55 protein-coding genes and 4 pseudogenes (1 of these 59 running past the window's edge) are annotated in these 57,671 nt (G+C 44.2%); 32 read left to right on the top strand and 27 right to left on the bottom strand.

Annotated elements, in window-relative coordinates:
* From A3712_RS01250 to A3712_RS01240, 3 genes are all read right to left on the bottom strand, one after another.
* Positions 1-471 carry the beginning of a D-serine ammonia-lyase gene (locus A3712_RS01250; protein ID WP_063521938.1) on the bottom strand. The gene continues 861 nt to the left of window position 1, outside the view, so only the first 471 of its 1,332 coding nucleotides appear in the window; it begins with the start codon at positions 469-471; its stop codon lies off the left edge, out of view.
* Positions 472-604: 133 nt separating this feature from the next.
* Positions 605-1,303: a hypothetical protein gene (locus A3712_RS01245; RefSeq protein WP_063521937.1), complete on the bottom strand. Its 699-nt coding sequence runs from the start codon at positions 1,301-1,303 to the stop codon at positions 605-607.
* A gap of 41 nt (positions 1,304-1,344) precedes the next feature.
* Positions 1,345-1,878 carry a YbhB/YbcL family Raf kinase inhibitor-like protein gene (locus A3712_RS01240; RefSeq protein ID WP_063521936.1) on the bottom strand — a complete coding sequence of 178 codons (534 nt, stop codon included), beginning with the start codon at positions 1,876-1,878 and terminating at the stop codon, positions 1,345-1,347.
* A gap of 273 nt (positions 1,879-2,151) precedes the next feature.
* Between A3712_RS01240 and A3712_RS01235 the strand changes: the two genes are divergently transcribed.
* From A3712_RS01235 to A3712_RS01220, 4 genes are all read left to right on the top strand, one after another.
* Complete coding sequence (locus A3712_RS01235) at positions 2,152-3,561, top strand: ATP-binding protein (RefSeq protein WP_063521935.1); 1,410 nt, start codon at positions 2,152-2,154, stop codon at positions 3,559-3,561.
* Positions 3,539-4,189: a response regulator transcription factor gene (locus tag A3712_RS01230; RefSeq protein WP_063521934.1), complete on the top strand. Its 651-nt coding sequence runs from the start codon at positions 3,539-3,541 to the stop codon at positions 4,187-4,189. The genes A3712_RS01235 and A3712_RS01230 overlap by 23 nt, the downstream gene beginning before the upstream one ends.
* A complete protein-coding gene (locus A3712_RS01225; RefSeq protein ID WP_063521933.1) occupies positions 4,186-5,004 on the top strand; it encodes a DUF2861 family protein in 819 nt (272 codons plus the stop codon). Before A3712_RS01230 ends, A3712_RS01225 begins: the two co-directional genes overlap by 4 nt.
* Positions 5,005-5,145: 141 nt before the next feature.
* A complete protein-coding gene (locus A3712_RS01220; protein WP_063521932.1) occupies positions 5,146-7,467 on the top strand; it encodes a glycoside hydrolase in 2,322 nt (773 codons plus the stop codon).
* Positions 7,468-7,565: 98 nt separating this feature from the next.
* On the opposite strand, the gene A3712_RS01215 is transcribed toward A3712_RS01220, so the two are convergent.
* On the bottom strand, positions 7,566-8,456 hold the full coding sequence (locus A3712_RS01215) for a LysR family transcriptional regulator (RefSeq protein ID WP_063521931.1): 891 nt from the start codon (positions 8,454-8,456) through the stop codon (positions 7,566-7,568).
* 127 nt (positions 8,457-8,583) lie between these two features.
* Here A3712_RS01215 and A3712_RS01210 point away from each other — a divergent pair, with 127 nt between their 5' ends.
* The 4 genes from A3712_RS01210 (at position 8,584) to A3712_RS01195 (ending at position 13,387) form a co-directional block, all read left to right on the top strand.
* Complete coding sequence (locus tag A3712_RS01210; protein WP_063521930.1) at positions 8,584-9,648, top strand: HlyD family secretion protein; 1,065 nt, start codon at positions 8,584-8,586, stop codon at positions 9,646-9,648.
* 3 nt (positions 9,649-9,651) lie between these two features.
* On the top strand, positions 9,652-11,202 hold the full coding sequence (locus A3712_RS01205; RefSeq protein WP_063521929.1) for a DHA2 family efflux MFS transporter permease subunit: 1,551 nt from the start codon (positions 9,652-9,654) through the stop codon (positions 11,200-11,202).
* A 269-nt stretch (positions 11,203-11,471) separates the two neighbouring features.
* Positions 11,472-13,061 (top strand): response regulator, encoded by a 1,590-nt coding sequence (locus tag A3712_RS01200; protein WP_063521928.1) that lies wholly within the window; start codon positions 11,472-11,474, stop codon positions 13,059-13,061.
* Positions 13,055-13,387 (top strand): Hpt domain-containing protein, encoded by a 333-nt coding sequence (locus A3712_RS01195; protein WP_063521927.1) that lies wholly within the window; start codon positions 13,055-13,057, stop codon positions 13,385-13,387. Before A3712_RS01200 ends, A3712_RS01195 begins: the two co-directional genes overlap by 7 nt.
* Before the next feature lie 225 nt (positions 13,388-13,612).
* Here the strand turns inward: A3712_RS01195 and A3712_RS01190 are convergent, their stop codons facing one another.
* Positions 13,613-14,707, bottom strand: coding sequence for a substrate-binding domain-containing protein (locus A3712_RS01190; protein WP_063521926.1), 1,095 nt, complete (start codon positions 14,705-14,707; stop codon positions 13,613-13,615).
* A gap of 81 nt (positions 14,708-14,788) precedes the next feature.
* On the opposite strand from A3712_RS01190, the gene A3712_RS01185 reads away from it, so the two are divergent.
* The 4 genes and pseudogenes from A3712_RS01185 to A3712_RS26420 form a co-directional block, all read left to right on the top strand.
* The gene (locus tag A3712_RS01185) at positions 14,789-15,907 is read left to right on the top strand and encodes a substrate-binding domain-containing protein (protein WP_063522100.1); all 1,119 of its coding nucleotides are present in this window, start codon (positions 14,789-14,791) and stop codon (positions 15,905-15,907) included.
* Positions 15,904-18,393: an EAL domain-containing protein gene (locus A3712_RS01180; RefSeq protein ID WP_063521925.1), complete on the top strand. Its 2,490-nt coding sequence runs from the start codon at positions 15,904-15,906 to the stop codon at positions 18,391-18,393. The genes A3712_RS01185 and A3712_RS01180 overlap by 4 nt, the downstream gene beginning before the upstream one ends.
* A gap of 213 nt (positions 18,394-18,606) precedes the next feature.
* The gene (locus A3712_RS01175; protein WP_063522099.1) at positions 18,607-19,263 is read left to right on the top strand and encodes a DUF2057 family protein; all 657 of its coding nucleotides are present in this window, start codon (positions 18,607-18,609) and stop codon (positions 19,261-19,263) included.
* Between the two features lie 444 nt (positions 19,264-19,707).
* Positions 19,708-19,874, top strand: a pseudogene (locus tag A3712_RS26420) (LuxR C-terminal-related transcriptional regulator); the annotation flags it as partial.
* 169 nt (positions 19,875-20,043) lie between these two features.
* On the opposite strand, the gene A3712_RS01170 reads toward A3712_RS26420, so the two are convergent.
* On the bottom strand, positions 20,044-20,544 hold the full coding sequence (locus A3712_RS01170; RefSeq protein WP_063521924.1) for a GNAT family N-acetyltransferase: 501 nt from the start codon (positions 20,542-20,544) through the stop codon (positions 20,044-20,046).
* Positions 20,545-20,705: 161 nt separating this feature from the next.
* Positions 20,706-21,698: a DUF2860 family protein gene (locus A3712_RS01165; protein ID WP_063521923.1), complete on the bottom strand. Its 993-nt coding sequence runs from the start codon at positions 21,696-21,698 to the stop codon at positions 20,706-20,708.
* A 203-nt stretch (positions 21,699-21,901) separates the two neighbouring features.
* Between A3712_RS01165 and A3712_RS01160 the strand changes: the two genes are divergently transcribed.
* Positions 21,902-22,399 carry a fasciclin domain-containing protein gene (locus A3712_RS01160; protein ID WP_063521922.1) on the top strand — a complete coding sequence of 166 codons (498 nt, stop codon included), beginning with the start codon at positions 21,902-21,904 and terminating at the stop codon, positions 22,397-22,399.
* A 112-nt stretch (positions 22,400-22,511) separates the two neighbouring features.
* Here the strand turns inward: A3712_RS01160 and A3712_RS26415 are convergent.
* The 8 genes and pseudogenes from A3712_RS26415 to A3712_RS01140 all read right to left on the bottom strand — a co-directional run bounded on the left by A3712_RS26415 (position 22,512) and on the right by A3712_RS01140 (position 25,908).
* Positions 22,512-22,813: pseudogene (locus A3712_RS26415) on the bottom strand (hypothetical protein).
* 151 nt (positions 22,814-22,964) lie between these two features.
* Positions 22,965-23,144: pseudogene (locus A3712_RS28790) on the bottom strand (hypothetical protein); the annotation flags it as partial.
* A 166-nt stretch (positions 23,145-23,310) separates the two neighbouring features.
* On the bottom strand, positions 23,311-23,781 hold the full coding sequence (locus A3712_RS01155) for a GNAT family N-acetyltransferase (RefSeq protein ID WP_063521921.1): 471 nt from the start codon (positions 23,779-23,781) through the stop codon (positions 23,311-23,313).
* A 93-nt stretch (positions 23,782-23,874) separates the two neighbouring features.
* Positions 23,875-24,006, bottom strand: coding sequence for a DUF7661 family protein (locus tag A3712_RS28590; RefSeq protein WP_269451405.1), 132 nt, complete (start codon positions 24,004-24,006; stop codon positions 23,875-23,877).
* On the bottom strand, positions 23,984-24,079 hold the full coding sequence (locus A3712_RS28785) for a hypothetical protein (protein ID WP_443083549.1): 96 nt from the start codon (positions 24,077-24,079) through the stop codon (positions 23,984-23,986). Before A3712_RS28785 ends, A3712_RS28590 begins: the two co-directional genes overlap by 23 nt.
* A 58-nt stretch (positions 24,080-24,137) precedes the next feature.
* On the bottom strand, positions 24,138-24,452 hold the full coding sequence (locus tag A3712_RS01150; RefSeq protein ID WP_063521920.1) for a cupin domain-containing protein: 315 nt from the start codon (positions 24,450-24,452) through the stop codon (positions 24,138-24,140).
* 50 nt (positions 24,453-24,502) lie between these two features.
* A complete protein-coding gene (locus tag A3712_RS01145) occupies positions 24,503-25,006 on the bottom strand; it encodes a YgjV family protein (protein WP_063521919.1) in 504 nt (167 codons plus the stop codon).
* 104 nt (positions 25,007-25,110) lie between these two features.
* A complete protein-coding gene (locus tag A3712_RS01140; protein ID WP_063521918.1) occupies positions 25,111-25,908 on the bottom strand; it encodes a PhzF family phenazine biosynthesis protein in 798 nt (265 codons plus the stop codon).
* Positions 25,909-26,294: 386 nt separating this feature from the next.
* Between A3712_RS01140 and A3712_RS27265 the strand changes: the two genes are divergently transcribed.
* The 7 genes from A3712_RS27265 (at position 26,295) to A3712_RS01110 (ending at position 32,565) form a co-directional block, all read left to right on the top strand.
* The gene (locus A3712_RS27265) at positions 26,295-26,465 is read left to right on the top strand and encodes a hypothetical protein (protein ID WP_197465781.1); all 171 of its coding nucleotides are present in this window, start codon (positions 26,295-26,297) and stop codon (positions 26,463-26,465) included.
* Between the two features lie 587 nt (positions 26,466-27,052).
* Positions 27,053-27,439, top strand: a complete 387-nt coding sequence (locus A3712_RS01135; protein ID WP_063521917.1) for a c-type cytochrome — start codon at positions 27,053-27,055, stop codon at positions 27,437-27,439.
* 23 nt (positions 27,440-27,462) lie between these two features.
* A complete protein-coding gene (ccoN, locus tag A3712_RS01130) occupies positions 27,463-28,887 on the top strand; it encodes a cytochrome-c oxidase, cbb3-type subunit I (protein ID WP_063521916.1) in 1,425 nt (474 codons plus the stop codon).
* Positions 28,888-29,502, top strand: coding sequence for a cbb3-type cytochrome c oxidase subunit II (locus A3712_RS01125; RefSeq protein WP_197465783.1), 615 nt, complete (start codon positions 28,888-28,890; stop codon positions 29,500-29,502).
* Positions 29,499-31,655, top strand: coding sequence for a cytochrome c (locus A3712_RS01120; protein ID WP_063521914.1), 2,157 nt, complete (start codon positions 29,499-29,501; stop codon positions 31,653-31,655). The genes A3712_RS01125 and A3712_RS01120 overlap by 4 nt, the downstream gene beginning before the upstream one ends.
* 211 nt (positions 31,656-31,866) lie before the next feature.
* Positions 31,867-32,094 carry a PAS factor family protein gene (locus A3712_RS01115; RefSeq protein ID WP_063521913.1) on the top strand — a complete coding sequence of 76 codons (228 nt, stop codon included), beginning with the start codon at positions 31,867-31,869 and terminating at the stop codon, positions 32,092-32,094.
* A gap of 288 nt (positions 32,095-32,382) precedes the next feature.
* Positions 32,383-32,565 (top strand): hypothetical protein, encoded by a 183-nt coding sequence (locus A3712_RS01110; RefSeq protein ID WP_004741177.1) that lies wholly within the window; start codon positions 32,383-32,385, stop codon positions 32,563-32,565.
* Positions 32,566-32,703: 138 nt separating this feature from the next.
* Here the strand turns inward: A3712_RS01110 and A3712_RS01105 are convergent, their stop codons facing one another.
* The 7 genes and pseudogenes from A3712_RS01105 to A3712_RS01075 all read right to left on the bottom strand — a co-directional run bounded on the left by A3712_RS01105 (position 32,704) and on the right by A3712_RS01075 (position 42,173).
* Positions 32,704-33,996 (bottom strand): alpha/beta fold hydrolase, encoded by a 1,293-nt coding sequence (locus tag A3712_RS01105; RefSeq protein ID WP_063521912.1) that lies wholly within the window; start codon positions 33,994-33,996, stop codon positions 32,704-32,706.
* A 316-nt stretch (positions 33,997-34,312) separates the two neighbouring features.
* Complete coding sequence (locus A3712_RS01100) at positions 34,313-35,050, bottom strand: DUF3726 domain-containing protein (protein WP_063521911.1); 738 nt, start codon at positions 35,048-35,050, stop codon at positions 34,313-34,315.
* Positions 35,047-36,860, bottom strand: a pseudogene (locus A3712_RS01095) (hypothetical protein). The gene A3712_RS01100 and the pseudogene A3712_RS01095 overlap by 4 nt, the downstream one beginning before the upstream one ends.
* A gap of 222 nt (positions 36,861-37,082) precedes the next feature.
* Positions 37,083-38,690 carry a BCCT family transporter gene (locus tag A3712_RS01090; RefSeq protein ID WP_063521909.1) on the bottom strand — a complete coding sequence of 536 codons (1,608 nt, stop codon included), beginning with the start codon at positions 38,688-38,690 and terminating at the stop codon, positions 37,083-37,085.
* Between the two features lie 232 nt (positions 38,691-38,922).
* Complete coding sequence (locus A3712_RS01085) at positions 38,923-39,918, bottom strand: membrane dipeptidase (protein WP_063521908.1); 996 nt, start codon at positions 39,916-39,918, stop codon at positions 38,923-38,925.
* Positions 39,919-40,126: 208 nt separating this feature from the next.
* Positions 40,127-41,587: an aldehyde dehydrogenase family protein gene (locus A3712_RS01080; RefSeq protein WP_063521907.1), complete on the bottom strand. Its 1,461-nt coding sequence runs from the start codon at positions 41,585-41,587 to the stop codon at positions 40,127-40,129.
* Between the two features lie 187 nt (positions 41,588-41,774).
* Positions 41,775-42,173, bottom strand: coding sequence for a RidA family protein (locus A3712_RS01075; RefSeq protein WP_004741170.1), 399 nt, complete (start codon positions 42,171-42,173; stop codon positions 41,775-41,777).
* 157 nt (positions 42,174-42,330) lie between these two features.
* Here A3712_RS01075 and A3712_RS01070 point away from each other — a divergent pair, with 157 nt between their 5' ends.
* From A3712_RS01070 to A3712_RS01025, 10 genes are all read left to right on the top strand, one after another.
* A complete protein-coding gene (locus tag A3712_RS01070; protein WP_063521906.1) occupies positions 42,331-43,215 on the top strand; it encodes a LysR family transcriptional regulator in 885 nt (294 codons plus the stop codon).
* Between the two features lie 758 nt (positions 43,216-43,973).
* Complete coding sequence (locus A3712_RS01065; RefSeq protein WP_063521905.1) at positions 43,974-44,375, top strand: hypothetical protein; 402 nt, start codon at positions 43,974-43,976, stop codon at positions 44,373-44,375.
* A gap of 1 nt (position 44,376) precedes the next feature.
* Complete coding sequence (atpB, locus tag A3712_RS01060) at positions 44,377-45,147, top strand: F0F1 ATP synthase subunit A (RefSeq protein WP_063521904.1); 771 nt, start codon at positions 44,377-44,379, stop codon at positions 45,145-45,147.
* A gap of 46 nt (positions 45,148-45,193) precedes the next feature.
* Positions 45,194-45,430, top strand: coding sequence for a F0F1 ATP synthase subunit C (atpE, locus tag A3712_RS01055; protein ID WP_004730405.1), 237 nt, complete (start codon positions 45,194-45,196; stop codon positions 45,428-45,430).
* A gap of 55 nt (positions 45,431-45,485) precedes the next feature.
* A complete protein-coding gene (locus tag A3712_RS01050; RefSeq protein ID WP_004741166.1) occupies positions 45,486-45,956 on the top strand; it encodes a F0F1 ATP synthase subunit B in 471 nt (156 codons plus the stop codon).
* 11 nt (positions 45,957-45,967) lie between these two features.
* Positions 45,968-46,519 (top strand): F0F1 ATP synthase subunit delta, encoded by a 552-nt coding sequence (locus A3712_RS01045; RefSeq protein ID WP_063521903.1) that lies wholly within the window; start codon positions 45,968-45,970, stop codon positions 46,517-46,519.
* Positions 46,520-46,527: 8 nt separating this feature from the next.
* Entirely contained in the window at positions 46,528-48,069 is a 1,542-nt protein-coding gene (gene atpA / locus A3712_RS01040; RefSeq protein WP_063521902.1) for a F0F1 ATP synthase subunit alpha, read from the top strand.
* A 46-nt stretch (positions 48,070-48,115) separates the two neighbouring features.
* Positions 48,116-48,985: a F0F1 ATP synthase subunit gamma gene (gene atpG, locus A3712_RS01035; RefSeq protein WP_063521901.1), complete on the top strand. Its 870-nt coding sequence runs from the start codon at positions 48,116-48,118 to the stop codon at positions 48,983-48,985.
* A gap of 43 nt (positions 48,986-49,028) precedes the next feature.
* Positions 49,029-50,414: a F0F1 ATP synthase subunit beta gene (atpD, locus tag A3712_RS01030; protein ID WP_063521900.1), complete on the top strand. Its 1,386-nt coding sequence runs from the start codon at positions 49,029-49,031 to the stop codon at positions 50,412-50,414.
* Positions 50,415-50,428: 14 nt separating this feature from the next.
* Entirely contained in the window at positions 50,429-50,872 is a 444-nt protein-coding gene (locus tag A3712_RS01025; RefSeq protein ID WP_063521899.1) for a F0F1 ATP synthase subunit epsilon, read from the top strand.
* A 156-nt stretch (positions 50,873-51,028) separates the two neighbouring features.
* Here A3712_RS01025 and A3712_RS01020 read toward each other — a convergent pair whose 3' ends face one another.
* Positions 51,029-51,991: a nitrilase family protein gene (locus tag A3712_RS01020; protein WP_063521898.1), complete on the bottom strand. Its 963-nt coding sequence runs from the start codon at positions 51,989-51,991 to the stop codon at positions 51,029-51,031.
* Positions 51,992-52,098: 107 nt separating this feature from the next.
* Here A3712_RS01020 and A3712_RS01015 point away from each other — a divergent pair, with 107 nt between their 5' ends.
* Positions 52,099-52,986, top strand: a complete 888-nt coding sequence (locus tag A3712_RS01015) for a LysR family transcriptional regulator (RefSeq protein ID WP_063521897.1) — start codon at positions 52,099-52,101, stop codon at positions 52,984-52,986.
* 137 nt (positions 52,987-53,123) lie between these two features.
* Here A3712_RS01015 and A3712_RS01010 read toward each other — a convergent pair whose 3' ends face one another.
* From A3712_RS01010 to hisD, 4 genes are read right to left on the bottom strand one after another with little or no spacing between them, the layout of a single operon-like run.
* Entirely contained in the window at positions 53,124-53,837 is a 714-nt protein-coding gene (locus A3712_RS01010; RefSeq protein WP_063522098.1) for an alpha/beta fold hydrolase, read from the bottom strand.
* 2 nt (positions 53,838-53,839) lie between these two features.
* Entirely contained in the window at positions 53,840-54,844 is a 1,005-nt protein-coding gene (locus A3712_RS01005) for a hypothetical protein (RefSeq protein WP_063521896.1), read from the bottom strand.
* A gap of 17 nt (positions 54,845-54,861) precedes the next feature.
* Positions 54,862-55,593, bottom strand: coding sequence for an SDR family NAD(P)-dependent oxidoreductase (locus A3712_RS01000; RefSeq protein ID WP_063521895.1), 732 nt, complete (start codon positions 55,591-55,593; stop codon positions 54,862-54,864).
* Position 55,594: 1 nt separating this feature from the next.
* Complete coding sequence (hisD, locus tag A3712_RS00995) at positions 55,595-56,887, bottom strand: histidinol dehydrogenase (RefSeq protein WP_063521894.1); 1,293 nt, start codon at positions 56,885-56,887, stop codon at positions 55,595-55,597.
* Positions 56,888-57,224: 337 nt separating this feature from the next.
* Between hisD and A3712_RS00990 the strand changes: the two genes are divergently transcribed.
* The coding region (locus tag A3712_RS00990; RefSeq protein WP_231891751.1) for an HpcH/HpaI aldolase family protein at positions 57,225-57,671 on the top strand (447 nt) is incomplete at its 3' end.

Raw genomic sequence — 57,671 nt, 5'->3', positions numbered from 1 at the left:
GAAGTCTCGAAATTCAGGCTCTAACAGTTTGCTGTAATCATCGCTTTCACTCAGCACCCCAGCTTCAAACGCAAGTTTCTCGGCGTGAGTCAGTACCTCATAGATACCGCCACGGGCTTTGATAGATCCAGAGATAGGCAAGTGACTGTCTTTCTTCATCATCAATCGCCCTTTTATCGGCAATTGATAATGCACCTCCAATGCGGTTTTCATCGTTGGAATATCAACCAGTTCAGACTCAATGATGCCATTAGATAATTGAGTTTCAGGAAATGCTATTGCTAGATAAGGGGCGAATCGTTGTAAACGTAGACTCGCATCATGAATGTCTTTCTCATCCAAGCCGACATAAGGTAAGCCCTGCTCTAGTGTTGTGACATTTGGGTTAAACCAAACCACCTCTTCGAGCGCCATAAGCTTATTTAGTAATGGAAAGTCACTGGTGAGGTTATTTAGATTCAGTTCAATCATGGGCTACCTTCTGTGGTATTGAGCGTTCTGCGCTATTTCAATCACTTGATGTGCAACCTATTAGAGCCGCAAAAAAGAAATGATTCAATAACCTAAGCTTACGTGTAACATCAATAGGATGGTATTTCCTTTTCTATACCCTTGAGGCGACTGTCTTGATGTATTCGCTTGGTGACAGACTAAATTTACCCTTAAAGCGGTGGCTCAAACGCACTTCTGCTAACACTTCACGATACTGCATGCCTTCCAACTTGAGCTTACGGATTAACGTCGCACGACTCATTGCGAAGCGCTCTGCAACATCTTCTAAAGGGTGCTTCTCGTCTGGAGAATGTGAAAAGTAGTGACTGAGCTTTTGGCTGAAAGAAACGTTAGAACTTGTAAACAACCGATGTAAGACACCTTTCTCTGCTAGTTGTTGATACAAACCTTGCAACCAAAATTGCTGTGTTGTTTCACTCATGCTTTGACGGTCAAACGTGAACAGTGCATTCAAAGAGTCTTGCAAGTTACGATCTACTGCAACACTAGGAAAGTCGGATGTTTTCGAGTTCTTTTCACTCACCTCCAGCATTGCCTTATTAGGTTGAAAATGAAAGCTGAAAACACGAGACAGGAAACGCCCTTTCTGTGGCATATTCTCAAAACGCAGTGATACCGAAGCTTCACACAGCAACAACTCAGAATGAGTAAGCTCTGCTGCCGAGACTTTCCAAAATAAACGCTTACTACCTGTGATGATTTGAAAAATACTGGGGCATAGAATCCTCACATTACGCAGTTTTTGTAACTGCTCAGCTCGAAAAACTGTCACTTGATACTGATGATTCATCTCATCCCCCATTTATTCGTATTTACGTTTCTCGCAGCAAATTAGCGTGTGTAGGTTGCCGTCAATCTTGCTTTGTCAAACGCCATGCTTTTCAGTGTAAAGCCCACGACAGCTGACGGTGTGTTCTCATCAAGGTTTAGCTTATCCGTTGGTAACGCCCAAACAGTGAATTGATAACGATGCATGCCGTCTTTCTCTGGAGGGCAAGCGCCACCAAAGCCAACGGTTCCGTAATCGATGCGACCTTCCTTACCACCTAGCTTTGCAATATCCACATCGCGAGGCAGTTCATTAACCGTTGTCGGAATATCGAATACGACCCAATGCCAGAAACCACTTTCGGTTGGTGCATCTGGGTCATAAGCAGTAATAGCGAAACTTTTAGTCCCCTCTGGCACATCTTTCCACATTAATTGAGGAGACAAATTGTCGCCATCACAGCCCCAACTAGAATATTCAAAAGTCTTCGCCATTGGGTGGCCTTCTTGAATATCGTTACTCGTTAGTTCAAAAGCGTGAGCTGTTCCTGATGCTACGAAGCTGATTGCCAATACTGGTTTAATAATTGTTTTCATGATGGTTCCTCTTATTGGTTTGAATCCAGTATATTCAGCCCCATCGTTTTAAAGGTAACAGTAAGTACACAATTATCTAATAAAAACCAAATAATTGATTCTTATTGCACTTTTGAGTTTATAGTTAAAGAAACCGTCAATTAAAACGCAATACGCGTTTCGCGACTCTAGGTCACAATTTGATAAAGTGGGGACACTTGTTGACATTGAGGTTACAAATCTCGAGCAAAACTCTCTAGACTCCCGCGAATGACTTTTAACGAGAATAACTGGATGCGCAGGTTCACCTTAGCCCTTTGTTTTTTGTTTTGGCTCCCTACGTTAGCCAATGCACAGAGCTTGCAAGACAAATGGCAAACACTCTATCAATCGAGCTGGCAAGCATCCCCGATCTTTGTTTCTCAACAAGAGTTGTCCCATTACCCGAAGGCTCTTCTTAAAGACCGTAGCCGTTACCCAAATTTCAATAAATTCAGTTGGCAAGATATTGCGTCGTTAGCCGTGATACAGCAAACATGCCACGCGCTTGAACCTTCTAATTCAGCGTTAAACGATGCCATCGAGTTTGAGCTTGCTTTGTGTCAGCAACAAACCTTAGATTCAATCTGGTTTGCCGCTCATTCTAAACAACACCCTGCTGGTGGAAGTTTCGCGGACCGTTATGTGGCGCATTACCCAGAGACAAGCGAACAGATTTACTCGTTTTTAACGATTACCAACCCACTGCACCCGCTGTACACCAAACTACAGCCCTTAACAGCAGAAGGAAGAGAAGCGCTGCTTGATGGTTACCGAGCCTGGCAACAAGGTGATGTACTTTGGTTAAGTGGTGAGCAAGGTTGGAAAGTGGTCTCGCAGGATGTTTGGGAGCCAATTGCGAAGCAACAAGGCATGACCTTATCTGGAGAAAGATGTTCGTTTCGATACAGTAATCTCTGCATGAGTGAAACGAACAACGACACTCTTTTCATGAAAGTGATGATCTTCTCTTTACTGATTGTTCTATTTTCACTACTAGCAAGATCGCTATTTCTAAGAACAAAACAGCGTAAAGAGAGACAGTTTGTGTTGCAGCTTCTAACTCATGAACTTCGCACGCCAATTACCAGCCTTGGTTTAACCGTTGAAATGTTCAGAAATCGTTATGACGAGCTCCCTGATGCCACTCAAGATGTAGTTTGGCGTTTAATCTCTGACTATCAGAGGCTATCTCAACTTACTGAAAACAGTAAGGTTTACCTGAGCACAGAAAATACTGAACCTCTATTAAAGCAAAACGCATCTCTAGAAGAGTGGCTCGATCATGTATGCGAAAAGCACAACATTGCTTATCAATGTGATTCCAGTGAAATAGAACTCAACCTACCCTATTACTGGCTGACCATCTGCTTGGATAACTTAATCAAGAACGCCAAGCAACACGGTAAAGGCGAAGTAACAGTTACCGTCACTCTTAAAAATAAGCTAAGAATTGAAGTCCAAGATCAAGGATATTTCCCTTCATTAATAGAACGGACGTTGTCGCGAATGACACCAAATGATGCCCACAAACACGATAACATGGGTATTGGCCTCACCATTGTGGAACATTTAATGAGACAGGCAAATGGACGCCTCATTATTCTTCGTAATCCAACCAGATGTATTTTGGAAATAGCTTATGAATACCCTACTACTGATTGAAGATGACCCGCTAATTGGGCAAGGCCTTGTCAGTTTCTTTGAGTCTAACGGTTATCAATGTCTTTGGGCGCAAGATTCAAGTAACGCCAATAAACTGTGGTTACGCGCCGATCTTGTCGTACTCGATAGACAACTAGAAGACGGTGACAGCTTACAACACCTTCCAAACTGGTTGCTCCTTAAAGCGCTACCCGTGATTGTATTAACCGCGAAAGTGGAAGTTCAACAGCGCGTAGAAGGCTTAATGGCGGGCGCCAAAGATTATGTGACTAAGCCATTTTCAAATGAAGAGTTGCTGGCGCGGGTCATCACTCAATTGCGTCCACTGGGTGTAAGTCATCTAAATTACGCCAACATACAGATCAATCTATCAGAAAGAATTGCATATTTGGAAGAAAGCCCAATCGCTTTGAAACCGAAGGAGTTTCAACTACTGGTTCTGTTTATCCAAAACCAAGGTCGAGTATTTCATCGAGACGAACTGCTCAACAAAATTTGGGGCTATCAAGCCTTTCCAAGCACCCGAACCGTGGACAATCACATACTCCGTTTGCGTCAGAAACTGCCGACACTCCACTTAGAAACTCACCGCGGTGTTGGTTATCGTTTAGTTGGGGATTCAAAATGAAAGTAACATCGTTAACTGCTTTGCTGTGTGCGTTACCGTTTGCGAGTCATGCGACTTGGTTTGCAGAGACACCTTTACAGCGCTCCTATCAATCGTTACTTGATGAGCAACCGCAGCTTGCATGGCAAGAGCTTCAGATCGCGCTCAATCAAGAAACTCTTGATAGTCAGTTTTGGTTGCCCGTAAAACAAGAAATACTCACTAGAACTCAATGTGGAAGAATACTCAAGCAAAGTGATGTAACAGCCCACAATATCCAAGTGAGTTTTATCAAACGCTACGGTCTTTCATCACAAGGCTATCAGATTAAAATCTCAGCCGAACCACGCAGCATTGATCTAGATGAACAGGCACAGTCAGTCACACTCATCGCTCCAGATGGCCTTACGATGATTGAAGGTCAGTTCAACTCGGGAGTCGACTACCAAGAAATCGAGACTAATGAGATGTTCATTAAGCCAGAGTCTGGTGTTTATCAATTAACCGTTGGGACAAACAACTACTCCATTGTTGTTGCTTTTGATGACAGCAAGCGCTGGTTAACACTTGAAAGTAAACTTGAGAACGCACATGTTGTGGTCACGCCACCAAAGGTTATTGATAACTGCCCTAGCACCCACGTAAGTTGGCAATGGTTTGATGAAAACTACAACATGTTAGGTTTCAAAGTGCCTTTCAGGGCAATGCAAGTTGCCGTCCCTGCACAAAGTCCAGCGGGAAAAAAGGCCAAACACCTAAGCGCATCAGTGGAAATGTTCGAGTACCAAGGTGCGATTGAGGTCCAATACGTTCAACGTGTCGCTGTACCTTTCTAGTAAGCATTTTGGGATATCTAGGCTGATAATTTTGATGGCTCGCTTTGATGGTTCTACGAGGCAGAAATAGAGACATATAGGTGACAAAACACTAACGCATCTTAGATGTAATAGCCGTAACTACTACCACGGAATCTAAACATGCTGAATATCCACCATAAATTAAATGCTTCATCTTGTGCCATGCTAGCCCTATTCACCGCTTGTACTTTTTCAACAAAAACACAAGCGAGTGAATTTACACTTAAAAACCAGACTGGCGATATCACCAAAAACACTGTTCTAATAAACCCCTCGACACTCACGATTGATTGGAATGGCCTGAGCGTCAACAGTGACGCGCTAACCGTTGACGGTATCCCTCAAACGATAGCCAAAATAACCCGGGATTCAACCAACGCCTCTTGGACGTTAATGCCAAGCCGAATCGCGGTAAAAGCGGAGTTAAACCAAGGTGAGCTAGACCTGCGATTCACCCTACCTTCCGATATAAAAGTAAAGCGCAACCAACCAATCGAACTGGCTTGGTTTGACCTTGCGGAAAAAGAAACACAAACACTGCTGCTGCCCTTTAATGAAGGTATGCGCGTACCTACCGACCATAAACTATGGACCAACTATCTCGCCAATAACCACTCCGGAAGCAACACCACTCAAGACTTAAAGATGCCGTTTTGGACTACACAGCAAAGCGATCAATTCATCAGCTACCAGTTGATCAACCCAACCAATAACCAACTGTTTTTTAATGATGTAACGTCTGAATCGATCTCTAAAAGTAAGTCCCTTATTGATATGAGTGCATCGCATCAATTCACAGTGCTAAATCAATCACAACCTTTTGCTGTCCGCATAACGCTCGGCGATTCAATGCTCGACGGTGCCAAGCAGTACCGCGACTGGCGCATTGCCAATGGCTTGTCAGAATCATTGGGGACAAAACAAAGACGTAATCCAGATATCAGCAAGCTGATTGGTGCAAGTCATGTCTACCTGTTTGGTAAAGATCCTTTAAGTATTCAAGATGTGAAAGACTGGTGGGGACTAAAAGAATGGTACTTTGAACGCTCTAAGCTCAAGATATCCGATGAAGCTAAGCGTGGGCTATCACCTTTGTCTAGGGGTAAGGACTGGTTGAGCCAATACCACAAACAGTTACTGTTAGATTCGATTAGCCAGTCACTAAAAAGCTTATACCCCGTAACATCCCCTACACTGACTGATAACACGATTGAGGCACAATACGTCGCAGCGCAAAGTAGAAAAAAATGGTTGTCTGAACATGCATCTCCATTTTTAAACTCACCAGACGCTTGGGGACAAGCTTTATCATCCGGCATGATCGATAATCTTATTAACGCCGGATTGAACAAGCTTTGGTTGGGCTTTGACAACTGGATGCCTGCCTTTTATCAGCCAAACGCGGTCGAGCTAGCAAAGCAAACTGGTTACTTGGTTGGGACTTACGACTCCTATAACACTGCAATACCGATAGAGTTAAATGACAGCTGGTTGACCGCTCAGCTACCAGATCCAATACGAAACACATGCGCAATTGAACAAGCTAATGGGGCTTTGAAAAAAGGATTTCGTGGTAAAGGCTTCTACTTGAATCCCAATTGCCATTTGGACTACGTTAAACAGCGCGCTAAAGACATCATAAACTTTGGTCACTTTAATAGTTTATTTTTAGATGTCGATGCGACCGCAATGGCAAGTGAAGACTACAGTGACAATACAAGTGAATTGCAGATGCTTTCCGATTTCAACAACCGAATGCATTGGCTAAGTGAGCAACCGTCACTGATATTGGGTTCCGAAGACGGCAACAGCTTAACCACCAAAGGCATTGCGTTTGCGCACGGCTTGGAAACGATTGGGTTTGGGTGGACAGATAAAGAGATGAAACAAGACCGCCAGTCCCCCTACTTTCTAGGTCGTTGGTATCCTGGTCATAAACCCGACTTTTTCTTCAAACCAGCAAAGGTTAAAGAACCGTACAAGTCGCTACTATTTTCGCCTCAATATCGTGTTCCGCTTTACCAAGCTGTATTTCATGATGAAGTGATTAATATGCACCATTGGCACTCAGACAGTCTCAAGTTTACCGATGTGAAAACCAACCGTGACTTAACAGCCATGCTATATAACACGCCCGCGATGGTGCACTTAACCAGAGACGAAGCTCTCAAAAGCACAAGCACGAGGCTCATAGCGTTAAAACACTATCAAGATGGGTTTGAGCCGATACATGAACAGTTGTGGAATAAAACGTTGATTGATTTTGCATGGTTAGATACCCACGGTGCCGTCCAACAAACCACGTTCAGTGATGGCAGTACGATCATCGCTAACTTCTCTGACCAAGCGTTTGATAAAGGTGGCATCGATGTGGCTGCGGCTTCTATCAAAGCGATGTTAAGCAATGGAGAAGTCATAAAGTGGAAAACCGAACTTAACTGAATGTGATTAATTTGACCCATTGGCTGGTAGCGGAAAGCTTAGCGTTTGAGCTTTCCGTGATAGCACTCAGGATTAAGCTAGCAAAGCTACTTGAGCTCCTAACTTTGAAACGCTGTGAGTAGATAATCAATAAATACCTTCTTGCGTTTCGGCATTAATTGTCTGTCGGCATACACCAAGCTTACCGAGACTTGAGGGATGTTGTATTTCGGCAGCAGATTCACCAGTCGACCAGTCTTGAAATGCTCACGACAGATGAACTCAGGTAACACTGCCAGCCCTAAGCCATCGACACAAGCCGTTAAACAAGCGGTAATCGTATTAACCCGAAGTTGGCTTGGTAGCTGAACCAATTCAGACTCCCCATCACCTAGTTGCAATTCCCACTTAGGTAAGCGCGCGGCTTTGTTTACCACCTCTATCATGCGAAATGGGATCTTCAGATCCTTTGGCGTGTTTATCGGACCAACTTGTTCTAGATATTTAGGACTCGCCACTAGCACACGTTTAGAGGTTGTTAGATATCGTGACACTAGGCTTGAATCGACTAGCTCACCAATTTGTGCGTACAGATCGATTCCTTCGCCGATAATGTCAACCTCACGGTTGGTTAGCTCCAAGTTCATCGTCACATTCGGGTATTCAAGCAGAAAACTATGGATGTACTTAGCAAGTACTTGATGACCCAACTCTACTGGTAGTACTACATTCAATGGACCGCGAATCAGGTCTTGGTTTGCAGAAACTTCTAACTCTGCTTGATTCATGATCTCTTGCATTTGAAGGCTCGACTGATAAAAACGCTCTCCTTCAGGCGTGAGCATCAAGCTGCGAGTCGAACGAGTGATCAGTCTCACACCTAAATGCTGTTCTAGCTCCGCTAATTTTCGACTCACTGTTGATTTAGTCATATTCAACACTTCAGCAGCGTGCGTAAAACTCCCACAATCAACAACTTGTGTGAAAACAGTCACAGCATTTAAGTCCATAAGACCTCCCAAAACTACAATTAGTAATATTTTTGCAACAGTGTTTCCCTTTATTCCTATCTTATCAATCAATCAGATTCATTTACAATTCGTTACATCCAAATAAAAACAAAAAGAGAAAAGAGCAATGGCAGAGAACAACACAGCTTCGCAACCAGTAAGCACAAAAAAACGTAAAAAAGCCCCGCTTATTGCCACTGCGATCATGCTGTCATTGGGTTTAGCTGGTGCTGGATATTGGTACGGTTACGGTCAGTACTTTGAGTCGACCGATAATGCCTACCTACAGGGCGACATTACCAATATCAGCCCTAAGGTATCTGGCTATATCGTTAAGTCCTATGTAACGGACAACCAATCAGTTAAGGAAGGCGATCTATTGGTTCAAATCGATGATCGTGACTACCAAGCTGCGCTTGCACAGGCTAACGCTCACCTATCCGTTGTCCAGTCTGATGTAAAGAATCTCATCGCCCAAAATACGTTACAACGTAGCAAAATTAGCCAAGCAGAAAGTGGTGTGGACTCAGCCAAAGCAGAGTACGAACGTGCAATTCAACAAGTGCAGCGCTCTCGTAGTCTGTTAAAACGTAATTATGCTTCGCAAGATGAAGTCGATAGCATGGTCGCTCAACAAAAAGTAACCCTTGCTGACTTAGAAGAAGCAAAAGCGAACCTGATTGCAAGTCACGACCAATTAACGGTTATTGCTAGCGAAATAGAACAAGCAAAAGCATCGGTCACTGAAGCTCAAGCACAACAAGAGCAGGCACAGCTAAACCTTCAATACACCAAAGTTTATGCACCAACAGATGGCGTAATTGGTAAGCGAAGCGTACGTGAAGGCTTATTGATTCAAGCTGGTGCACCGCTCATGAGTTTAGTGCCAAACAATCAAGTGTGGATAGAGGCGAACTTCAAAGAGACGCAACTAAGTGGTATTCACGAAGGCCAAACAGTTAAAGTTGAATTGGATGCTTTCCCTGGGCAACCACTTGAAGGCGTTGTCGACAGCTTCTCACCTGCAACCGGCGCGAAGTTCGCACTACTTCCACCAGAAAACGCAACGGGTAACTTCACCAAGATCGTGCAACGTGTACCTGTGAAAATTACAATTCCAGACCAGAAAGAGCTACAAGGTCGTCTGCTTCCTGGTTTGTCTGTGGTTGCGACCATTGATAAACGAGGCTAGACCATGAGCAAAACTGGCGTTATCACCTCAACGAATGACGATAATGAGGTAACAACTCGCCATTGGATCGCCCTATTCGGTGGTTTGATTGGTGCGTTTATGGCGATCTTGGATATCCAGATCACCAACTCGTCTCTTAAAGACATTCAAGGTGCCCTATCTGCTACCTTGGATGAAAGTTCATGGATCTCGACCTCTTATCTGGTTGCTGAAATGATCGCGATTCCACTCAGTGGTTGGCTTTCTAAAGCATTAGGTAAACGTCGCTATTTAACATGGACTACAGCGATCTTCACCGTATCGTCGTTACTGTGTTCACTCTCTTGGAACATGACCTCGATGATCGTATTCCGTGCGATGCAAGGTTTTAGTGGTGGTGCTTTGATACCACTCGCCTTCTCACTCGTTATTCAACTGCTGCCTATCAACAAGCGTGCTGTCGGCATGGCTTTGTTTGGTGTTACTGCAACATTTGCTCCATCTATCGGCCCCACGTTTGGTGGCTGGTTAACCGAGAACTTCTCGTGGCACTACATTTTCTACATCAACATCCCACCGGCTCTGCTATTAATCACCATGATCCGATATGGCTTGGATGATGAGAAACTCGACCTCGGCACGCTGAAAAAAGCCGATTGGTTTGGCATCGCTACCATGGCATTGGGGCTTGGCTGTTTGGAAGTAGTACTCGAAGAAGGCAACCGTGAAGAGTGGTTCAGCTCAAGTTTTATCATTACGTTGAGCATTATTTCTGTCGTGAGTTTGGTTTACTTCGTGATAAACGAGCTTCAACACAAAAAGCCATTGGTTAACTTAAGGCTCCTGCGTGATGGTCAGTTTGCGATGTCTTGTTTGGCGTATCTGATCTTGGGTATGGCATTACTTGGCTCTATCTACGTATTGCCACTGTACCTCACTCAGATTCAGCAATACAACGCGATGGAAATCGGTGAAGTGCTCATGTGGATGGGCTTCCCTCAACTATTCGTATTTCCAGTCGTGCCTAAGCTGACTCAAGTCATTAAGCCGAAATACTTAGTGACCTTTGGCTTCGCTATGTTTGGTTTCAGTTGTTACGTAAATACCCACATGACCATAGACTTTGGGGGCCAACAGTTGATTTTATCAATGGTGCTGCGTGCGATTGGTAGCCCGTTCATCATGGTTCCACTTTCTTTAGTGGCAATGAAGAACATCAATAAAATGGATACACCGGACGCCTCTACGCTAACTAACGTTATGCGTAACTTAGGCGGGGCTTTCAGTATCGCGATTATCGCTACTCTGTTGGACAACAAAACGCGTGAACACCTTGGTCATATTAAAGAGTCATTGCCTTCAGTAAACCAATTGGGGTGGCAAATACTGAAGGAACAACAGGCGTTCTTTATTCAATCAGGAAGTGACACTGCAACGGCGATGCATCAAGCCCAAGCGAGTTTGCTAGGAACCATGCAACGTGACGCGGCAATTATGGCCTACAATGATGTATTTCTTATGATGACCGCATTCTTGGCATTGGCTGCTGTGTTAATTTTTAGTATGCGTGATTAAGGTTGAAGGCTTAAAAACGCCGCTTGATTCGTAGATAAGTACGATTCTAATTCAACAAAAAAGCAGGACTAATCACTTGCCTCTTGTGATCAAAATAGTGTTGACCTTAGAAAGTCAGGCAGAATCAGTCGCCGCAAAGAAACACTCTCGATTATTTGTAAATATTCTTTAATTACCAATAACTTATTAACCGCATAGATGTGAACTGAGCACCTTGACAATGTGCAACATGACACTTAAATTAAGAATATCATTTGGTATAGAGGAAAATGGGTTTGGCCTTACCAGGAGACCTAAGGGTGTTAATCGTCGACGACTCTAAGAGTGCGACGATTCTGATCAAACAACAGCTTGCCAGTTTAGGCATTGCGCACGAGTGTATTTTCATTGCGACAGATTACCGACAAGCCATTAAGGCTGTCGAAACGCATGCGTTTCATGTTCTGCTCATTGATTATCACTTAGAGCAGTCGTTTACCGGCTTTGAGCTACTAAGTATTCTGTATCGTAATCGTCTTATCGACCACACGGTTGCAACAATTTTACTCTCCGGGGATATGCGCCAAGAAACAGTACTTACCGCCCTATCAGGAGAGGCCCACCATTTTATTTCTAAGCCAATTAACACTCAGGTATTAGGCAAGAAAATCAAAAGTGCTGTATTCGAGTCAAGACAAATAGACCAACTCAACCGCCTATACCCTATTACGACACCGGAATTGCTTAAACAGGCATTAGAAATAACCAGCGAAAAATCCAATGTTCAATTCGAAGCAACACTGATTGAACACTTAATCGCAGGAAAGAAGTGGCAACTGCTCTCTAGTCTAATCACTCACTCTAAAACTAATATGCACCCAACCAAATTGGTCGCAGAAGCGTTAATTCTAGATAGCTTAGGAAAGCCGAACTTGGCGATAGAGAAACTACACAACTATCTTATCGTTCAACCACTATCCTTGAGCGTGATTGATTGCCTCAGCTGTATTTATGAAAAACACAAGATGCTACTGCCCGCTTTAAAATTGGCTATTCGTGCATTTGAGATGACGCCAAGTATTAGCCATCGCGCAATCAGAGCGATCGATTTGGCTGAAAACGCTGATAATACACACATGCTCATTAAGCTTGGGGAGATGTACGCAAGCCATATTTCACCCGCCGATATCGACGTAATTCATTCAATTGGAACCCACTTCGATTCCCTAAGAGCGACGTACCAAAGAGAAACTCAAGTACCAAATAAACGTCTTTTGCTTGAGCACGCCTCCCAATTTACCGAATTAGTCAATTTGAAGCTACCAGCCAAACTTCAACAACAAGTATTAGCAAGCCTAGCACTGTTCCAAAGCAATATATTGTTGATTGAAGGCAGCCCGTTAGTTGCGCACAAAAAAGTGATACGAGCGACTAAATTGTTAGCTAATCAGTTTTACAATCAACCGACTTCACTGCTATCGCAATTTTTGCCTTTGCTGTGCCACTTTGGTGAATACTCTCTGTACCACATCGTCGAAGAGTGTTTGAAATTACGCGGTGAGGCAATAAACGATAAACTTGAGTCTCGAAAAGACGATCCTTCGCATTGTATCAACATCGGAAACTCAGGCTCGATCCAAGAATTACGCGACTTTATTACCAATTATCCCTATTCAGTCGCCGCTAAGCTAGACTACCTTTACGCTGTCAATAACGCATGCGTTGAAACAGACCTTTGCGACGAATACATGGAAGATCTCATTCAGTTAGACCTTCCTCCTAGCTGGAATCAATGGATTAGTGACTCATCAAAATATGGCTATTCCACTAAGCCGCCCAGCCCATTCTCAATATGCAGTCGACAGGAGTCTATATGCTAAATTTTGATGCTTTAAATGCCTACCTAGACAATGACAGAGATGTAATTTTCGCCGTGTTATCAACCTACCAAGAAGACCATGGCGATTCATTACAAGAGATCGAAGAACTGGTACAACAGCAAGATTGGGGTAAGCTTCATTTTACGGTGCATACTTTAAAAGGCATTTTGGCCAGTTTTGGAGAAGAGACAGCAACCGTTGCCCTAGAAAGAGTTGAACAAAACACATTTAACAAAATAGCTCCAGAAGCTGAAGACCTTTCACTGATCTACAGTGAGATGAAAATTATTAATCAACAAATCGATGAAGTGCTCAGCACCTATTAGTGCTGGAATAACTGTGTCCACATCGTCAAGTTTATGTAAGAAGGCGATAGGCTCAAGAACTTACTCTTTTATTTCAGTCAACCTTAGAGCGACTAAATTAAACCTCGAATTGGAGAGTCCATATGTGTAGCAACTATAAGCTAAGCATTACAAACGAAAAAAGTCGCTTGCCTAATACAGGCAAGCGACTTTTTCTTTGCTGGTGTATGAGTGACTTTTAGTGCACTAGTTTTTTCCTGAATAACGGAAAGCCTCCCGAGTTAATTGGCTCAGCTCTTCCTCATCCATTTTGCTGTGCACCACGGTGATTCTGCCAAGATAAATCAACGGCACTTCTGTTTGTCGACCTTCCAAGTGAAACTTGATAGCCTCTGCAGTGGCTACCCCCAGATCATCACTCATTCGCATTGGTGTTGCATCAAGCTCGTCAGATCGGATTTTCTCTATCTCTTTTGCGGTTCCCCCCCAACCTGTCACATATATCTCAGACAGCTTGTCTGCTTCGCCTAGCGCGTCTACAGCGCCCATAGTCATTGCCGTGTTCGCATTGTGAACCATGGTCACTTCTGGAAAGTTACCCAAAACCAAACGGATCCCATCAGCACCACCAATTTTTTGATACTGCCCAAAATGCTCATAAACCGTTAACCAATCGCCCTTCTCTTCAACACAATCAATAAACCCTTGAGAGCGTTGTGTATCAGTAATACCTGGAATACCTCGGTTAGCGGAAAACTCCACGTCTTTACCTAACTCTTTGACCACGTGGTCACACAACACCTCGGCTCCCATTTCGCTGGAAAAATCAAACCAACTATCTGGTTGGTGAGACCACTGTTCGTTTGGCGTATGAAATGCCCAAATGAAGGTTTTAAAGTCAGTGGAAGCAGACAGTTTTTGGATATTAGCGGCTTGTATATCCAACTCTGATGGTCCAAAAATGACAAAATCATAAGGCTTTTCCGAGCTGAGTACTTGCTCGGTGTATTGAGTTTGAAGTGAGTGTTCAATCTGCCTAGATGTGAATTCATCAATCTCAAATTTAAGCTGTAAGGCAATCAATCTTTCCTTCAACGCGATGAAATTACGTATCCAAAAGTCAGAAATATCTGCACTTGGATAAATTAAAGCGATCCTTACGGGCTTTTCAGAAGATTTCGATACTAAAGAGATCGGCTCTCCGCTTACAGTTTCTTGAAATTTTTCAAGTTTTTCAAAATCATCGTCAGGCCTTTCCCCATAAGCGCTCACAGGCTCTGAAACCATAAAACAAGTAGTTAGGAGGGTAGGTAAAAGGATTTTATAATTTTGACCCAACATAAATGTTACCAAGTGTTTGAATGTTTATTAACAATATTATAAATATAGTAAGGTGATAATTTAAAGACTTTTATAGAGATGATGAATAGAACATTTCACTTTGCGAGTTTATTACTTGCTATCACTTGTAGCTCAACGAGTTTTGCAGGGTATCCAGAGGACGTATTTTTCAAATACGCAGAAAACAAAGTCACACGTGCTGTATCAAACCAAGTCACATGGGGAGGCCCAACGGAAGGCCCAGCCGTTCGCCATGAAAAGAACATTATTTTTGTTGCGTCTGATCTGCGCAACGGTGGTGTTTATGGCGTAGGTAAAGGTTTATCAGAAGCCATATCCAACATTGATTGGCACCTACGTTTTATCGACGGTCTAGGCTCTGAAGTTCGCCAAGGGGCAGCAATAAGAAAAGCGATAGGTTTTCAGCCAGACGCAATCGTACTTGGTGGAATTGATGCTGTCCGCCACCAAAAGATCTTAAAACAAGCTCAAGATTTAGGTATTACTATCATTGGTTGGCACGCGACGGAGTTAGCAGGTGGAAACCCTGATATTGGTCTCTTTACGAATATCACTACCGACCCATTAGATGTCGCTGAAGTTGCGGCCTTGCTTGCGATTGTTGACTCCAAGCAACAAGCAAAAATTGTGGTGTTCACAGACCCAAACTACGAAATTGCGATGATTAAGGCTAACGCTATGGTCGACACCATTAAACAGTGTCGTAACTGTGATGTTCTAGAGCTCATCTACCTACCACTCGATCAAATCGACAAAAAGATGCCTGCTACCTTAAAGATGCTGGATAAAAGACACGGCGACAACATCACGCATATTTTGGCGATAAACGACCTGTATATCGACTATGCCATCCCCTCTTTAGAATCTAACCAAGAAGAAAACAAACTGATTCCAAACAATATTTCTGCGGGAGATGGAAGCAAGGCCGCCTACAAGCGAATTAGCAAAGATCAGTTCCAATCGGCGACTGTTCCTGAGCCTTTATACCTGCAAGGTTGGCAAATTGTTGACGAACTCAATAGAGCATTCAATAGCATGCCACCCAGTGGTTATTCTGCGCCTGTTCACCTCGTAACGCCAAACAATGTCGCAGAGCTAATTAACAACGAAGCGACTGGTATTTATGACCCTAAAAATGGCTACCGCGAAGCGTATTTGAATATTTGGAAGCCACAATGAAACTGAATCAAATAAACATTACCCAGCGTTTCATCATCTCCAACTTCATTTCGCTACTCATCGTTAGCCTTGCTGTGATCATGGTGATTCGCTCTTTGTATTATGTTGAGTCGACACTTAAAAACGAAACCTCAACACACGTATCTGAGTTGATTGTGAATTCAGAGATCAGCCGCCGAGTTTTCACGCTTACCTCTCGAGTGAAACTGCTCGAACAAACCTTTTTGTTCAGTGAAAACACTTTGTCGGAAGAAGCATTTAACGTTGACTACCAACTTCAAAAACTCAGAGATCTATCGACCAATGAAGGGTTTTCACAAAAGATCGATGCGTTCATTGATAACTTCCATCGTTTCTTGGGTAGCTCGCTCGCACTCAATCGAATACTCAAGCAAACCAATCAAATTGATGCCACACTAGCGGCACAATTGAACCAATTGGAGTTTGCGATTGCCGACAGCAAGCTAAAACATCTCAACCAACATGACTTTATTCGTTATAACAACGAGCTCGATCTCATGAACATGTTGAGAGAGTCCTTTCTTACTTCTGGGAAAATGGTTGGTGATATACATAGCCGCATTACGCCAGAAACAGAAAAAGTGCTTTTGATTAAAGTCGAAAAAGAGCTCGACATATTCTTACTGCATCTAGAAAATGTTGATATTGAAACGACAGCTGTCACTAAACAGAAGAAGCGTATTCAGAAAACAGTTAAACGCTATAACGCAGCGTTGAAACGAATTCGTGCCAACCTAGAGCAACGCTGGCTGGTGATGGCTTCGCTTTTAGATGCGCAAAACGACTTACTCGAAATGGTCGAGAACACAGAATCACGCGTTCAGAATCAAGCATTGGCTCTTACCGCTAAATTGGAAGAAGAGATCGGCGAATCACGACTCAACGCCATTATGATCAGCCTCTCTGCGGTTATCTTGTCTCTACTACTGCTCAACTATGTGGTCAGGAATCACATTCAGAAACCACTAAATGCACTCAAGCACGGCTTTGACCGTTTAGAATCTGGCAGCTTAAGAGAACCTATCGCACTTGGCAGGAATGATGAGTGGTCTCATTTGGAAAAAGCCTACAACGACATGGCAGGAAGGTTGTCTGAAGCTTATCTAGAACTGACTGAGGAGAAAAAGAACTTCGACTTTCTCGCCCACCACGACCCATTAACAGGGTTAGCGAACCGACTGTTAGCCACAAAAAAACTGGATGAAGAGATCAAACGTTCACATGAACAGGCTTCCTGTTTCTTGCTCTTTTATTTAGATATCGACGAGTTTAAAACCATTAATGACTCTCTCGGTCATGGACAAGGTGACAACCTGCTTATCAATGTATCGAATATTCTAACGACCCTCGTTGGCATTAACGGTTTTGTCGCACGAATGGGTGGTGATGAGTTTATGGTCGTATTCTCTAACATCAGCTTGAGCGAAGGCGAACAGCTAGCAGAGCGTTTAAACCAATCACTTCGCAAGCCTTACTATACCGACGACAACTCAATATTTGTTGCAGCCAGTATCGGCGTATGTGAATACCCAACTCATGGCGCTAACGGTGAAACTTTAATTCGAAACGCTGACACCGCCATGTATCACGCGAAGCGCAATGGCAGAGACCAGTACCGCGTTTATGCCGATAAGATGACCCACGAAGTCAACGATATAATTGAAACCAACATGGGGCTGCATCAAGCGGTTGCCAATGATGAATTAGAAGTGTTTTTTCAACCAAAAGTCGATTTAGATTCGCAAGAGATCATTGGGGCAGAAGCACTTGTTCGTTGGCAACACCCGAAGCTAGGTCTGCTTTCACCCGTAGATTTTCTGGAAGTAGCAGAAAAGAGTGACCTGATTATCGACATCGATAAATGGGTATTTAAGAGAGTGGCGAAGCTGATTACTGAATGGCAACATTCTGGAATCAATTTGGAGGGGGTGACTTTCTCTATCAATTTCTCTGCACGAATGTTTTACATGACCGATCTTGCGGAACAACTGCAAGTCATACTCGACGAAACCGACTGCAAACCGCATCAACTACTACTTGAAATAACAGAAAGGGATATGATGCGAGATTTCGAAACCTGTTCGAGAACCATAGAAGTGCTTCATTCTCAGGGGTATAAGATCGCAATTGATGATTTTGGTACCGGTTATTCATCTCTTTCAGTACTAAAAAACCTCTCTGCTGACTGCGTCAAGCTAGACCGTAGTTTTATCGAAGACATCAACTCATCCAAGGTCGATTACGAGATCACATGTGCGGTATTAAAGCTTGCGCAGATACTTGATTTTTCAGTCATAGCAGAAGGGCTTGAAACACAAAGCCATGTCAAAACGTTACGTCAGATAGGTTGTAAATACGCGCAAGGCTATTTCTTTGCTCGACCATTGCCGATTGATGATTGGATCTCTTACTTTATGGGAAATAATAGTTTAACAAGCACTCGCCTCACCGGAACAAAAAGTTAATTTTGAGAAGTTTCTACTCCCCTTCAGGCCCCAGCATAAGTGAGCATCAGGGGCTACATCGCTCTTGTATGAGTAAAAAATGCACAGGTGACATACTCAGCAATTAGGTTTAAGTTAAGTTTCGGTGAATTTTACCAAAAGGAGAGAAGGTAACTTGAAAAACTTCGTTTTGCGTGCAATCGTAAAGTGTCTCACCCTAATAACTGTATGATTATGAAAATATTTAAATCTATTGCGCTGCTCTCTTGTATGGTCGCAGCTCCACAAGCATTAGCTGACGTAAAAATTGAAGTTCCTTCTAGCGCAGATGCTCTAGTTGAAGTGTTATCGGTTAATGAAGCTAAACCTGCTCTTGAGGGTGGTTTTTTCTCTTCAAGCAAAACGATCACCGTACCAGACGGTGTAAACCAAATCGTTTTTCAATATCAGCTTGCTTTTAGTCAAGGTAAAGACCGTGAGTTTGTCGATAGCGACGCAATTATTGCTACTTTTGATGTTACAGACACAACAGTAACGTTCGATATGCCTAAGTTCCGCAACGCTAAAGAAGCAAGAAAAGGCTTTCAGAACCTAGATTGGAAATTGGTTGATGAGAACCAAAATGCAATCAGTGTTAAGCAAGACAAATTAACCAAAGATGGCATGCAGATTGGCCGTAAATACCCTCAAGAAGCGAAAGAATACAACCGTACAGGTGGTATTGCCGCATTAACTACAGGTGCAACAGCCGCTACAGTTGTTCAGCCAGTAACGCTACCAGCAAAATTTGATAGTAACGCGTCTAATACGGCCGAAGAAATGTTGTACTTCTGGTATGAAAAAGCCGACGCTGAAACCAAGCAAAAATTCAAAGAGTTCGTGAACAAGTAAGCCCTATTTGTTGATCGTCTTAATATAAAAGCTGGCATTCAATCACCAGCTTTTTTGTATCAATTTTATGGTCACTACCTTTCCGCATTCGCCCTATTAGTGCGCGTTTGCACTATGCGTTCTCAGGAGAAAACACTTCTCCGTCGATTTCAATTTGCCATACCATCCCATCAATTCATACTCAGCAGTAAGTAAGCTTAGTGTCTTGATATTCTGGTTTTTATCCACTCACCTATCCCGCACACTTTGCATTCCAACACGGCTATGTTCATAACAACACGATTTACTCAAAAGTAATTTTATAAATATTAGGTAGAAGTTATCTGTCCAAAAACCTTATGTATGTTCCCAAAAGAACGCAATCCTGCAGTTTACCCATAAAGTTGTAGGTACTTGTTTTCAACCATTTAGCGAAAAGCATACGCTACTGGGATCTTATCTCCGCAACTGGCGCAAGGTTACACCGCTCAGCAATGTGCTGACATTCTGTTTTTAAGCCTAAGAACGATCAAATCACACAAATATCGAATGTTAGATCTCCTCAAACCGATAATCATACGGAGCTAATCCAGTTCATGCTTCGTAATGGCGTTGGTATTGATAACCCATGAGTGCTTATTACCAAGAACAATGCCCGTGCTAGTTAGTCAACACATGTTAACTAGCAACAAAAGTAAAAAGCCCTCAAACTTCTGCGGTTTGAGGGCTTTATTGTTTTATTGCTTTACAGCAGTAATTTAATTCTTATTCAGATTATAATTTCAATCACCTAAGGCGAGTTCAAGATGATAGATATTCAGGCTTTATTCTCGACATCAGCAACATATCAATGTACTTGCCGTTTTTGAAGGTACTCAATCGCTTAGTCCCCTCCAACTGAAAACCTACGCGTTCGTACAACGCAATCGCAGCGTGGTTATCGGCATGAACCTCTAACTCTAGGCGGACGAGGTTTAACCAGTTATCCGCCTGATTGATGGCTTCTTGCATCAAGCCTTTACCAACCCCTTTTCCGTGAACATCCGGATGGATGGCAATAGCAAGCCCTGCGCAGTGTCGATCCCTTACTTTAGTTGTCATAAACAAAGTGATGTGGCCTACGACTTTCTCGGGCGATTCAGCGACTAGAGTAAAATGGTCTGAATGACCAAATAACCGATCCACTTGATCTGAACTTAGGTATGGTTTTTGTGACGTGTTTGCTGAAATCGAAGGACGGCGATAAATATCGAATAAATCTTGGCTATCCGTTGCTTCTAAATGTCTAATTTTTATTTCCAAAGCGCTTCCTTACTATCTGATCTTTTTAACTGAACGACTTTCATACTACGGATAGCAACGAGCACCTACAACCTTAAAGATTATAAGTGCTCGAAATACTTAAACAGATAATAACCTCAACAAAATCGGAACGTTATACAACGCCTTGGAATATCTAACTCTTAGAACTTATAGTCGATACCGACGCTCGCGAGTGCCTGTTCAGAATTATAGAAGTCGATATTGGAATCAATCGCTCTTAGACCAAGTAAGGTGATAAACGACCAATCTTCATAACCCATCAACCCACCAAACTCATACGCTAAAAACGCACCGTACTCGTTCTCTTCACGAGTTTTCCCATAAATTGGATTGGCTTGATCGTACTGACGATCATTCGCATCTAACGTAAAAACAAAACCGTGACGGCCAATTCTCTTAGCGTAGTTTAGCTCAATACCGTAGCTATCAAAGCTGAGTGCACCGCCTTCAGCGTCTGAATTGAAATACACCATAGAAGGCACTAACAAACCGGCCTGATTAGGCAATATAAAGCGATAACCTGCTTTAGCGTACAGATAGGTTCTTTCTCTATCTAATAGCGCTGCGTCTTGTGCCGCTATGGGTTGGGTACCTAGAGTGCCCGATAATTCATCATCAACATCAGATTCACCAATCGCGAAATCCGTTTGGAAGGCCGTTCCACCAATATTGGTCAGTTGTAGTCGTCCTACATTACCTTTTACATCGGTTTCGTTTCGATTGACACCAACGGCGTATGGATCAGACCAAGCTTTACCAGAGATAAGCGTTGGTAACACGGAAACATCTAATATGGTGCCGCCAGAGAGTTGATGTCTGTAACCAATCTCAAAGGCGATGGTACCGGTTGCGATATCCTCTCGAGTGGTACCGGCATAAACTTGGTGAGTAAGGGATTCACCAAAGGTGTATTTAACGGTTCCGAGAAAACCAAGCAAACCTTGATTCTCACCGTCACCTTCCATGGCATTGGTTGCTTGATTTGCGTCTTGTTCGGTACTCAAATTACTGCTGTCAGAATCGAACCCAGCCAAGACACTAAAGTTCCCACTAAAGCCCTCACTGGGAGCTAATCCACTGTACGCTGGCATAGAAATAGCCGCGGAAAGTACTACAGGCAAAAAAGGCCTCATATTCACCTCCACTAGTTGAATAATCACCCATTAAATATACGTACAAAATTGGAATTACAACAAGTATTTAACCTCTATACATCCCCACTTTGTTGAGTTTTCGGGAGACTACAACGTCTACAGCGCGACGAAGGCATGATCTATCGTGCTTGGACATTCGTAATTAGCCTCGGAAATAACGGAAAAACTAAAAGGAACCCAATATGTTTAAGAACTTATATAAAAGCCTGTCGCTGTTCGCCGCATCACTTCTTTTATCAACGGCTGTCCATGCTGACCATCATGGTATGAAAAAAGACATCGTGGGCGTGGCAGTAGAAAACGGCTCTTTCACAACGTTAGTGGCGGCAGTAAAAGCGGCAGGGTTAGTGGATACACTGAAAGGAGAAGGTCCTTTTACTGTTTTTGCACCAACAGATGAGGCGTTTGCCGCTCTACCGGATGGCACAGTAGACATGTTATTAAAGCCGGAAAATAAAGACAAACTGGTCGCAGTACTCACCTACCATGTAGTGCCAGGAAAAGTAATGGCTGAAGATGTGGTAAAACTAGACAGCGCAGTCACCGTACAGGGTGAGCCAGTAACAATTAGTACTGACCGTGGTGTTGTAATGATCAACAAAGCTCATGTCGTAACGGCAGACGTTAAAGCGAGCAACGGCGTGATACATGTCATTGACGCTGTGCTGTTACCTAAGTAATAGACAACCAATGGTCGTTAAATGAGATTTAGGAGGTGTGGCAATGTCACGCCTTTTTCTATTCGAACAGTAGATTTGGGCTTATTACTTTAGATAGTAATTTGATATTGGGTTATACAAACAGTCGGCCAAATATCAGGAACGCGGCCACTGAGACCACTTTGGTAAACACCACCACCCAAATACAGTCACCAATACTCGAATGGGTTGCCTTCCCAAGTAGAAATACGAACAGTATAAGCCCTAGAGCCCCCTCCCCCCCACTGTCGGGATCATAGAGACTAAAGATACGATAATCGCTATCGTTAGAAGAGACTTAAAATCCGCCACCACAAACGACATCTTAGATGCAATGTACATACAACATGCCGTGACTAGCGCATCCATAACAAATGCTAAAGCTTCGATTCCCACGTAGTACTCTCACTCTTTTCAATCGAACCGAATAGTACATTGAAATTAAAGAGGAAATCTTAAGACATTTGTAAAAACATCATCAACATTTGTCCCACAATTGAGACTTAGAGGAGATTTTGGCAATCATTTTCGAGATTTATTCTTTGGCATTCTCATATTTATGCCCGAATAAACAAAGGAATGAATTGATGACAAAAGAAAAGAATGAAATAACCACGACGAAGAGCGGAAACAAACCAGAGACCCCGGCTTGCAGAGCTAGCACTCCGATTGCAAAAGAAAACATCGACACTAATGTATATATTTTTAATCTACTCACATGAATCATGAACAACACTCCTTGTATTCATTCAATCTTTAAGATTAGACAAATTGGCTGGCACACAATTTGAACTCATCGACAATATCAGTAGATCAGCAAAATTTACCCTTAAAAAGGTTTAATAATCCTTTTAGGCCTGTTCCTCTTCACAATCTTCGCTCTTAACGTAAGCCTAATTGTCGACAACCTTTTCCATCACGAAATTCGTCAGCGTTACTCCACGCATATCGACTTGCTGATCATTCACTACTTTAAAACCCATACGCTCATAAAATGGCTTCGCAGTGATACTTACCTCCGAGAAGTATCTTGATACCCCACGAATTTGCCCAATCGTGAATACATGCTCCATCAGCGCTCCGCCAACACCTCGCCCTTGATATTCATGATGGCAAAAAAAATGGTCGACTAAACCACTTGGCTGTAGGTCAGTATAGCCAACAATATGACCATCTAACTCTGCGACAAAAGGTTTTAACCCGTCCATACGCTTTTGCCATAATGCAAAGTCAAAACCACTTGGTGCCCAAGCCTCGACTTGCTCTTGAGAGTAATCTCGTATGTTCACGTTGCGAACCGTGTAGAAAAAGATCTCCCATAGCGCTTTAGCATCACTTTCTTGATAATTTCGAATTCTAACCACACTATCTTCCTTTGATCGCTTTAAGATTCTAACTATTGGATATAGTCACATATCAGTTAACACAGAGCTGTATTAGGACACTCACTATTCCCGTTAAAGGATACGTGTCACTGATGGGTACTTTTCTGAAGCAAACTCATGATAAATGTCCGCTAAATAACGCGCTAACTCTTCCTCTGCTAAACCAGAAAGTATGATCACGTCATAGACTCGAGCACACGTCATAGACTCGAGCACGTATCGATGTTTCCGATTCTCGATAAAGTAGCCACTCTTCGTTTTGCCTCTGTACCGACATTTTCTGATGAAAAACACGAAATTTTAGCCACATACGCACTTTTATCTCTAGCTAAAAATTAACAATAAAACACCGCAAGCCATATCGTCACAGAGTCTTTGTCGGTACCTATAACCTTATGCTTTTCACCCGCGGGAATATTGAGGTAGCCCCCTTTAGACAAAGTAACAATGCGACCATCAGCAAATTCGATTACGCCTTGCCCCTCGAGCACTAGAACCCATTCATGCTCATCTTGATCGTACCAACCCTCTTCAGGAGAACTGTGTCCATGTGAAAGTATCCTCTCTATTCGAACATTGTCATTTGCTATCAAGTCATTGAATATTTCATTGGGTATCGACGAAGGGATATCCGCATAGATATTTGACATAGACTCTCCTAATTTTCTCTGAAGCCTGGTGATGATTAGCAGTGTGTATACTAAGCCGTGACATTCTTTCTGAAGTAAAAGCGATAGTAGCCAAGCAAGTTACTGCCAAGAAATAAGGCCTCCATAACAACCGCGGTTGGAGAGCCAACTAAGTAATTATGAACAAGCCAAAAACTGGTGCCGATTATCATTAGCTCTCGAAGTCTACGGTCATCCTTGTTAAAAGCAGCGAATGTTTGGAACATTGATGCACAGCAACCCAATACGCTCATTAATCCTGAGAAAGTAAAGGCTGTCGCAACCACAGACAGTGAACAAAACAGATATTTGAACTTAGATGATGCGGAAAACACACTCGTTAAATAACGAATAGTTGCAATAATCAACAAGCATGCTGCAGTCCACTGTTCTAGCAGAATAAAGTGGCTTGAAATCAGTACCCCTGCGCAGAATAAGCAGGTTACGATCTTCTTCCTCTCCTTAAATTGGAAAGACATAAGATCAAAGCAAATCGCAATGGCGACTAAAGCTTGAGACAAATAAAAAGCTGACACTGTGATTCCTTTTACAATATTCGGACGGGTTCAATGCAACCTCTCGAAATAAAACTGCCATCACATCAACAACCTAGCCCTTACCTTTCCTAACAACGAGTCCGCTAAATTTTTAGCACGCCGCTAATCACCGTTTTGGCTGAACCCACTAACTTTATTCGACCATTCGCCAATAACTCAGTCGATACATAGCCCCCGCGACGAGAAGCTTGGTATGCACGAAAACACAATTTGTTGAGTTTATCAGCCCAATATTGCGTTAAAGCGCAATGTGCCGACCCAGTAACAGGATCTTCATTGGTCCCGACCCAAGGGGCGAAATATCGAGAAACAAAATCGAGATCTGTGCTTGATGATTGGCTCGTCACTAGCACGCCTCTGCCTGCCATTGTTTTTAAAGCATCAAAATTCGGAGAGAGTTCCAATAGCACTTGCTCATCAGCCACCTCGATAAACTGCTTAGTATCAAATTCCATGAATGATACGACTTGGTCTTGCGCTATACCCAAATGCTCCAAGAGAGCTAATTCAGGCTCTGCACGCAACAACTGAGTACTAGGGAAATCTAGCTCGATAGTTGATTCGCAAACCGTAGCAGTTAACTCCCCAGACAAAGTACGAAAAACAACTTTGTCGCCAACCTTGGCTAACCCCTGCTCTTTCATCACATGCACAGTAGCCAGAGTGCCGTGGCCACACAACTTAACTTCCACTTCTGGCGTGAACCACTTTAGCGACATGGTATCCAGTGCGAGGAAAGCCGTCTCAGGTACCGCCATCTCTTCTGCAATAGATAACATCAGCGACTCATCTAGTAACTCTTGGGAAATGCAGACAACTGCAGGGTTACCTTTGAAAGCTTGGGTAGTGAAGGAATCCACTTGATACATTTCTAGTTCCACAAGAGCTCCATTTCTAAGTTTAAGTTTCAAACAGTGCTCACAATAAGCACAAAGCTCCTTTGCTACAAGTCATTCCTCAAAACTTTTTAAACCAACAACTAAAACCAATAAGGCGCTGATAAAAAAGAATTATATTCAGCTCTTAGCTACGCTTGCTTTATGGTCAACTCAATAGCAACTTACCCCACCATTAGCATTCACGGAGTTAAAAAATACTTAAATGTTAAAAGCCTTACTACACACGTTTAAGGGTAACCATTGAACACAACCGTTATTCGCACACGCGAAATGCATTAGGTTGAATTTAAATTAGTCACTTAAACTTGAAGCATGTCGCAGATATTGAGCTAGGATTAAGTTAGGCAAAGTAGGAAAGGAATCCTTCTGTGAAATCAATTTATGTTTCATTTCTCGCCTCAACCGCCCTTTTGAGTGGATTGGTATTTGCTCAGAAGAACGAAAATTATCTCTACAACTGGGATGAATTTCTGTCTGACGATGTGATTCAACCACTGAACGGACACTTAAGTGATTTCTTTAAAGCAGCAAGCTTCTAAAACGACCTGTAAAGTAACGCCACCATATACAGATTCTCATTCACTCCATGGAAGCGCTGTTGTGATTTCAGTTTGAGGTAACTGCAGGAGCTGCTCTCGGCTTAACTCATGTTTTTGTCCTAAATGGTCAAAGACAATTAGATTTGCTGATGCAAAAATGGGAAATGAGCACAAGTAAAGGAAGGCAAGAAGAGTAGTTCTCATTAAAACTCCACTTAAAGAGGTCACTAAGTTGAGTCTAGTTCAAATTGTATGTCTGACTCACCTAACCATGGCTTAATTTGTCTAGAACATTCACTCATATCCGCCCAAACCGTATTGCGAAGATCAACAGAGCCTTTTAAATAAAACAAGCTCTTTTACTCACTCAGTAATCCAATTCCCCGTGTGAATACGTAGTGACTAATAAAATTGACAAGAAATATGGGGCATTTAGTAGCGATATTCCGTGACACCGCATAATCTTTAATCGAACGTAAGTCATTTTAAGAGCCCGATTAATTGCTGTGAGCCACTACAAATATCACCAGCTTTTTTGTCTAACTCTCTTGAGTCACTTACTCAATTCATAATCAAGGGAATCGATAATGAGTTTAAATAAGCGAAAGTTTAACCCCATGACGGCACTGTCTACCCTCTTAATGACGTTGGTCATGTTTCCTGTTTCAGCTGAAATTAACCAGGAACAATATGAATTAGGTAAGCAAAAAGCCAAGGTGTGTATGACTTGCCATGGTGATGACGGCATATCAACGCAAGACCCCTACCCAAATCTTCGTGGGCAAAAAATGGGCTACCTGATCTCATCGTTAAAAGATTACCAAACAAGAGAACGAACCAGTGGACTGGCGGTTCTTATGCAACAACAAGCTGACACGCTATCAGACCAAGACATCCGAGATATTTCTTATTTCTATTCGAACCTCGGTAGCGAATCAAATTCGGTGAGCGACTCTAGCGCAATCAGCAATTAAAATCCTAGGCAAGGAGCCTTGTTATGGAACAAGTGACAACGCAGTACAGCATTAAGGTGGTGAAGTACTTTACTATTGCTTCCCTAACTTGGGCTATTTTAGGCATGATCATCGGTGTGATACTCGCCGCACAGCTGTATTGGCCCATCTTAAACTTCGACTCAGAATATTTTCAATTCGGTAGGCTCCGTCCCTTACACACCTCTGGCGTAATATACGGATTTGTCGTCAATATCCTGATGGGTACATCATTGTACATTGCTCAGCGAACCGGTCACTGTGAACTCTTCAACAAGAGCTTGTCATGGATGGTCTTCTGGGGCTGGCAGCTTGTGTTACTACTGGCACTCATTTCTCTACCCGCGGGTTACACCACTTCAAAAGAGTACGCAGAACTAGAGTGGCCAATTGATTTACTTATTGTACTTGTTTGGGTGCTTTATGCTGTGTTGTTTTTTGGCACTATAGCCAAACGAAAAGTCGACCACATCTTTGTGGCAAACTGGTTCTTTGCAGCGTTCATTATCGTGATCGCGATGATCTTCATCGTCAACAACCTCGCAATGCCAGTTTCGGCAATGAAGTCCTATTCTGTCTTCGCAGGAGCTCAAGATGCCATAGTACAATGGTGGTGGGGACATAACGCAGTAGGGTTCTTGCTGACGGCTGGCGTCATCGGTATGAACTACTACTTCATACCTAAAGCGGCTGATCGCCCTATCTACTCGTACCGATTGTCCGTGATCCACTTCTGGGGCTTAGTTGGCTTCTACACTTGGGCGGGTACTCACCACCTCATCTACTCTTCCGTTCCGGTGTGGGTACAGAACATTGGTATCGTGATGTCGCTGATCCTCTGGTTACCATCGTGGGCGGGTGCGTTTAACAGCGCGATGACTCTACTGCAAAACAAAGAGAAACTTAAGTCCGACTACATTCTATTATTCTTCTTTTCGGCCATTCTCTACTACTGCTTAGCGACATTCGAGGGCCCACTGCTCGCGATTCGCTGGTTTAACATGGTTGCACACAACACGGAATGGATCATCGGTCATGTACACTCTGGCGCGCTAGGCTGGGTGGGTATGTCTGGTATCGCTGTGTTCTACTACTTTATTCCACGATTGTGGGGAAAAACCGACCTCTGGTCACCAAGTCTTTTAAAGTGGCATTTTTGGCTCGCACACGCAGGTGTGGCTATCTATGCTGTCGCGCTTTGGGTAGCTGGCGTTGGTGAAGGCTTTATGTGGCTCACTCAAAATGAAAACGGAGAGCTGGTATATAGCTTCGTTGAAGCCATGAATTTCAAAGCACCATGGTTATTCTTACGCTTCTTTGGTGGTGCTCTATTCGTACTTGGCTTGTTCTTAATGGCACTAAACCTTTACAAAACGGTGCGTATGCCAGCAGAGCTTGATGTTAAACGTACAGCAAATGGGGAGGCATAAATCATGAGTAAAGACTTTACCCACTCGTTGGTCATTCTAATTTTAACGACCGTAGTTGTCGCCTCGTTCTCACTAGTAGTTTGGGTGGTCCCAAACATCGTTCGAGGGGATGATATCGCCAAAAACAGCCTCGCTGTGCCATTAACCGCTATCGAGCTAGCTGGCCGAGATATCTACATCAGCGAAGGCTGCCACGTCTGTCACACGCAAATGGTGCGCCCTCTTGACCCAGAAATCAAACGTAACGGACGTCCAAACCAAGAAGCAGACGACATATATGAGTTTCCTAACTTGTGGGGATCTAAACGTACTGGTCCTGACTTAACCAATTTAGCAAGAAAATACTCTGACCAATGGCATGTGATACATCTGATCAACCCTAGACAAGTAGTGCCTACTTCTATAATGCCATCTTACCCTTGGCTGTTTGAACAAACACTCACGGGAGATAATATCAGTGCGAAAATGGAGGTATTACGTACGCTAGGTGTTCCGTATACCGACCAAGAAATTGGTGATGCAAGACTACAAGTTAGAGGAAAAACCAAAGGCGAAGCCTTAATCCGATACCTGCAAAGCCTAGGTAAAGATACGTCACAGGAGGTATCACAATGAGCACATTTTGGAACTTATGGGCGGCACTTTTAACCGTAATATTCTTTGTTCTAATGGTATCCGTCGTCGTAAAATACTGGCGTAGTAATCACAAGGCTGACGAAGACCACACCGTTGGCACCTTCGACGGTATTGAAGAGAAAGATGCGCCGCCACCTAAATTACTGTTTGTCAGTTATGCCGTCGCTTTCTCGCTCTCCGCAGGCTACCTCGTGTTATACCCCGGGGTCGGAGAATGGAAAGGCTTAGTCGATTGGCAGCAAAGTGACGATAAACTCAGTTCGCCTACCACGACCCTTGATGAGCAGTTTCAACAAACAAGCGAAACCACTTTGGCTGGGTTAGCAGAAATACCTTATATCGTAAACAGTGGGCAAGTCCTATTCCAGACCCATTGTGCCGCTTGCCACCGAGATAACGCTCAAGGGCAAAAACACTTCCCTAACTTGATTGACCAAGAATGGTTATATGGAGGCAGTGATGAAGCCATTATTCACTCTATTGCCAAAGGGCGAAACGGTGCCATGCCGGGTTGGAGTGAAATCATGCGCCCAGATGAAGTGGCAAAAGTCTCTTACTATCTAGCGTCATTGAATCAACGCCACACCGATGTACCTGAAGTTAAGGTCGAACTCGGTAAAAGCTTGTTCGTCCAATACTGTTCGTCTTGTCACGCCGATGGCACGCTTGCCAATCCTGAGCTTGGCATTCCTGACCTATCCGATGACAAATGGTTACACGGAGGTAGTATTGAAGAGATTCAACATACGATTAACTATGGCTTGAACAACCTGATGCCAGCGTTCGATAACCAACTTACCGAAAATGAGATATTGGCTCTAGGCGCCTACATCCGACATGCAGGAGAAGCTGAACAACAGAGGGTTGCAAGCTTGAACTCAGAGTCAGTTGAGCGCGGGGAGTACTTGGCGCATGCTGGCGACTGTGTCGCTTGTCACAGCGCGGAAGGTGGTGAACCCTTTGCTGGAGGTCTACCCTTCGTCACTCCTTTCGGCACAGTTTATTCGACCAACATAACTCCTCACACTACCGAGGGGATTGGAACCTATGATTTCGACGACTTCAGAGCCGCGTTGGTTGATGGCAAAGGTAAAGATGGATACCTGTACCCTGCTATGCCTTACACCTCGTATCAATACCTGACTGACCAAGACATGGTCGATTTATGGGAGTACATGCAATCCATCACAGCTGTACCAAGACGTAATGACGACAACAGTATGATGTTCCCGTCGAATATTCGCCTAGGTCTGCTTGGCTGGAATATCGTATTCATGGATACCGATCCGGTTGACTATCAAGTACCAGAGGAACTCAAAGATAAGGTTGATGACGTCGAGAAGTGGCAACAAGGTAAATACTGGGTTGCAGGGCTTGGTCACTGTTCTGAGTGTCACACGCCTCGTAACATTGCCCAAGCATTGATACCGGAGCGAATTTTCCAAGGTAACTTAATCGATGGTTGGAATGCACCTGACATCACCGCAAACGAGCTATATATCGATGGCTGGGATGAAAAAACACTCACAGACTTCCTACATACAGGTCACTCAGACAAAGGCACGGCTTTCGCTGGTATGGCTGACGTAGTGAAAAACAGCCTAAGTTTGATGTCGCGCGAAGATATTGAATCAATGTCGTACTACTTACTTAATGGTGATATCAACAATACTATAAGCAGTAACGCGATACCGTTAGAGCCGAAAGGCTTTGATGAAGAGTCATACACCGCAGAGATCTACACGACTTATCGCCAAACCTGTGGTGCGTGTCATGGTGACGATGGTAAAGGGCGAGACCCTATTGCTCCTACCCTGCTAAACAATGGCATCATCATGCACAGAGATCCATTCAACACCATTGCGGTAACGGTCAGGGGCTTACAACCTACTTACCTCGACAAAGACAGAAACTTCATGCCAATGGCGAGCTTTGAAGATGTCTTATCGGATCAGAGGCTAGCTGAGCTGATCACTTTCGTCCGATTACATTTAGGTGATAGAGACGAACCTGTCACAGCAGAGCACGTTCGAGAAGTGAGGGAAACTCTAGAAGCAGCGGGTTATGCTGGTGGCTTACATACTACACCAGACATGTATGACCGAAGAGATAACAACATCAACATCCGTTAGCATTAACTCAATTTATCGAAGCTAGAAAAAAGGAGATCCTAGTGTCTCCTTTTCTTTTGCGCTTTAGACGCCCTTTGTTACTACAACACAGTTATTACTAACTGATTACACAATTAAGCAGACTTGAACATAATGCGATCGATCTCGCAGAACAAAGATGACACCAAGTGCATAATGTGCAAAATTTTATAATGAGTTACTAAGGACTAATATGGATACAACTACACTCATCTACGATACGTTGGAAGGTCTATCGAGCGCTAAGCCACATCAACACGCTCAAATCCGCCAAAATCTATATAACCATCTAGATCTATCATTTGAGAAGCAGTTGGCCTTGTATTCATCCGTTCTTGGTCCAGCAAGTGCTGGTAGATTGACCGATTTAGACAGTGCGGTAATGTCTGCGCGCAAGATTGTTGGCCTAGATGACAACTGATCTGTCGTCCAAGTGAATTTTGAAAAAACGCTGCCTTATGCAGCGTTTTTTTATGCTTCAATTTGCCGCAGGTAGAACTTACCACTGTTGACTATTCTCAACACTCTAGCCGGACGAATAGCAATTTAGAGTAATAATCTCTAGCGCTGATATGTGCAATTTGTCGAAATTTTCAAGTTACGACCATTCTCATTTGGTTAATCTTATGTTCCATTTTTAACAGGTGTGTAACGACAATAATGGCGCTAATGTTAGTAGCACGTTAACCACAAAGCGGATGGAAGAATGATGAGAGTACTTATTGAATACACACAGACAGGCAAATATCGTGATCAAGCTTGGGAAGCACTAACCATTCGCTCGAAAGGCGAGATTCAAGCTGTGACCCCATCTTACGCGGCTCAACTAATCGAACAAAATCGCGCCTGCTTAACCACAACAGAACATCAAGATATCGTCATCCAACCTTAATGGCTTATTGAGCTACCCCTCCTAGTTCCTTAAATCGAATAGTTCGATGACCTAACAAAAACGCTGCACGGATGCGGCGTTTTCTTTTTCTGACGTCGCTTATTTTTAACGCCTTTATTTCAGATAAGGCTAGCGAAATTACTTTGGCAGATTCTCTAATGCTTCAACCATGGTCATCAGTTTGTCTACGATTCTTTCGCCGTCTGCCCGTAAGCCGTTGTGCTCATATTCATTAGTGATCCACGCTTTTGAGTTTGGAATGTTCGCCAGTGTTTCAAGGCTGTAATCAAGTTCAACGTACATATCGTCGGCATAAACAGCACACGCCATTGGCACAGTATTCTTGCCAAGCTGCTCTGCGTTATACAAAATGCCCCAATTTGACTTCTCAGCTAAGATATTCGCCGCTTCACGCAGTGGCTTCAAAGTTTCTAGTTGATCAAACATCCATGGGTAGACCATCTCGCCAGTAAACCTGAATTCACCACCCGATTGATAGTTAAAGTGTGGATACTGCTCGCGAACTCGGTGAGCCGACCAATTTGATGCTGTCCCTTGGCAATAGATCGATTCATGTAAAATCGCATAGATTGGGTTGGTTAGGTAACCCTGCTCTTGTTGCATTTGATTTAAGAAGCTGTAGCTCAGCTGCTTTTTACCATTTGCTTCAACAAACGCACTCTCTAATGTGAAGTACATAGGAAGGTTTGCCGCGCCAGCACCAAGGTTAATACCAATCAATTGGAATTGTTCAACAGTAAATACCTGACCGTTTGGTAGCTTCACTTCATTGTTAAGCAGATAATCAGAAATCTCGCGACACATGGCTTGTGCTTGTGGGAATTGAGCAAAGAAGGCTCTGTTCTTATCTTCAACACGCTTATAGGTCGCGCGGTAGACATCGTCAGCTTCACGTTCAATAGACGGGATACCGCCCGTGACATAGCAGCGTTGCAAGCTTTGCGGGAACAGCGACAAGTAGCTTAGAGTACAAAAGCCACCAAAGCTCTGGCCAATTGTCGACCACTGCTTAACACCAAATTTTTCACGAATCGCTTCCGCATCACGAACAATGTTGTCGGCTCTAAAGTGCGTTAGATATTCAGCTTGTTGCTCTGGAGACAAATGCGCCAAGGTTTCATGGCTGATTACCGTACTATTACCGGTACCGCGCTGATCGAGAAGCAGAACGCGGTAGTTTTGTAACGCACGTTTTATCCAACCGGATTCTCCACTCACTCGTGGTGAAGGAAAACCTGGGCCACCCTGAAAGTAAATAAGCCACGGGAGCTCTTGGCTGTCTTTTGCTAGATCGACCACTTCACGAGCAAAGACTTGAATCTGCTGTCCACCTTTCGCTTGATAATCGAGTGGTAGTTCAAAATAGTGCTGACGATACAGGGTGGTTCCATCTATAAACTTAGCTTGCACGCTTCATTCCTTTTTATCTGATTCTAATGTCATCGGTACGAATAAAAGTGGCGCCCTTTGGCACACATAGTTAGCAAGATACGCATAGTAGCTCTTAAATGAAACCGTTTGTTTAGCATGAATGTGAAGGTGCTTCATTTGATTGCTTAAGGAGTGTTCGTATCGTAACAACCTGTGTCAAAACAGCGTGTGTTTGAGGCTTTATCAAGGAATGAGTAAATAAAGAAGCTGGAAAATAAAAAGAGCTTAACGAGGTGAGGATACGTTAAGCTCTTTTGGTGTTGTCTGATGTTTATCTTGCGCTAAATTCAATCCGCTATGAGGCTACTAACTCTCCTGCCCCTTGAATTGAACGCTGGCTATTTTCAACGAGAATCGCCGTGGCGGTTTCTTTTAATGTCGCCCACTCTGCGTCGTTGACCTCAATGCCATCACGCCACGCCTCTTCTTGTGTCTTAAATAACGACTCAGACGTGACATGCGTTTGGTAGCCATCTGACAAGCGTTCGATATCGAAATCCTGGACGGATAGTTCGATGGTCATATTATGGATATGTTCGTCCGATGTCAGAGGCAAATCTGATAAAAACAGCTCTGGAGCAACGCAACCACGGTTAAGCACATACAAGGTGCTCTTAGGGTTTGAGCCATTGTCCCAATGTGCAGTGCACGCAATACCTTTCGCTGCTAGTTTTACAAGCTCACTGTAGGCTAACCAGCGGTTGTGGCAGTTGTTTAGCTCAATCTTAAGCGATTTATTGCCGACCATTTTTTCAATCGCGTAATCCATCACGACAGGAAGGTGACACGCCAAGCTTGCCTTATGTAAGTCAACTTCGACCGTGTTATCGCTTGTCAATTGAATATCAACTGGGCAGTCGTTCTCTAGACCGATAAAGTTGCTCGCATTATTAAAATGACGCACACCATCCAAGCCTACCATTTGCAAATCAGCCACCATGTTCGCTATTACATCGGCTTCACCACATGTACGACGCATCCCTAAAAAGGCTTTGTTGACGGCCGCGACCAGTTCATTGTGAGAAACGATCATAGCGATTTACCTCCATGTTGAGCATTGATATGTGTAGGAACGTTATGTGAGCCTGCAAGCTCCGCTTCACTCGGCAACAGTGGGAATACCCACTCGTCTTGATGAATTTCGTCAAGCAACGGCGCCCCTTGGAAGAAAGTCACGCGAACCCAACGATCAGAGCGCGGATCAAACTTAGTTGCACCAAACATCGCTAACTTGCAACGTAACAGATGAATCGGCAGCGACGCTTTATGAAGCACATTCATTTGAATGTCCCCCATCGCTTTGTTGCCCAGTGTCCATACGCGGCGAGCTATAGCACGATGCTGTGGCTGTTTTACTAAGAACTCGGCTAATGAGAGCTCCGGCGTAAACTGCAATAAAGCATGGTACAAGCGGTAAGCTTGACGAGCGATATCTAGCGGCAGTTCACGCTCTTCACCCAGCTCTTCCCCTCGAACACCGAGCCTTGGCTCTTCTTTGTCTTGAGAGCGATACCAGAACCAGTAGTTGTTTTCTGCTTTAGTAAAGTCGGTTGTGATTGCCCAACGGTACTTTTCTTCTAAGATCACCAACAGATCTTGTATCTTCTTACCGCTAGGAAGTGACAGTGTCTCGCTACAATTCATCTGCTCCTGATGGGCGTCCACTAAATCCGGGTACAACTCCATCAAGCATGAGATAAGGACTTCTTGGGCTTCCATACTCATGTGCTTAGATTGTTCAACTAACTGCGCCCATGTATCACATTGGCTGACAGACGCTTCTAGCGATTGCTCTGCGTGCTTCAACTCATGCACAGCAGCTTTGTTCAGCTCTTGCTGATTTTCATTGATGGTAACGACTTGTTCTAAATGACAAATCGCTTTTTTAACTAATGTACGTATTGGCTTGATCAACGTCGTATCCGTGTGATTAGCCAACACGTCAGCTAATGCATGCTCACGGGTTGTCATCCATTGGTCGACAATACTTGGGTGGTTAATCAAAAATGGCGCCATGCCTAAACCTGTAGCATTACCCACACCTAGATAGCGTTGTAAGCCTCTATGCAAGGTAATCGCTTGTTCACCGCCTTGTTGCTCTGCTAGGTAATGAACCCAGTCCAAGCTGAATTCACGCAACATGTATACCGCACACATTTGAGCGCTAAACGACTGATTGAAATCTGGATTCTTCTCTAAGATCTTGAAGTCAGCAATACCGAACTTACCATTGCCATAAACCGCAGTGGTTCGCAGGATGTAGCCCACTTCCGCTAACTCTTTTGGCGTTGGTTGAGCCCCTTTAGCCAAGTGACTCACTATGTGTTCAAACACACGTACGCTTTTGTTAGCACGCGCTAAAACAAGCACATTGTTAGAGTTACGGCCTGCTTCTTGTAGCGGTACATTCGCACGAAGTCTCTCAAGTAGAGCGACATCCACATCACCAAAAACCAGAGCAAATGTTACGTCCCACTTTTCAGCAATTACACGGTCATTTCGCTCGTCGTCTGCAATCTCATCGCAGAAAACAACCAAATGATAAACATGGTTTGGCGTCTGTAGCTTATAGATAGCATGACCATACCCTTGAGGGTCTAATTGCCACTCATGCTTAGTCACTTTCCATTGCTGTTGCGCCATTTTACGAATCAGAGTTCTTACGAAGCTGATGCGTGTTTGGTGCATAGCACCCAGTCTTTCCGGTGCCATGACGACCGTTGCGTCACGTAGTGCTGATTCAGTGTAGGTAGAACGATGTGCATCCATTTTGCTCACCACCTTTGTAGTTATAAGGGTTTTGCTAGCCATTCAGAACCGATCGTTGCTGTCTTTTGAAGCATTTATAGCGACAGTATGTTGGTTAGCTTTCACGTTATTGGAGTAAGCGAACTCACCCCTTATTATTTGTCCTGACTAGATCTCTTGACCTAAATATTTGCCGTCCGATGTATCTTCACCAGTACGGGTTTTCTCTTCCTTTCGGAATCTGGTATCAGCCTTATTCCAAGGGCTAATACCTTGTTTCTCTTTCATTGTTAGAGAGCGTTATCTCTACAGTTTCTTTATAGACCCTGCTCTTTCGCCATCTTAATTGCGATTTGAGGCGCATTCCAAAGCGATGGCAGCAAGATTAAGGATACCGGAACCGCTGTAATTACGATGAAAGATTGCAGCGCTGAAATACCCCCAGAGCCTAGTGAAATCAGAATCAACGCAGTTATGCCCATCATCACACCCCAGAAAGTACGGATGATTGCATTCGGTTCTGTCTCACCACTGATTACAACACTGATGGTGTAAGTCATTGAGTCGCCAGTCGTTACGATGAAAATCGTGGTTAAGATCAGGAACAGTACAGAGATAAGCATCGGCATTGGTAATTGCTGAGTTACCGCTAGTAGAGCACCTGGTAAGTTAAAGCCTTCAAACGCTTTACTTACGCTACCTGGGTCTGCGATTTCGAACGCAAGACCAGAGCCACCAACAATCGTGAACCAGAAACAAGTAACAAAGGGTGCAACTAAGCTGATGGTTGAAACCAGTTGGCGAATACTACGACCGCGAGAGATACGTGCAATAAAGATTGCCATCATTGGGCCGTAACCTAGGAACCAACCCCAAAAGAATACTGTCCACCAGCTCAACCAACCTTCGTCACCACGGTATGTCGCCATTGGGATGAAGTTATCGATCATGCTACCTACACCTTGAATGTAGCCATTGAAGATGAAGTTTGTAGGGCCAAAGATAAGGATATAAACCATCAACGCCATTGCCAGAATCACGTTGTATCGACTTAGCATTTGCATTCCGCGGTTAAGGCCGCTCAATGCCGATAATGTGTATAGAACGATAGCGAACAAGATGATGATAAGCTGCGTCGTGAAGCCATCAGGGATGTCAAACAGTGCATTCAGTGCATAGCTCACTTGCAAGCCCAAGAAGCCAATAGGACCAATGGTGCCCGCCGCTACAGCGACAATACAACATGCATCAATCAAAGCGCCGATGTGACCTTTCAGTGCACGTTCGCCTAATACTGGGTAAAGCAAAATACGCGGTTTAAGTGGCAAGCTTTTGTCGTAGTGAAGGTGCATAACCACGATAGACGTTAAGCTGCCGACGATTGCCCATGCTAGGAAACCCCAGTGCATGAAAGATTGCGATAAAGCGTTCACAGCACCTTGCTGTGCGTTCTCTTGTGCACCGTACAGTGGTGGTGGACTAACGTAGTGAGCAATCGGCTCAGCTGCAGCCCAAAATACGCCGCCACCCGCAAGTAGCGTACAGAAGATGATCGCCATCCAACGGAAACCATCCATTTCAGGTTTCGCGATACCGCCTAGAATAACCTTACCTGTTCGCCCTGCCGCTAGGCCAAGACCAATAAGAAATGTCAAAAGAAGTAGTATTTGCCAGTAAGGACCGAATACTTTTACCGACCACGCAAAGCCCTTGTTAACCAGAGTTGATAACAGTTCGCCATCAAATAGGGCCAGTGTCACAAACAGAGCGATAAAACCGCCACTGTACCAAAGTGCCGGGTTGGATAACCCTAATTTGTCTGAGGTAGATTCAGACTGGTTGGTGTTGCTTGTTGCATTATTTGCTGTGTGTGCTTGACCCGCATTTACGCTTGAAGATTTCACGCTATTGGTTAAATCAGACATACTCTGACTCCAGAGGTTTCTTTGCAGCTGTCATAAAAATGATGACTACAAGGGTGTATTTAACACCTGCCCTATTGTTTTTTGTTTTGGGCAGGCTAATCCATGTTTGGGTTACCGCGTTGCGAAATAGACCGTTGTTCCTTTTAAATAGTGATTTTGATTGAAGCAGTACTCGCTAAATGAACATATCTAGCAGACTGTTTATTAGATGCCTATTAGTAAGAAGCGCAGCTTAACTTTGGCTTTGAGGCTCTAGGCCATCTTTCAAAAAGTTAAACCAGTTTTCTCCCAAGACTTGCCCGGCTTCAGACTCACTAAAGCCATGACGCATCAATCCGTTATAAATATTTTCCATACCCGAACTACCACAGAACCAAGGCAACGCATCTGGCCAACCTGAATTACTCGCACAACCTTCACCGTAGTCCATCGCTTTAGACCAACGACCATTTCTCATCCATTCAAGAACGGCTTGAGGCTGGTTTAAACACAGGTCACTGCCAATACCCAGGTGTTCTACGCCCACCATATCAGCGGTAGTTGCAACCATCTGGCAGAAGTCTTCTAAAGTACATTGGCTACCATTAGGTAGGTGGAATGGGTATAAACTGAATCCGATTAAGCCACCACGTGCGGTGACAGCTTTAATCACATCGTTTGATTTGTTACGCAGTGCATCATGAGCAAATGTTGGGTTAGCGTGGCTGATACAAATAGGACGCGAAGACAAATCAATCGCTTCAAGTGTTGAGCGCTCGGCACTGTGGGACATATCGATGATCATGCCTACTCGGTTCATCTCTCCGATGGCTTGCTTACCGAAACGAGTAATACCGGTGTCGTTCTTCTCGTAACAACCCGTCGCCAATAAGCTCTGGTTGTTGTATGTCAGTTGCATGATCAAAAGACCTTGCTTACGCATCACTTCGATAAGACCAATCTCATCATCGATTGGCGAACAGTTTTGAGCGCCAAGGAAAATACCGACTTTGCCGGTCGCTTTTGCAGTCTCAACATCAGCCATTGAATGAATCGGCATAATAAGATCTGCGTTCTGCTCGAATCTTAAGTTCCACTCTGCAAAGCGAGATAAGGTTTCACGAGCCGTCTCGTGGTAAACCGCGGTAGCGTGAACTGCTGTAATGCCGCTCGCCTTTAGTGTTTGGAAATATTCTCTGTTCCAATTGCAGTATTGCAATCCATCTATAACAATCCGTTGCTGGTACATAACCACTCCTATTGAAAGCTCAGTGTTCAAGCTCGGTTTTGAAAACATGCTCAAGTAACATGTTTTCAAAAATGGGTTAAATCACTTCTCTACTGTTATTTCTGTTTGAGTTTGAATGTTGGCCTGACCCTGAGGTTCAGGCCAATTCGATAGCTGGGTAGCGAGTGACTTAATGCCTTGAGCTATCCAATTCTTATATATAGAGCGATTAGTAAGGCCGCTGGTAAGCCGTCTTCACTACTGTGTAGAACTCTTTCGCGTATTGACCTTGCTCACGAGGACCGAAGCTAGATTCTTTGCGGCCGCCAAACGGTACGTGATAATCCGTACCTGCAGTTGGCAGGTTGACCATCACACAGCCTGTTTGCGCTTGTTGCTTGAACAGTGCGCTAGTACGTAGGCTTTGAGTGATGATGCCGCCTGTTAGGCCAAAGCGAGTATCGTTAGTTGTTGCAATCGCTTCGTCCAAGTCAGCCACTCGAATCACGCTTGCCATTGGTGCAAACACTTCTTCTTGGTTAACTTCCCAATCGTTCTTAGTGTTCAAGAACAACGTTGGAGACATATAGAAGCCTTCGTGTTGCATGCTCAAGCGTTCGCCGCCGAATGCTAGCTCACCGCCACTTTGACGCGCTTTCTCAACCCAACCTAGGTTCGCTTCAAGCTGGTTGCCATCAACAACTGGGCCCATGAACACGCCCTCTTCTAATGCGTGACCCACTTTCAGCTCACTCATACGTTTAATCAGTGCTTCAACATACTGGTCGTGAACGCTATCCATAACCACAAGACGAGAAGACGCTGTACATTTTTGACCTGCACCAGAGAAAGAGCCGGCAATAGTTGCTTCAACTGCGGTTTGGATATCTGCATCATCAGCGATAACCAGCGCGTTCTTACTGCCCATTTCCAATTGGCAACGAACGAAGTTTGGTGCGGTAGCCGCTGCCACTTTACGACCCGTATCAACAGAACCGGTAAAGCTGACACCGTTCACTTCTTTAGAGTTGATCAGTGCGTCCCCAACCGTTGAACCGCTACCAAGAACAAGGTTGAACGTACCTGCTGGGATACCTTGGCGGTGGATGATCTCAGTAAGCGCAACGGCACTTGCTGGTGTTAGATTTGCTGGCTTCCAGATAACGCTGTTACCAAAAGCAAGCGCTGGAGCGATTTTCCAAGCTGCTGTTGCTGTCGGGAAGTTCCAAGGAGAGATGATGCCAATAACACCAACGGCTTCACGAGTCACTTCAACAGAAACGCCAGGGCGTACTGAGTCTGCGTTATCGCCAATTTGACGAAGCACTTCAGCCGCAAAGTATTGGAAGAACTGACCTGCACGGTAAATCTCACCACGACCTTCAGCAAAAGGCTTACCTTCTTCACGAGAAAGCAAAGTACCCAACTCATCGCAACGAGCAATCAGCTCATCACCAATGGCTTGAAGCACGGCTTGCTTACGTTCAATCGGTGTTTTTTCCCATTCTGGTTGAGCGCATTTTGCCGCTGAAATCGCTTGTTGAACTTGCTCGCCACTTGCTTGCGCAAAGTTGCCAATGTTTTCAGAAATATCTGATGGGTTAATGTTCGCTACGGTGCTTACACCCGCTTGCCATTCGCCGCCAATGTAAAGTGCGTTTTCTGCTTGAACATTCTGTAAGTGAGTCATCATTCTGTCCTTGTAACGTTAGGTTGCGGTTGAGTCTGGCAACCATCGGATTAATTAATAAATTGTTAATTTATATAGAGAATAAGTATTAATTTTGTATCTAGACGTAAAACTATTCGCTTGTATCAGTAAAGATCTACGTAGACAAACAGCTTAGATTGGCAAATTGCTTCAGTTCACAGTCCATTTATTCAGGTTGAGAAGCCGATGCATAAACCACGAACTCAACCAACATCTCTTCTCTAGCTAGCCCTGCAACAACGACTGCTGCACGATTAGGATAAGGTGCGTTGAAGTATTCTCCGTATACGCTGTTTACCGTTTTCAGGTATTCACGGTCAGTTACGTAAATCAGAACCTGAAGTACAGAATCCATCGATTCGCCTGCACACTCCAAGGTATGAACAAGGTTGTTAAAAGTCTGACGCGTTTGCGCTTCAATACCGCCCTCTACTACTGCGCCCGTTTCATCAATTGGAATCTGAGCCGTGTATAGAGTGCCGTTATTAACGATTGCCCACTCTAGTGGTGCTTTTGAAGCAAAAAGAGCGGTTTTTACTGGGTGTTTTTTAGTTTGTGCGTTCACGATTTCATCCAACTTTGTAACAACTATGTTTCAAGATGGTTAAATACTGCACCTTGACGCCTGATAAATCTAACGGTAAATTTTGTGCATTTGATAAATAAAATCTATCACCTTGCATAAAGTAAGGTATAGCAAGGGCTAGAGAGGGATCGAAGTAATGAGTATTAAGCTACAACAGTTAAAACATTTTGTTTTAGTCGTCGAAGAAGGTGGATTTCGAGCTGCTTCTCACCGAGCCAATCGCTCTCAGGCGGCACTTTCTACTTCGATAAAAGAGCTTGAGAAAATACTCGGCCAGCCACTGTTTGAAACAGGCAACAAATCTACGCTGACACCTTTCGGTGAAATATGCCTACCAAAAATTATCCAATTCTTGAATGTTTACAAAGCATTAGATAATGACTTACGTGCAGCGGCGGCCGGGCAACAAGGAAGAGTTCGAATAGCGAGCGTGCCGTCGGTGGCAGCCAAATTGATCCCTAGCGTGTTAGGGGCCTTTTGTGAACAGTACCCAAACGTTGAGGTGAGCCTCATTGATGATAATGCGGCAGGTGTAGAAGCAAGATTACTTTCTGGAGAGGTGGATGTCGCCCTAGGCAATACCTCCCATTTAGAGGAAGAGAGTATCGACTTCACCCCACTTCTTTCCGATCCTATCGGTGTGGTCTGCTTAAAGGACAACCCTATCGCCGCTCAACCTGAAGGGATCGAATGGCAAACGCTGTTAAAACAGCCCTTTATTCGTAACGGGACTTGCACCCTACTCGATCCAACACCTGCACGTATGCTCAGTGAACAAGCCCTGTATTCGGTAGAAAACATCACTTCTCTATTTTCTGTTTTGGAATTAGGCATTGGGGTAACCACACTGCCTAAGCTTGCTTTCCCAACCAATGAAACACGTTTACTGTGGATTCCTTTGATCGACCCGCCGTTACAGCGTCAAATTGGAATATTCCGACTGTCTGACCGTACTATCTCACCCCAAGCGCAAGCTTTTCATGATTTGTGTATTCAATATCTGAGCTATGAAGCTCCATAAGCAAAATTTAACAAATGGCAGTGCGTCACTGCCATTTGTTACTGGCGGAATACGCTTTAACTGGTCGCATCAACCACAATCAACAAGCTCTGAAGTAGGGTCTGAACTTAATAAAAACCGTTTTAACACTCTCAATTCTTCCCCTCACCTTCCAATCTAACCAACCATAAATATCTCGATGAGTAAGAAAAACGTGGATAACCATTGATGTGACACAGTTTTTCCACGCTTCATGAGTAATAGATAAAAAATATATATTTCTGCGTAAATAAACGCACGCCGCTCGTTATAAATAACCGAGTAGTGATGAATTAACACATCTACCGCCTGACTCTCACCCTTACAAATACACTCAGTAAGTGCATGAAAAGTATAAACTAACCACCTTAAGATCACTTAGCATGACTCTGAATTATTCAGGCAATTCTTAATACTAAAAGTTATCAATAAAGCATCTGAAATATTCATGATTAAAGTGGCATAATTATTAATTTCACAAATGAAAAACACCCATTTCAAAAATGGAATTATTGATGTCGATATTTGTCGTTTTTATCACATAATTTTAGGCGTAGTTTATGTTTTGTCGAAACGAGAGCGAATTAGTTTATATCGTTATATTTCGTCAGGAGATATAAAACCAGCAAGATTATATCTTTGTTAACAAGCAAAATTTTATTAACAAGTAAATGCGAGTAGCAAGACATATTCAAACTGTGTTTTATATGAGCTAACACTGTTAAATATAAGGTTTTATTATGAGGCTTAACGGGATAAGTGGTGACATCCTTGTTGCTGCTAAAAGAGTTGTTCTCTGCCAAATAGTATTAGCCGTCGGTGTAGTTTTATATGAAGTGTTTTTTGGTAATAAGGTAGATATGGAATCATCAGCTTTGGGCATTGTTATTGCGATGTTACCTCCGCTGTTTGGTTTTATATATGCAAGCCTAAAGGTGCGCAAGAACTCTAATTATAGTTTACGTGACTTAATGCAAATGAGTCGTGTCGTGAAAATAACTTATACGTTCTTAATGTTTATCTTGGCATTCCAGTTTTTCAAATTGGATAATCCAGTAATATTGTACGCATATATTTTCACTATGGTTGGGTACTTCTTAACACCATTTATTACTGCCTCTACAAGATCGGAGTACGTGTAGTATGGATCAAGTAACTACCGCTCACGAATACATAGAGCATCACTTAACCTTCTTAACTACAGGTGATGGTTTCTGGGCGTTCAACATCGACTCGATGTTGGTATCTTGGATTACGGGTTTACTGTTTATTGGAGCTTTTCGATACGTAGTAACCAAGGGCACCAGCGGTGTTCCAGGTCGATTTCAATGTTTTATCGAACTGATATTTGATTTTGTAAACAACCTAGTAAAAGAGATTTTTCAAGCGGAGGATAAATTAATAGGACCACTGGCATTAACCACTTTTGTTTGGGTGTTGTTGATGAACGCGGTCGATTTATTACCAATAGATTTCATACCGGCATTAAGTCGTGCGATAGGTCTAGAACACTTTAGAGATCTACCGACGGCAGACGTAAATATTCCAATGTCGATGGCACTCGGTGTATTTATCTTACTGTTAACTTATACGTTTAAAAATAAAGGATTGAAAGGCTTTATCAAAGAGCTTACTACTCAGCCATTTGATAACCCTCTTTTATACCCTGTTAACTTAGTTCTTGAATTAATAACATTAATTTCAAAACCTATATCACTAGGCTTACGATTATTCGGAAACATGTATGCAGGTGAGATGATATTTATTCTTATCGCATTAATGCCATGGTGGATGCAATGGGCACTGAGTGTTCCTTGGGCACTATTCCATATATTAATCGTATTCTTGCAAGCATTTATATTTATGGTACTGACCGTTGTTTATTTAGGTATGGCAACAGAAGAACACCACTAATTAATAACTAAAAATTTAACCAACAAATTATTTATCGGAGATACAAATGGATATCGTAAGCGCAGTTTTATATGTAGCAGGTGCATTACTGATTGGTTTAGGTGCGGCAGGTGCAGCGTCAGGTATTGGTAACTTGGCAGGTAAATACCTTGAAGGTGTTGCTCGTCAACCAGACCTTACTCCAATGCTTCGTACTCAATTCTTCATCATGATGGGTCTTGTGGATGCAGTACCAATGATCGGTGTTGGTATCGGTCTATACATCATCTTCGCCGTGGCTTAATCAAAAAGCTTTGAAAAGATCGATTTGTAATTAATCAAGATTTAGCGAGGAAGGTATGAACTTAAATGCAAGCATGTTCGGGCAAGCAATCTCATTCGTGATTTTTGTTTGGCTATGCATGAAATATGTATGGCCCCCTCTCACCGCAATGTTAGACGAGCGCCAAAAAGAAATTGCTGATGGTTTACGCCATTCAGAGAATGCAGCGAAAGAACTAGAACTAGCAAAATCCAATGGCGCACAACTTGTCGAAGATGCAAAACGCAACGTCACTGAACTGATTGAACAAGGCAAAAAACGCCGCAACGAAATCATCAGCTTAGCGCACGAAGAAGCAGAGCAAGAAAAAGCTCGCATCCTAGAGCAAGGCAGAGCCGAACTAGAAAGTGAGCGTCAAAAGTTACGTCGTGAACTTCAGGCAGACATGGCAGATGCCGTTATTCAAAGTGCACAGAAGCTGATCAACAAAAACCTAGATTCAGAAACGAACCGAGCGTTAGTTGATCAGCTCATTAGCGAACTGTAAGCGGAGGCAGTATGTCAGATTACACCAATATTGCTCATCCCTACGCCAAAGCCTCATTCGACTTTGCTTTGGGTGAAAACAAGTTACAAGAGTGGCACTCGATGCTTTCGATTCTTGTGGCAATAACGGAAGAAGAAGCGATCGCTGATCAGATTATCTCAGCAGAAGGGGCAAGCGCCCAACAAACTGAACAGCTCGCCAATCTCATCATTCACGTTTGCCAAGGGTTGGTTGATGAACACGTTATCAACCTAATTCGAGTGTTGGCTGAGAATGGTCGCCTTTCCGTCGTAAAAGACTTGTTTAGCTTGTTCAACGAGCTGAAGGACGAACATGAACGTGTAATTCCTGTCACTGTCACCAGCTCAGAATGCCTTACATCAGGTCAAGTTACCTCATTAACGGCTGCACTTGAGAAGAAATTAGAGCGTCAGGTTGAATTAGAACAGGTGATTGATGACTCACTGGTCGGTGGGATTGTCATCAAGGCGGGTGAAACCGTTATCGATGGTTCATTGAACACATCAATAAGCCGATTAGCTAATCAACTTCACGCGAGATAGGTAATAAAATGCAATTAAATTCAAATGAAATTAGTGATCTAATTAGAGAACGAATCTCGCAATTTAACGTGAGCACTGAAGCTCGCAACGAAGGCACTATCGTATCGGTTCGTGATGGCATCATCACCATCAATGGCCTTGCAGATGTGATGCAAGGCGAGATGATTGAACTACCTGGTGGCAAATACGCACTTGCACTTAACCTAGACACCCACTCTGTTGGTGCTGTGGTAATGGGTCCTTACATTGACCTTTCTGAAGGCATGAAAGTAAAAGGTACTGGGCGTATCTTGGAAGTACCAGTCGGTAATGGGCTCCTAGGCCGTGTAGTAAACACTCTAGGTGAGCCAATTGATGGTAAAGGTCCAATAAGTTGTGACCGTCTTGACCCTGTAGAAGTGATTGCCCCAGGTGTAATTGAGCGTAAGTCTGTAGACCAGCCTATTCAGACTGGCTACAAAGCGGTAGATACCATGGTGCCTATCGGTCGTGGTCAACGTGAACTGATCATCGGTGACCGTCAGACAGGTAAAACGGCATTAGCAATCGACGCCATCATTAATCAGAAAGACTCAGGCATCAAATGTGTGTATGTGGCGATTGGTCAGAAAGCATCAACCATCGCTAACGTGGTTCGTAAGCTCGAAGAACACGATGCACTTAAAAACACCATTGTGGTTGTCGCATCAGCTTCAGAATCAGCAGCACTGCAATACCTAGCACCCTACGCGGGTTGCACCATGGGCGAATACTTCCGTGACCGTGGTGAAGATGCACTGATCATCTACGATGACCTATCCAAACAAGCGGTCGCATACCGCCAAATCTCATTGCTACTTAAACGTCCACCGGGTCGTGAAGCCTTCCCTGGCGACGTATTCTACCTTCACTCACGCCTGCTAGAACGCGCAGCACGAGTCAATGCAGAGTATGTAGAGAAGTTCACTAACGGTGAAGTGAAAGGCCAAACAGGCTCATTAACTGCGCTTCCTATCATTGAAACTCAAGCAGGTGACGTATCGGCATTCGTACCAACCAACGTAATCTCGATTACCGACGGTCAGGTTTTCCTACAGACTCAGCTATTTAACGCAGGCTTACGTCCAGCTGTTGACCCAGGTATCTCGGTATCCCGTGTGGGTGGTGCTGCGCAGTGCAAGATCATCAAGAAGCTATCTGGTGGTATCCGTACTTCACTGGCTCAATACCGTGAATTGGCGGCATTCGCTCAGTTCTCTTCTGATCTCGATGAGATGACGCGTAAGCAACTTGACCATGGTGAGCGTGTGACTGAACTGATGAAGCAAAAGCAGTACTCCCCTATGTCGGTTGCAGAGCAAGCTACTGTGATTTACGCGGCTGAAAAAGGCTACCTAGTCGATGTTGAGCTAAACAACCTAGCCCGCTTCGAAGAAGAGCTGATCGCGTACGCCAAAGCTCAAAACCCAGCGCTGATCGACAAGATTAATGCGACAGGTGATTACAACGACGAAATCGATAGTGCTCTTAAAGAGATTCTAGAAGGTTTTGTTGGGATGAAAGCTTGGTAAGTGCTCCGGTTTGTTAGCTGGAAACAAAAACAAATAGGAGCAGATTATGGCAAGTACTAAAGAAATTCGCACCAAGATAGCCAGTGTTAGTAACACTCAGAAAATCACAAGTGCAATGGAAATGGTCGCGGCAAGTAAGATGCGTAAGGTTCAAGACAACATGACTCAGACGCGACCATATGCCGAAAACATGCGTAAGGTTATCTCCCATGTTGCATCAGGGTCGCTGGAATACCAGCACCCTTACCTTCAACAGCGTGAACCTAAGCGCGTGGCTTACATCATTATTTCGTCTGACCGCGGCTTATGTGGTGGCTTGAACTCCAACTTGTTCAAGAAAGTGCTGGAAGAAATGGAGCAATGGCGTGCTAAGGGTGTTGAGGTGGAAACTACCTTAATTGGTTCAAAAGCTATCTCATTTTTCCAACGCGGCGGCAATGTTATCGCACAAACGTCAGGCCTAGGTGACGCACCTAAGTTAGAAGACATCTTAGGTACGGTTAACGCGATGCTTGGTCACTATGACGAAGGCAAAATCGACAGCTTGTACTTAGTCTACAACCAGTTCGTTAACACCATGGTTCAAGCTCCAACGACTTTACAGCTTCTACCCCACCCTTCTGACTCGGAGGCAGACGGTGAAGCCAAGAAAGAACGTCGTTGGGACTACATCTATGAGCAAGCGCCAAGAGACATACTCTCTGAACTGTTACACCGATACATCGAATCTCAAGTGTATCAAGGCATCGTTGAGAGCATTGCCTGTGAGCAAGCTGCCAGAATGGTAGCAATGAAAGCCGCTACCGACAACGCAGGCCAGCTCATCGATGATTTGCAATTGGTGTACAACAAGGCACGACAAGCTGCCATTACCCAAGAGCTGAGTGAAATCGTCTCAGGTGCTCAAGCTGTCTAAGGGCAGACAAGAGCGGGTCAGAATAGAATTTGAGGAATTACACATGAGTGTAGGAAAAATAGTAAAAGTGATCGGCGCGGTGGTCGACGTCGAGTTTAGCGGCAATAACAGCCCGCGCGTTTATGATGCATTGAAAGTCACTAGCGACGAAGCAAGCTCGCTAGTATTAGAAGTTCAACAGCAACTGGGTGGCAACATTGTTCGCTGTATTGCGATGGGTACATCAGACGGCTTGCGTCGTGGCCTAACCGTTGAAAATACAGGCTCTCCAATCACCGTTCCGGTAGGTGAAGAAACACTAGGCCGTATCATGAACGTACTTGGTCAACCTATCGATGAAAGTGGTGAAATCGGCCAAAAAGAGAACTACGAGATCCACCGCGAAGCCCCTTCTTATGAAGAACAAGCGAACAGCACTGAATTGCTTGAGACAGGTGTTAAGGTTATCGACCTTATCTGTCCATTCGCTAAGGGTGGTAAAATTGGTCTGTTTGGTGGTGCAGGTGTAGGTAAAACCGTCAACATGATGGAGCTTATCAACAACATCGCCAAAGCTCACTCAGGTTTGTCTGTGTTTACCGGTGTAGGTGAACGTACTCGTGAAGGTAACGACTTCTACTACGAGATGAAAGAAGCTGGCGTACTAGACAAAGTTGCCATGGTTTACGGCCAAATGAACGAGCCACCGGGTAACCGTCTACGTGTTGCGCTTACTGGTCTAACTATGGCTGAACGCTTCCGTGATGAAGGCCGTGACGTACTGTTATTCATCGATAACATCTACCGTTACACGCTTGCGGGGACAGAAGTATCTGCGCTGTTAGGTCGTATGCCTTCAGCGGTAGGTTACCAGCCAACATTGGCGGAAGAGATGGGCGTACTTCAAGAGCGTATCACGTCAACAAAACAAGGATCTATCACCTCTATCCAAGCGGTATACGTACCTGCGGATGACTTGACTGACCCGTCGCCAGCAACAACCTTTGCTCACTTAGATGCGACCGTTGTACTGTCTCGTAACATCGCGGCACTGGGTTTATACCCTGCAATTGACCCGTTAGATTCAACGTCACGTCAATTGGATCCGCTGATCGTAGGCCAAGAGCACTACGACATTGCACAAACGGTTCAAACCACGCTGCAACGCTACAAAGAGCTTAAAGACATCATCGCGATTCTTGGTATGGATGAGCTTTCTACCGAAGATAAGCAGGTCGTATCTCGCGCACGTAAGATTGAACGTTTCTTAACTCAGCCTTACCACGTAGCGGAAGTCTTTACCGGTCAGAAAGGTGTGTTTGTACCACTCAGCGAAACGCTAAGAGGCTTCAAAGGCCTATTAAATGGTGAATACGACGACATTCCAGAGCAAGCATTCTTGTACTGTGGCTCTATCGACGAAGTGCTTAAAAAAGCGAAATCACTCTAACAGGTAGGTGCATCATGGCTATTGGAATTACAGACAATACATTTCAACTTAATATCGTAAGTGCGGAAGGTACGCTGTTTTCAGGGCCGGCATATGCCCTAGCCGTTTCTGGAGCAGATGGTGAACTCGGGATTCGTCCCGGTCATTCTCCGCTTCTCAGCAAAATAAAACCGGGCGTGACGGTGTTTGTCACCGACCCAAAAGCAGAAGATGAAGTGCTTTATGTGTCTGGTGGGATAATTGAAGTTCAACCCGATGTAGTGACCGTGTTGGCCGATACTGCTTTGCACGCAAAAGACATTGATCGCGCTCGCGCTGAAGAAGCTAAACACGCTGCTCTAGAAAACATCAATAAGGGCAACGTAGACGTTAACTTCGCACAAGCTCAGCTTGAACTAGCAAAAGCGATTGCTCAACTTAGAGCTGCGGATCTTACTTCGTCTCGAACTCGCCACTAAACATAGGCAATTGCTTATCCCAGTGTAGATAGTCTCCCAACTTAAAAACGATTTAAGTGGGGAGACTAAATTAAGAGCTAAAGAACAGACCCCTTGCCCACTTATCCATTAATCACTCGCTTGACTCGCTCACTTTACCCACCAGTACCTTCGACATTATTTCTCTGCAAAACGCGCTTGGTGTGGGTCCAGTTCATTACCTAACGACTGCGTCAGTGCATGATAAAGCTCTGGCTTACGACCACGAATCCAACGTCTCCCGGTACACATATCTAACTCTTCGGCTTTTAGCTTTGCAATTACCATGTCGTTACCAACGCTGTCCGTCTCTGTGATGATCTCCCCGTAAGGGCTTAGGATCATCGCATTGCCTGTCCTTACTTCATCCATATCAACGCCAACGCCGTTACTGAACACCACAAACATACCGTTATCGTGTGCTCTTGCCGGTAGCCACCTCATTAGCCACTCACGACCATTCTTGCCCTGCATTTCAGCACGAATCGCTTCTGGGTTTTCATCTCGATTAATCCATAGTTTCGGGTCAATCCGCTTCATCGCATTTCGGCTACGTGAATGGCAACCGCCCGTCTGATGGGGTGCAATCAATATATCGGCCCCTTTCAAAGCGGTAATTCGAACGTTCTCAACCAAGTTGTTATCCCAACAAATCAAGATACCCACTTTGCAACCGTGGGGCGTATCAAACACTGAGTATTGATCGCCGCTACTCATATACGGGCTTACGAAAGTGTGCAATTTGCGATGCTTTTGTACTTCCCCATTTGGCATCGCGAATACATAAGTGTTGTATAACTCGTCATTCACATCCTGCTCTATCAAGCCCGCACCAACGCTCAGTCCAAATCGTGTTGCCAACGAAACGAGCTGTTGAGTGGATTCGCCGCTCGGTACTGGCTCCGCGAGTGCTTCGATTTCGTCTCGCGCTAAAGCAGACACATGCCAGTAGCCAGTAATACACATCTCAGGGAAGCTGATGATCTCTACACCACTGCCCGCCGCTTGTTGAACGTAATGCTCAATCACCGATAAGTTGTAAGCCTTGTCGCCGGCATGATGGTTAAACTGGATCGATGCTACTTTGATATCTCTTTTCATGATTCGTCCTCTAATTTTCGCTTTATCCGATTTGCTATGAAGCCAGTATAAAAAATCACTTCAATTCCATATAATGAAAGATATTCTCAGTTTGATTAGCATTTGGAATGGAATTTGATTTACTGAAGGCATTTTGTCAGCTGGCTAAGTCGGGAAATTATCGTTTGGCTTCAGAGCAGCTCTACATTACTCAGTCGGCACTCACCAAAAAGATTCAGCGGCTTGAATCCAATATTGGAGCGAGCCTGTTCTCTCGTGGTCGAAATGGCGCAGAGCTAACACACGCAGGCAAGACGTTACTGGCAGATGCCCAACGCTTGGTCGATTCAATGCAAACCTTTGAGCAGCTTTCTGGCTCGGTGGTCAACGGGACAGAGGGGCATTTAAACATTGGATTTGGCGTGTCCACTTATCATAAGGCACCTAAGATGATTGCAGCGTACAAACAACAGCAGCCGAATGTTCGCATCACCTTGAATGACACCCCTTCTAAGCAGCAGACGGATGAGTTATTGAGTCACGAACTCGATATAAGCTTCAATCGAATCCCCTGTTCGCCCGTTCTAAACAGCCTAACGCTTTTCGATGACTCCCTTGTGATTGCGATACACAAAGATCTTCTCAAGCAAGCGCCAAGCAAAGCTCTGATTATCTCTGAGTTAGCGAAATGGCCTTACCTAAAGCTCGCTCAATATCGCGGCCCGGGCCTAGACAAACAGATCCAACAATATTGCCTAGCGAACAACCTCGATCTATCAAAGACGCAAGAAGCTGATGATATCCTTACCTTGCTAGCGTTAGTCTCGGCGAACATTGGCTTCACCATAGTACCGAGCAGCGCACAGCAGATAAGCAACACCAAAGTTGAATTCATTGCATTACAAGGTGAACACGCCACTTGGCCTGTCGGATTAATATGGAATGGAGAGAGTGAGAATCCACTCAGGGATAGATTTCTAGAGTTTGTGGCGAAGCAGGTAAGAAGCGGCTTGTAAGTCAGCGATGGCTATTAGTGCTTAGGTAAGGTGCAAAGTGCAGTGGCAAACATGGTAACAAGTGCAATAAAAAGCGCACTGCACTTTATATTGCATACACTGCATGAAAAGTGGCTTCTTCAGCTCACTATAAAGAATCATAGCTGACTGGCTTCAAACCAACTACGAATATGCTGCGCAACGATCTTTGGATGCTCCATTGTCGATAAGTGTCCGCAATCAGGAATGACGTGAAGCGATATCTGCTTGATGTGTTTTGCCATCAACAAATGATTATCGATTGGACATAAAAGGTCATCTTTGCCAGTAATGATCAACGTAGGAACCTGGATATCGGCCAGTAGTGGTCTCGCATCAGGACGAGTCGCCAACGCTTGAGCATGAGCTTCAAACCTTTCAACGCCAATATTGTTCGCCATTTGCGTGATTCTTTGAGTCAGCTCTTGATTTGCTAACTGGTTCGGATGAATAAGCACTGGCATTAGAATATCAGGCGTTATTGACTCAAACTCCCCTGCTTTTGCTTTATCAACCAAGGCGTTTCTTTTTTCCGACACTTCTGGCTTTTCATCTGCAGAGTTGGTGTCCATTAAGATCAAACCTTTCACGCGTTGTGGCGCTTGTCGAAAGACTTCAAACGCAAGAATGCCGCCCATAGATAAACCGCCAAGCACGAATCTTTCCGGGGCGTTCTCAAGCACTTTACTCGCTAAGGCTTGCATGGATGTGTCGGTTCCCAAATCACAAGTAAAAGGAGCCACCCAATCGGGCAGCTCTTTATTGACGTCTTGAAACAACGCTTCATCACATAACAAACCAGGTAACCATAACAGTGGTACTTCTGGTTTCATCATTAGTTTTCCTGCAGTGTTTGTGGCTGGTCAGAACCCAATACCACGTAGGTGAAACTCGTACCTCTTAGGTTCTCTAGGCTGTACGATGCACCTGTTGGTACACTAAACACGTCGCCAATCGTCAACACCAGTTGAGCTTGTTCGCCATCTTTCACCAGGTTGAGCAAAGTATCGCCTTCAAAGTTAATCAACACCTGCTTTTCATCACGTTGGTGAACGGGAATACTCGCCCCTTCCGTTAACTCGTACGCCATGATGCTCACGTCATCCACGCTCTTAACTTGGAAATCGTAGCTCGCAGATGGGTGACCCGTTAATGCAAACTGTTTAACGCCAGGCTTGTCAAAATCACCTGAGATTTCTCGGTAATCCTTTTTCAGTGCAACGAAAGGCATCATCTGCTCAGCTGTGTAGGTATCAAACTTGCTCAGCTCTTCGTCCGTTAGTAGTGGCATCAATTCAGACTCACTAGGCACTGCGTCACCATCAACGGTATCAATCAGCGTGCCGTCTGCTTTTAGGTATAAACCATAGCCTTGGCTGTCTGTAATCACGCTTGGGTGCCAAACCACGCCACCGCCAGAGTTGTCACCACCTAACACAGAGTACATAAAGCCGTAATCACGCCCTACCACCTCAAAGCCTCGGAACAGGTTCGTCGGAATCGAGATAACATCACCGTGCGACAATACGGCTTCGTGTTCACCTTCGTTACCCCAGTAGAATCTAAACTGACCTTTGAAAACCACGAATAGCTCAGCAGTATGATGAGAGTGCAGAGAGTTCTTGATGCCTGGAGGCTGACCTGCTGCACCAATGTTAAAGCCTGCCGTTTCACGAATATGAACATGTTGACGGCTGCTTTCAGCCACACCAGCACCAATAATACAGAAGTTGTCTTTTAGGTCGCTTCCCGGTGTACGTGCATCAATGAAAGCACTCGTGCCTGGGATAAGCTCCATGTAACGAACGAGATTGTTATTTATTGTAGTTTGTAGAGTCATTCTAAATTCCTTCTTACCTAACCTAGCGGTCTTCCACCATCGACTGCGATGGTGTTACCGGTTGAAAATGTCAGTATCTCTGCAGCTGCATAAACGGCGTTGGCAACCTCTTCGTCACTCGCTAGTCGTTTAAGCGGTGTCGACTGCTCTTGTGCATTGCGCCATTCATCATCTAACCCTTTGACAAATTCGGTATCCACTAAGCCAGGAGCAACAGCGAGTACTCGGATATCTGGAGATAAAGCACGGCCTAATGAACGTGTCATGTTTTCAACCGCTGATTTACTCGCACAATACGCCACGTTACTACCCATTGCCGTTTGTGCTGCAATCGAAGTGATGTTCACTACGCAACCCTTAGCGCTGCGAAGTAAAGGTTCAAACGCGCGAACCATCGCAAATGGAGCTCGAACATTGACGCGCAAGATCTTGTCTATCAGCTCATCATTCAAAGATGCTAAATCATTGTGCGCGACAAACTTTGTCATACCTGCACAATTCACTAGCAAGTCTAATGAATCCGACGACTCTTTAACTTGGTCCGCTAATGCGCCAATCGCAGAGCTGTCTTCAACATTCAGTTGATACATGGCATGACCAGAATCTTGCAAGCTGTCCAAGATCTGTTGTGCTGCAACTTCATTGCTGTTGTAGGTAAAGACAACGCGATAGCCAGATTGCGCTAATTTGTGACATATGGCGGCACCGATGCCGCCACTGCCGCCTGTAACTAAGGCGAGTTTTGTCATGTTATGCCTCTACCGATTTTTCTTTGTAACGACGTACACGAATGTCTGCTTGCTCTTTGTGACCAGCGAAACCTTCTAGTGCACATAGTCGTGAACAGTACTCACCTACTTTTAGTGAAGCCGCTTCAGTTACGCGCTGGTAAGTACATGTTTTAATGAATTTACCAACCCATAAACCGCCGGTGTAACGCGCAGCTTTGTTTGTTGGCAGTGTATGGTTAGTACCGATACACTTATCGCCGTAAGAAACGTTCGTTTCACGACCTAAGAACAATGCGCCGTAGTTAGTCATGTTGTCTAGGAAGTACTTAGGATCTTTTGTCATTACTTGTACGTGTTCAGAAGCAATGTCATCTGCTACTTCAACCATCTTTTCGTAGCTATCACATACAATAACCTGACCGTAGTTTTCCCAAGCTTTACCAGCTACTTCAGCAGTAGGAAGAATCGTTAGCTGACGCTCAATCTCTTTTACTGTCTCTTCTGCAAAAGCTTCGCTATTCGTTAGCAGTACCGCTGGAGAGTTGTAACCGTGCTCAGCTTGACCTAGTAAGTCCGCTGCTGCTAATTCAGGGTCACATCCCTCTTCGTCTGCAATCACAAGCGTCTCTGTTGGGCCAGCAAACAAGTCAATACCAACACGACCAAACAGCTGACGTTTGGCCTCTGCAACAAATGCGTTACCCGGACCAACGATCATATCAACTGGAGCAATCGTTTCTGTACCCAGTGCCATTGCACCTACCGCTTGTACGCCACCAAAACAGTAAATTTCATCCGCACCAGCCATCGCCATTGCCGCAACAATCGCCACATTTGGTTGACCGTTAAAAGGAGGAGCACAAGCAATCACACGCTTCACGCCAGCCACTTTCGCAGTAAGAACACTCATGTGCGCTGATGCAACCAATGGGTACTTACCACCTGGGATGTAACAACCAACACTGTTTACTGGCACGTTTTTGTGGCCCAGTACAACACCCGGCATGGTCTCTACTTCAACATCATGCATTGAGTCACGTTGGATCTGAGCGAAGTTACGAACCTGTGTTTGTGCAAATTCGATATCGTGCTTAGTAGATTCGTCCAATGCGTCCACACATGCCTGAATTTGGTCATCTGTTAAGCGAAACTGCTCCGGCGACCAGTTATCAAATTTTTCTGAAAGCTCACGTACTGCACTGTCACCTTTCTTGTCGATGTTAGAAAGGATGTTCTCAACCGTTTGACGTACTTGCGCGTTGTTTGATGCTGATGCTTCTTCAGTGATGCCGTGTTTTAGAATGCGAGCCATGCTTGGTTCTCCTTGTGGCGTATGCCTAGTGTTTGCTTATGTGTAGTTTTAACAGAGTTATTTTTGTTTTGTATTAATTTGGATACGAATGCAAAGCAAAAATAAACATTTTTCTAACATTTAGCAAATTCATTTCTCAACCTAAAAAATTCAAGGCAAGCCATTGTTTTAAATAACAAAAGTATTTAAAAACGGTTAGTTACGATGTCTATCGGATTAAAATACAGTCAATTTATGTTGCATTGATCACATTTTTTCACTCTTTTTTTACAACAACACATGTTAAGTTTTGCATACGTTTGCAATAAAAACGAAAAGTAATGGAGAATAAAAAGTAATGGATAACTTTAAGAACACACTGAGCAACACCGAGCTACTTGGCACCTTTGTCAAAACCCCTCACCCACACATCATCGAAGTGCTTGCGTTGGCTGAACTCCCTTTCATTGTGCTAGACGCGGAACACGCCCCTTTTGATAGATCGACACTGGATAGCTGCATTCTGGCTGCGCGCGCTAGTCAGCTTCCTTGCGTAGTTCGAGTTCAAGATAGCCAGCCATCGACCATTTTGAATGCGTTAGATTGCGGAGCGACAGGAATCCAGATCCCACATGTATGCAGTGCCGAGCAAGCAGAAAAGTTAGTGAAGATGTCCCATTACGGTGAAGGTGGTCGAGGCTATGCAGGCTCAAGCCGCGCAGCAAAATACGCAACCAAACCGATGGCCAATCACCTAAAGGACAGCCAGTACAACACGGTTGTCATTGCACAAATTGAAGACCCA

The sequence above is a fragment of the Vibrio sp. HI00D65 genome (assembly GCF_001635455.1).
GTDB lineage: Bacteria > Pseudomonadota > Gammaproteobacteria > Enterobacterales > Vibrionaceae > Vibrio.
The sequence above is the reverse complement of the archived record's forward strand: the minus strand, read 5'-3'. Positions and strand labels throughout refer to the sequence as shown.

Bases quoted from the DNA above. Each gene is read 5' to 3' on its own strand.
- A3712_RS01245 (WP_063521937.1), bottom strand. From the start codon at position 1,303: ATGAATCATCAGTATCAAGTGACAGTTTTTCGAGCTGAGCAGTTACAA.
- A3712_RS01240 (WP_063521936.1), bottom strand. From the start codon at position 1,878: ATGAAAACAATTATTAAACCAGTATTGGCAATCAGCTTCGTAGCATCA.
- A3712_RS01235 (WP_063521935.1), top strand. From the start codon at position 2,152: ATGCGCAGGTTCACCTTAGCCCTTTGTTTTTTGTTTTGGCTCCCTACG.
- A3712_RS01230 (WP_063521934.1), top strand. From the start codon at position 3,539: ATGAATACCCTACTACTGATTGAAGATGACCCGCTAATTGGGCAAGGC.
- A3712_RS01225 (WP_063521933.1), top strand. From the start codon at position 4,186: ATGAAAGTAACATCGTTAACTGCTTTGCTGTGTGCGTTACCGTTTGCG.
- A3712_RS01220 (WP_063521932.1), top strand. From the start codon at position 5,146: ATGCTGAATATCCACCATAAATTAAATGCTTCATCTTGTGCCATGCTA.
- A3712_RS01215 (WP_063521931.1), bottom strand. From the start codon at position 8,456: ATGGACTTAAATGCTGTGACTGTTTTCACACAAGTTGTTGATTGTGGG.
- A3712_RS01210 (WP_063521930.1), top strand. From the start codon at position 8,584: ATGGCAGAGAACAACACAGCTTCGCAACCAGTAAGCACAAAAAAACGT.
- A3712_RS01205 (WP_063521929.1), top strand. From the start codon at position 9,652: ATGAGCAAAACTGGCGTTATCACCTCAACGAATGACGATAATGAGGTA.
- A3712_RS01200 (WP_063521928.1), top strand. From the start codon at position 11,472: ATGGGTTTGGCCTTACCAGGAGACCTAAGGGTGTTAATCGTCGACGAC.
- A3712_RS01195 (WP_063521927.1), top strand. From the start codon at position 13,055: ATGCTAAATTTTGATGCTTTAAATGCCTACCTAGACAATGACAGAGAT.
- A3712_RS01190 (WP_063521926.1), bottom strand. From the start codon at position 14,707: ATGTTGGGTCAAAATTATAAAATCCTTTTACCTACCCTCCTAACTACT.
- A3712_RS01185 (WP_063522100.1), top strand. From the start codon at position 14,789: ATGAATAGAACATTTCACTTTGCGAGTTTATTACTTGCTATCACTTGT.
- A3712_RS01180 (WP_063521925.1), top strand. From the start codon at position 15,904: ATGAAACTGAATCAAATAAACATTACCCAGCGTTTCATCATCTCCAAC.
- A3712_RS01175 (WP_063522099.1), top strand. From the start codon at position 18,607: ATGAAAATATTTAAATCTATTGCGCTGCTCTCTTGTATGGTCGCAGCT.
- A3712_RS01165 (WP_063521923.1), bottom strand. From the start codon at position 21,698: ATGAGGCCTTTTTTGCCTGTAGTACTTTCCGCGGCTATTTCTATGCCA.
- A3712_RS01160 (WP_063521922.1), top strand. From the start codon at position 21,902: ATGTTTAAGAACTTATATAAAAGCCTGTCGCTGTTCGCCGCATCACTT.
- A3712_RS28590 (WP_269451405.1), bottom strand. From the start codon at position 24,006: ATGACGTGTGCTCGAGTCTATGACGTGATCATACTTTCTGGTTTAGCA.
- A3712_RS28785 (WP_443083549.1), bottom strand. From the start codon at position 24,079: ATGTCGGTACAGAGGCAAAACGAAGAGTGGCTACTTTATCGAGAATCG.
- A3712_RS01150 (WP_063521920.1), bottom strand. From the start codon at position 24,452: ATGTCAAATATCTATGCGGATATCCCTTCGTCGATACCCAATGAAATA.
- A3712_RS01135 (WP_063521917.1), top strand. From the start codon at position 27,053: ATGAGTTTAAATAAGCGAAAGTTTAACCCCATGACGGCACTGTCTACC.
- ccoN (WP_063521916.1), top strand. From the start codon at position 27,463: ATGGAACAAGTGACAACGCAGTACAGCATTAAGGTGGTGAAGTACTTT.
- A3712_RS01120 (WP_063521914.1), top strand. From the start codon at position 29,499: ATGAGCACATTTTGGAACTTATGGGCGGCACTTTTAACCGTAATATTC.
- A3712_RS01115 (WP_063521913.1), top strand. From the start codon at position 31,867: ATGGATACAACTACACTCATCTACGATACGTTGGAAGGTCTATCGAGC.
- A3712_RS01110 (WP_004741177.1), top strand. From the start codon at position 32,383: ATGAGAGTACTTATTGAATACACACAGACAGGCAAATATCGTGATCAA.
- A3712_RS01100 (WP_063521911.1), bottom strand. From the start codon at position 35,050: ATGATCGTTTCTCACAATGAACTGGTCGCGGCCGTCAACAAAGCCTTT.
- A3712_RS01090 (WP_063521909.1), bottom strand. From the start codon at position 38,690: ATGTCTGATTTAACCAATAGCGTGAAATCTTCAAGCGTAAATGCGGGT.
- A3712_RS01085 (WP_063521908.1), bottom strand. From the start codon at position 39,918: ATGTACCAGCAACGGATTGTTATAGATGGATTGCAATACTGCAATTGG.
- A3712_RS01080 (WP_063521907.1), bottom strand. From the start codon at position 41,587: ATGACTCACTTACAGAATGTTCAAGCAGAAAACGCACTTTACATTGGC.
- A3712_RS01070 (WP_063521906.1), top strand. From the start codon at position 42,331: ATGAGTATTAAGCTACAACAGTTAAAACATTTTGTTTTAGTCGTCGAA.
- A3712_RS01065 (WP_063521905.1), top strand. From the start codon at position 43,974: ATGAGGCTTAACGGGATAAGTGGTGACATCCTTGTTGCTGCTAAAAGA.
- atpB (WP_063521904.1), top strand. From the start codon at position 44,377: ATGGATCAAGTAACTACCGCTCACGAATACATAGAGCATCACTTAACC.
- atpE (WP_004730405.1), top strand. From the start codon at position 45,194: ATGGATATCGTAAGCGCAGTTTTATATGTAGCAGGTGCATTACTGATT.
- A3712_RS01050 (WP_004741166.1), top strand. From the start codon at position 45,486: ATGAACTTAAATGCAAGCATGTTCGGGCAAGCAATCTCATTCGTGATT.
- A3712_RS01045 (WP_063521903.1), top strand. From the start codon at position 45,968: ATGTCAGATTACACCAATATTGCTCATCCCTACGCCAAAGCCTCATTC.
- atpA (WP_063521902.1), top strand. From the start codon at position 46,528: ATGCAATTAAATTCAAATGAAATTAGTGATCTAATTAGAGAACGAATC.
- atpG (WP_063521901.1), top strand. From the start codon at position 48,116: ATGGCAAGTACTAAAGAAATTCGCACCAAGATAGCCAGTGTTAGTAAC.
- atpD (WP_063521900.1), top strand. From the start codon at position 49,029: ATGAGTGTAGGAAAAATAGTAAAAGTGATCGGCGCGGTGGTCGACGTC.
- A3712_RS01025 (WP_063521899.1), top strand. From the start codon at position 50,429: ATGGCTATTGGAATTACAGACAATACATTTCAACTTAATATCGTAAGT.
- A3712_RS01020 (WP_063521898.1), bottom strand. From the start codon at position 51,991: ATGAAAAGAGATATCAAAGTAGCATCGATCCAGTTTAACCATCATGCC.
- A3712_RS01015 (WP_063521897.1), top strand. From the start codon at position 52,099: ATGGAATTTGATTTACTGAAGGCATTTTGTCAGCTGGCTAAGTCGGGA.
- A3712_RS01010 (WP_063522098.1), bottom strand. From the start codon at position 53,837: ATGAAACCAGAAGTACCACTGTTATGGTTACCTGGTTTGTTATGTGAT.
- A3712_RS01005 (WP_063521896.1), bottom strand. From the start codon at position 54,844: ATGACTCTACAAACTACAATAAATAACAATCTCGTTCGTTACATGGAG.
- A3712_RS01000 (WP_063521895.1), bottom strand. From the start codon at position 55,593: ATGACAAAACTCGCCTTAGTTACAGGCGGCAGTGGCGGCATCGGTGCC.
- hisD (WP_063521894.1), bottom strand. From the start codon at position 56,887: ATGGCTCGCATTCTAAAACACGGCATCACTGAAGAAGCATCAGCATCA.